The organism is Nocardia sp. NPDC059177 (assembly GCF_042755165.1).
Lineage (GTDB): Bacteria > Actinomycetota > Actinomycetes > Mycobacteriales > Mycobacteriaceae > Nocardia.
Window position 1 is genome coordinate 1 of record NZ_JBHZBX010000012.1, and the last position, 43,645, is coordinate 43,645.

Consider the following 43,645-nt stretch of genomic DNA (forward strand, 5'->3'; position numbering starts at 1 on the left):
CTCCTGGGGCTCCCGGTTGCCGGCCTGGGCCCCCCCGTGGCCTTTGGGCGGCGCCAACCCGGGGCGGGGCGACACCCCCCCCCCCCCCGGCGATCTCGCCGGCGCCCAGCAGCGCTACCAGGACGCGATCACCCCGTTCACCGACAAGGCCAAGGAGATCCCGGGCGGCAGCATCAAGATCATGCTGCCGAACACCCGGATCATGGCGGCGCTGGCGAAGGTGAACGTGCGGGTCATGATGTCGCGGCCGCTGCGCCCGCTGACCAAGAAGATCTACTTCGGCCAGACCGCGGAGTTCGCCCTGCCGACCTACTGATCCACCGGGCACGGGGCGGCCGATCCGCCCCCGGTTACCCTCGGTGCGTGCACCGGAAGATCATCCTCGACGTCGACACCGGCATCGACGACTCCCTGGCCGTGCTGTATCTGCTCGCCTCACCCGAGGCCGAGATCCTGGGTATCGCCGCGACCGCGGGCAATGTGCCCGCGGCCCAGGTCGCGGCGAACACCCTCGCCGTGCTCGATCTGGCGCAGGCGCCGCCGATCGAGGTCGCCCTCGGCGCGGCCGAACCCCTGGCGATCCCACTGCGCACCACCGAGGACACGCACGGCCCGCAGGGCCTCGGCTACGCGGAACTCCCGCCGTCACCACGCACCCTGTCCGAGCGGTCAGCGGCCCAACTGTGGGTCGAGCTGGTGCGCGCGCACCCCGGCGAGGTGACCGGACTGTGCACCGGGCCGCTCACCAATCTCGCGCTGGCACTGCGCCTGGAACCCGAACTCCCCCGGCTGCTCGACCGGCTGGTGATCATGGGCGGCGCGTTCAACCATCCAGGCAATACGACACCGACCAACGAGTGGAACATCCACGTCGACCCCGAAGCCGCCGAGGAGGTGTTCGACGCGTTCTCGGCGGCGCCACCGCACCGCAGGCCGCTGGTCTGCGCGCTCGACATCACCGAGACGATCGAGATGCGGCCCGAGCACCTGATCGCCCTCGGACAGGCCGCGGGCAGCACGCCCAGCGAAACGGTCGGCGCCGGTGATCCCCCCGAATGGCGGTCGGCGGCAAGCGATCCGATCATCCGCTACCTCACCGACGCGGTGCGCTTCTACTTCGACTTCCACCATCAGTACGACCTCGGCTACCTCGCGCACATGCACGACCCGTTCGCCGCCGCCGTCGCTCTGGATCCGGCCCTGGCCCTGACCCGGCCCGCCACCGTCGACGTCGAGCTCACCGGCACGCTCACCCGGGCGACCACGGTGGCCGACTGGGCGGGCATGTGGGGCCGGGAACCCAACGCCGACATCGTGATCGGCACCGATCCCGCTGTCTTCTTCGACCGTCTCGTCACCCGCGTCGGCGCGCTGGCCCGCCGCCTGTCCCAGGAGCTCCCCGCATGACCGTCGACACCGCCACCTACCTGGCCGAATTCCGCCGTCGCCTCGACCTGCCCGCCCTCGTCGACGTCCACACCCATTTCATGCCCGACCAGGTCATGCGCAAGGTGTGGGCCTACTTCGACGCGGCGGGCCCGCTGACCGGGCAGCCGTGGCCGATCACCTACCGCGACGACGAACAGGTCCGGTTGAAGACGCTGCGCGAGTTCGGTGTTCGCGCTTTCACCTCGCTGGTCTACCCGCACAAGCCCGACATGGCGGCCTGGCTCAACGACTGGACCGCCGAGTTCGCCGCCCGCACGCCCGACTGTCTGCACACCGCCACCTGCTACCCCGAGCCGACGGCACCCACCTACGTCCGCGCCGCGCTCGACCGTGGTGCGCGGGTCTTCAAGGTGCACATCCAGGTCGGCGCGTTCTCGCCGCTGGACCCGCTGCTCGATCCGGTCTGGGCGATCCTGGCCGAGTCCCGCACACCGATCGTCATCCACTGCGGGTCCGGTCCCGCCCCGGGCGAATTCACCGGCCCCGCGCCCATCGCCGAACTCCTGCGCCGGTATCCGGCCCTGCGCCTGATCATCGCGCACATGGGCACTCCCGAATACACCGAATTCCTCGATCTGGCCGAGCAGTACCCCGATATCTACCTCGACACCACGATGGTGTGGACCGACTTCAGCGAAGGCGGCGCGCCCTTCCCACCCGCCGAACGCGACCGCCTGCGCCGCTTCGCCGACCGCATCCTGTTCGGCAGCGACTTCCCCAACATCCCCTACCCGTACGCCGAGGCGATCACCGCGCTGGAACGCCTCGACCTGGGTGACGACTGGCTGCGCAAGGTCTGCCACGACAACGCGGTCCGGCTCTTCGAGCTCGGCTGATCAGGCGGGGATCTCCATCCCCTCGGCGAGCACCGGCCAGGATCGCTTGAACGCGTTCTGCCAGTAGCCCCACGAATGGGTGCCCTGGGTGTCCACGTCGAAGGTGGCCGGAATGTCGAGTTCGTCGAGGCGGTCCTGCAGGTTCTTGGTGCACCAGCCGGTCGCCGCCTCGATGATGCCGCCGACCACGACCTGGTTGGCCAGGCCGATCGGGCCCCAGGAGATCAGGTGCGGGTCGCCGGGCTTGTCGTATTCCCCGGGCAGGCCGTTGCCGTTGGAGATGTAGAGCTTGGTGCCGCGCAGGCCCTCGGCATGGACCAGCGGATCATTGGCGGCCCAGGCGGGATCGCCGGGCGGGCCGTACATGTTCGAGGCGTCGCCGCCGCCGGTGCCGACGACGAGGTTCACGAACTGCCTGCCGACCGGGTCGCTGATCTGGGCGCAGCCGCTGTAGGCGGCGACCGCGCGGAACAGGCCGGGCTCGGCGATGGCCAGCTGCAGCACCGAGGTGACCGACATCGAGTTCGCGGCGATCGCGTTGCGGCCGGTGGTGGCGAACATGGCATCGATGAGCGCGGGCAGTTCGTCGAGGAAGAAGGTGCGCCATTTGTTCACGCCGAGCGTGGGATCGGGTTCCCGCCAGTCGGTGTAGTAGCTCCAGGCGCCGCCGATCGGCATCACCACATTGACGGGCTTGCCGGCCAGGAAATCCACCACGTCGGTGTTGCGTTCCCAGGTGGCGGTGTCCTCGCCGCCGCCCGCGCCGTTCACCAGGTACAGCGCCGGGCGCGGCACCGAGGTGTCGGCGGGCCGCTGCACCTTCACCGAGACATCGCGGCCCATCGCGGCCGAGTGGATGCGTACCGTCACCTGCCTGCCGGAGATCGAGATGATCTCGGCGCGGGAGCCGTCGATGGCGATGGCCCGATTCGACACCGCGATACCGGATCCCGGACCTTCGGCGAACGCCGCATTCGAGCCGACCACCGTCGAACCCATCGCCACGAACACCGCCGCCACCACCGACACCGCGCTGCGGCACCTCATCGATCGAACCTCCACACACACTGAAAACCGACCGCCCAGTGCGGCCGATCACAGTATCGGTTCAGATCACATCACCGTTACCTGTTTTACACCGATCCGTCACCAAGGCGACGAGTTTTGTTTCCGGTCACAATCTTTCGGTGGTGGCGGGTGATCAGCGATCGGTGACCTTGGAGGCGTAGACGGCCAGACGTATCCGATTGTCGGTCCCGGTCTTCTCGAGCAGGTTGGCGATGTGGGTCTTGACCGTGCTCACGCCCAGGTGCAGTGTCTCGGCGATGGCCTGGTTGCCGTGTCCTTCGCCGACCAGCCGCAGTACCTCGCGTTCCCGCGTGGTCAGATCCGGAGGGGCCGTAGGCGATTCGGGGGTGGCGAGCGCGCGGTCGATCAGGCGGCGCAGCAGGGCGGGTGAGAACAGCAGGTCGCCGTCCACCGTGCGGCGGATCGCGTCGAGCAGCACGGTGGGTTCGGTGTCCTTGACGAAATAGCCCGCCGCCCCGGCCGCCAGCGCGGGGAACAGGTGTTCGTCGTCGTCGAAGGTGGTCAGCACCAGCACTTTCGCGCGTGGTGAGGCCGCGAGGATCTGGCGGGTGGCCGCGACACCGTCGAGACCGGGCATCCGCAGGTCCATCACGACCAGGTCGGGGGCGAGCTCGGCGTGCAGCCGCACGGCCTGCACCCCGTCGGCCGCTTCGCCGACGACGGCGAGGTCGGTGGTGTCCTCGATGAGCATGCGCAGGCCGGCGCGGACCAGGCGCTGATCGTCGGCCAGCAGCACCGTGATCATGACAGTTCCTCTCTCCGTGGACGATCCGGTAGCCACGCGTGGACGACCCAGCGCGAGCCGTCGGCGCCGACGGTGACCGTGCCACCGGCCAGCGCCGTGCGTTCGCGCATGCCGACGATGCCGTGCCCCGGTGAGGCGGCCGCGCCGTGCCCACCGCTGACGACATCGACGGCGATGCCGGCGTCGCGGCGGGCGATCCGGACGTCCACCGGCACCGTGCGATCCGCGTGTTTCATGACATTGGTGAGCGATTCCTGAACGAGGCGCAGCAGAGTGAGCCTGCTGATCGCGTCGAGGCTGCCGAGGTCGGTGGCGATCTCGGCGTCGAGGGTGAATCCGGCGGCGCGCGCCCGGGTGAGCGCCGCGGCGATCTCGGTGTCGACCGACTCCGCGTCGACCAGGGCGACCGCGCCCAGGGTGGGATCGCGCAGGGCGGTGAGCAGCCGGCGGATGTCGGCGAGCGCGTCGGCGGCGGTGCCGCGGACGTCGTCGAGGACGGCCACCACGCGGGGATCGGCGTCGCGCACGACATGTCCGGCGACCGAGAGGCGCAGGATGATCGAGGCGATGTGATGGGCGACCACATCGTGCAGTTCGCGGGCCAGGGCAGCGCGCTCGTCGATGCGGGTGCGGGCTTCGGCGTCGGCGGCGCGCAGCCGCAGGTTCTCGGCCAGGTCGCGCTGGCCACGCAGATACAGTCCGAGCAGCAGCGGCAGGCCGACGTAGGCCGCGGCTTCCACGACTGTCGAGGCGCGACCGATGGAGGTGTCGTGCAGGCCTACCCGGCCGAGCACGACCGCGGCCGCCCAGCCTGCCGTGGCCACCCACACGGTCGAGCGCCGGTGGGTGCGGGCGACGACGTCGACCAGGGCGATCGCACCGAGGTAGGGCACCAGCCCCGACACGCCCCAGGCCGGGGTGCGCAGCATCGGCACGGCCAGCACCGACAACGTGATCGAGGTGGCCAGCGGCCATCGCGCCCCCGCCAGGAACACCACACCCGCCGCCAGCGCCAGCGCCCAGTAGTGCGGCGGGACCCGGTACTGGCCGGGGTAGGTGCTGGCCAGCAGCAGAACCGGGATCAGCGCGAGCGGTAGCCAGCGCAGCAGTGGCCGCAGGTCGCGGTGGGTCCTGATGTCGATCACGCACCCACGGTAGGTGACCGAACGACCCGCACCGTGCGAGTAGCACGTGGTCGGCGCGTCCGCAAGGGACGGGCGGGCGGATTCTGGCGCGGACGCCGGGCCGCGCGGCGGAGTCGCGGGAATCCCGGCTGGTCGAGGCTGGAAGTTCCCCCGACAGAAGGAGCACAGGTGGTCTCGCGACGAGGATTTCTCACCGGACTGGCGCTGGCGCCGGTGGTGTACGCGGCGGGCTGTTCGGTCCGCGCCGGCGCACCCGGTCCGGGGACGCGGCCGCTGCCCATCCCACCGCTGGCCGTGCCCGCTGTCGGCGCCGACGGTGTCCGCCGTTTCACGCTGCGCGCGCAGCCGGGCAGCACCGAGATGGTGGCCGGAAAACAGACCCCGACCTGGGGGTACAACGGTGCCGTCCTCGGGCCGACGGTGCGTGCCCGGCGCGGGGAGCAGGTCGCGTTCACCGTCACCAACGCGCTCCCGGAGCCGACCTCGGTGCACTGGCACGGCATGCACGTCCCGGCGCGGTTCGACGGTGGGCCGCATCAGATGATCGCGCCCGGTGCGACCTGGTCCCCGCAGTGGACGGTGGACCAGCCCGCGGCGACGCTCTGGTATCACCCGCATCCGCACGGCGCCACCGAGAAGCATGTGCAGCGCGGGCTCTCCGGGTTCTTCCTGGTCGACGACGAGGCCGCCGACGCCCTCGATCTCCCGAAAGACTATGGTGTGGACGATATTCCGCTGGTCGTCCAGGATCGCCGGTTCACCGCCGACGGTGGTATCGACGAATCCGATACCACCGATGTCGGGCTGCTCGGCGACACGATCGTCACCAACGGCATCACCGACGCCCATCTCGCCGTCACCACCGAGCGGGTCCGGTTGCGGATTCTCAACGGGTCGTCGGGGCGGCTGTACCGCTTCGCTTTCGGCGACCACCGGGACTTCGCACTGGTCGGCACCGACGGTGGCCTGCTGCCGAAACCGGTGTCGCTCACCAGTATTCAGCTCAGCCCCGGGGAGCGCGCCGAGATCGTGGTCACACTGATCCCGGGCGAGAACGTCTCGTTACGGTCGCTGCCGATCACCGAACGCGCGGGCATCGACCGGGCCGCCGAGTTCGGTTTCGACGACACCTTCGACATCCTCACGGTGCGCGCCGCGGCGACGCTGCGCCCGTCACCGGCACTGCCCGCCGCGCTGGTCCCGCTGAGCCCACTCGTCGCGCCGACCGCGACACCGACCCGCTCCTTCGACCTGCAGTGGTTCATGATCAACAACCAGCGCATGGACATGAACCGCATCGACATGACCATCCCCGTCGACTCCACCGAGGTGTGGACCGTGCGCAACAAGGACAACTGGCCGCACAACTTCCACATCCACGATGTCCGGTTCCAGATCGTCGCCGTCGACGGAAACCCGCCTCCCCCAGCACTGTCCGGCTGGAAGGACACCGTCTACACCACGCCCGGTGTCACCTACACCCTCGCGATGCGGTTCACCGACCACACCGACGCGACCTTCCCGTACATGTACCACTGCCACCTGCTCCACCACGAGGATCAGGGCATGATGGGCCAGTTCCTGGTGCTGGCCCCCGGCCAGCGGCCCGCCCCGATGGTCATGGACATGTCCGGGATGGGCCACGGCTGATCACCAACGGTTGCCCCAGAAGCCCCGATGCACGACATCGCCGAGTGGCCGCCGCCGATGCTCGAACCGCGCCGGCGGCTGACCGGGAGCCGGATACCCGACCGTGATCGCGCCGATCGGCGCGAACTCGGCCGGTATCCCGAACTCCGCCCGGAACCCGTCGAGCTGCTCGGGCATGATCCCGAAGAAGCACGCGCCCAGCCCCTCGTCCACGGCGGTCAGCAGCACCGCGAGCGCCGCCATCCCGGTGTCGATGTGCCAATACGGTGCGGGCCAGCGGTTTTCGTCGCGGTCGGTCCAGCCCTTGTCCGGCTCGGCATATCGTTCCAGGTAGGCCTTCTTGTGCGCCATCGGCACGATCACCAGCGGCGCGTCCGGCATCGACGGCGTCCGCTCGACCCGCGCGGGCACGAACTCCCAGAATCGCTGCCGTTCGGCCGGCTCGGTCAGCACCAGAAACGCCCATCCCTGGGTGAATCCGGCCGACGGGGCTCGCAGCGCGCTGGCGACGATCCGCTCGACAACGGCGTCCTCGAGTGGCTGGACGGTGTAGTGCCGAACCATCCGGCGGCGGCGAAGGACTTCCGAGAACTCCATGGCCGCAGCGTATTACACCGCTCAGACCGCCGGCTTCAGGCCCGTTCGCGTCAGGACGACGGCACACAGGGCCACGATGCCGAGGGTGCTCTTCCAGAGCCGGATCACCGCCTGTTCGAGAATGATGCCGATGCGGTCGGCACAGCTGGTGGCTTCGGCGATGGCCATGCGGTCGTCGACCAGGGCGGGGTCGCTGATGATCTCGTCCAGTCGCAGGCCCGCGACGGCCTGATCGCAGGTCAGGGGCCGTTCCGGGAGCCAGGTGAGGCGCCAGTGGCCGTCGTCGCCGAGCGTGGCGTGCTCGGGGGTGCGATCGCTGCCGATCGTTCGACCCGTACGGAAGATCGCCATCAGTGCCTCCTCGGGCCCAGGCTTTCGCTTCCACCCTCCACGGTCCACGAAAATCGCCGCAGACAACAGCTGGCAAATCGAATCGGACCCGGCTATCATGCCGCCCTCGCTGCGTGAACAGCACGGACCGGCGGACGATCACCCCGAAGCCGAGCGAAGACAGCGAATCCGCAGTGATCGCTACTGACCGTCGAAGGCGCCCAGGATTCGTTCGGCGGCCAGCGCGGGGGTGAGGGTGCCCGCGCGGACGGCGGATTCGATCTCGGCGCGGACGTCCTTCACGGCGGGATTGTCGGCGAGCCGGCGCAGGATCTGATCGTGCACCATCGTCCAGGTCCAGTCGACCTGCTGACGACGGCGCTTCTCGGCGAACTCACCCGCGTCGGTGAGGACGCGGCGGTGTTCGAGGACGGTGTCCCAGAACTTGTCCAGGCCATGGCCTTCCAGGCCGCTCATGGTGAGCACCGGCGGACGCCAGAGCGCGTCGTGCGGGTGGATCAGGCGCAGCGCGCCCTGGAGTTCGCGCGCGGCGCTCTTGGCTTCCATCTCGTGCTTGCCGTCGGCCTTGTTGACCGCGACCAGCTCGGCCAGCTCCAGCACGCCCTTCTTGATGCCCTGCAACTGGTCACCGGTGCGGGCGAGGGTCAGGAAGCAGAACACGTCGACCATGTTGGCGACGGTCACCTCGGATTGGCCGACGCCGACGGTCTCCACCAGGATCACGTCGTACCCGGCCGCTTCCAGCAGCACGATGGTCTCGCGGGTGGCCTTGGCGACGCCGCCGAGGGTGCCCGCGGTCGGCGAGGGCCGGATGAAGGCATCGGCTTCCAGCGAGAGCCGGGCCATGCGGGTCTTGTCGCCGAGGATGGAGCCGCCGGTGCGGGTCGAGGACGGGTCGACCGCGAGCACCGCCACCCGGTGCCCCTTGCCGAGCAGGTACATGCCCAGCGCGTCGATGAATGTCGACTTGCCGACACCGGGCACCCCGGTGATGCCGACCCGGTTCGAGACCACCGTGCCCGGTTCGGCCCCGGGCGCGAGCAGCAGCCGCTGCGCGAGCTCGCGATGATCGGCGCGGGTGGACTCGACCAGCGTGATGGCCCGCGCGAGCGCGGCCCGCTCCCCCGCCCGGATACCGTCGGCGAGCGCGGCGACATCGATGGTCCGCGGTGCGCGGGCGACCGCGCGACCCTCGTTGCGCGGCGCCCCGACTCCCGCGGTGGTGCCGAGCCGGGGATGCGCGCCGGCACCCCCGGTAACCTGTGCGGCGTCGCTCATGCTGTGGTCCGACGGCATGCTCGGGCGCCCTCCGTGGTGACGCCGGCCGCCGCCTCCGGGCGCTGACCGATCATGCCTGGGTTCCACCGCCGATTTCGTGGCCGAGCGAGGCGCCCAGCTTCTTCAGCAGATCGATGGCCGCGTCGGCGATGACGGTACCGGGCGGGAAGATCGCCGCCGCGCCCGCCTCGTACAGTTCGTCGAAATCACCCGGCGGGATGACGCCGCCGACGATGACCATGATGTCGGGGCGCCCGACATCGGCCAGTGCCTGCCGCAGGGCAGGCACCAGCGTGAGGTGACCCGCGGCCAGCGAGGAGACACCGACGATGTGCACGTCGTTGTCGGCGGCCTGGCGCGCCACCTCTTCGGGGGTCTGGAACAGCGGGCCCACGTCGACGTCCATGCCGAGGTCGGCGAAGGCGGTGGCGATCACCTTCTGGCCGCGGTCGTGGCCGTCCTGGCCCATCTTGGCGACCAGGATGCGCGGGCGGCGGCCCTCGGCCTCGGCGAACTCCTCGACCAGCTCGATGGCCGCGCCGATATTGGAGGCCTTGCCTGCTTCGTCACGGTACACACCGGAGAGCGTACGGATCTCGGCCTGATGGCGGCCGTAGACCTTCTCCAGTGCGTCGGAGATCTCACCGACGGTGGCCTTGGCGCGGGCGGCCTCGATGGCCAGCGCCAGGAGGTTGTTCTCCATGCCGCCCTCGGTGGTGGCGGCGGCGCGGGTCAGGTTGGCCAGGGCGGCCTCGACGGCGGCCGAATCGCGTTCGGCGCGCAGACGTTCCAGCTTCTCGATCTGCTCGGCGCGCACCCGCGAGTTCTCGACCTTGAGGACCTCGACCTCGTGGTCCTCTTCGACCTGGTACTTGTTGACGCCGATCACCGGCTGCTGGCCGGTGTCGATGCGCGCCTGGGTGCGGGCGGCGGCCTCTTCGATGCGCAGCTTCGGAATGCCTTCCGAGATCGCCTGTGCCATCCCGCCGTGCGCCTCCACCTCGGCGATGTGCGCGCGGGCGCGTTCGGCGAGCTGGTGGGTGAGCCACTCCACGTAGTAGGAGCCACCCCACGGGTCGATCGGGCGGGTGGTGTTGGACTCCTGCTGGATGAGCAGCTGGGTGTTGCGGGCGATGCGCGCGGAGAAGTCCGTGGGCAGCGCCAGTGCCTCGTCGAGGGCGTTGGTGTGCAGCGACTGGGTGTGGCCCTGGGTCGCTGCCATCGCCTCGATGCAGGTGCGCGCCACATTGTTGTAGGCGTCCTGGGCGGTGAGCGACCAGCCCGACGTCTGCGAATGGGTGCGCAGCGACAGCGATTTCGCGCTCTTGGGCTCGAACTTGGAGACCAGCTCGCTCCACAGCAGGCGGCCGGCACGCAGCTTGGCGACCTCCATGAAGAAGTTCATGCCGATGGCCCAGAAGAACGACAGGCGCGGGGCGAACTTGTCGACGTCCATGCCGGCGGCGATACCGGCCCGGATGTACTCCACACCGTCGGCGAGGGTGTAGGCCAGCTCCAGGTCGGCCGTGGCACCGGCTTCCTGGATGTGGTAGCCGGAGATGGAGATCGAGTTGAACTTCGGCATCTTGGCGCTGGTGAAGGCGAAGATGTCGGAGATGATCCGCATCGAGGGCTTGGGCGGGTAGATGTAGGTGTTGCGGACCATGAACTCTTTCAGAATGTCGTTCTGAATGGTTCCGGCCAGCTGCTCGGAGGTCACGCCCTGCTCTTCGGCGGCGACGACGTAGAGCGCCAGGATCGGCAGCACCGCACCGTTCATGGTCATCGACACCGACACCTGATCCAGGGGGATCTGGTCGAAGAGCTGGCGCATGTCCAGGATCGAGTCGATCGCGACACCGGCCATACCGACGTCACCCTGCACGCGCGGGTGATCGGAGTCGTAGCCACGGTGGGTGGCGAGGTCGAAGGCGACCGACAGGCCCTTCTGACCGGCCTGCAGGTTGCGGCGGTAGAAGGCGTTGGAGTCGGCGGCGGTGGAGAAGCCCGCGTACTGACGAATGGTCCACGGCTGGTTGACGTACATGGTCGGGTAGGGACCGCGCAGGAACGGCGCCACACCGGGCACCGTGTCCAGCGGATAACCCTGCGCGACAACGGCATCGCGGTCGGCCTTGGTGAACACCGGCGGCACGTCGATGCCCTCGGGGGTGGCCCAGGTGAGCTGGTCGGCGGTGGTGTGGTTGGCCGCGGCGGCCTCGGCCACGAACTCCTTCACCTGCGCGTCGTCCACCGCGGCGGCCGCGGGCGCGTGCTCGGTGAGTGGCACCTCGGCGAAACTGCCGACGATGTGCTCGATATCGGATGTGGTCATCAGGCTCCCACCTTCTCCAGCAGCTGCGACAAGACCGCGACCGCGTCGATGCGCAGGGTCAGGTACCCGTCGGGACGCTGTGTACCGCTGTAGTTCTCGACCGACTTCTCCGGGCCTGCCAGCAGCACGGTGTCGATTCCGGCGGCGCGCAGCGCGTCCACCGCGGCGCCCGCCTGTTCGCCGTAGCGCTTGTCCGCGCCGCACAGCACCGCCAGGCGCGCGCCGGAATCGGCTGCGGCGGCGGCGATGCCGTCGACGGTGAGCGGACCCGGGTTGACCGACTCGATGCCGCCGGAGGCGAGCACGTTGGCGGTGAAGATGGTGCGCGCATTGTGTTCGGCGACCGGGCCGAGCGGCACGATCAGCGCCTTCGGGCGCGCGCCGGTGGCGGCGAGGTAGGCGTCGGAGCGGTTGCGCAGCGTCTCGAACGCGGCACCGTAGCGCGCGACGGTGACCTCGGTGCGCGCCTGCTCCGAGAGCGGGGTCTCGGCCAGGTTCGGGAACTCGTTGACGCCGGTGACCGCGGTCTTGCGGTGCGCGACATCAGCAGCCCGGGTGGCGGCGGTCGCGGCGATCCGCTCGGCGAGCAGGCCGGAGGCCAGCGCGGCCTGGTAGCCACCGGCCGCCTCGATCTCCTGCATGAACTCCCACGCCTTGGCGGCGAGTTCGTCGGTCAGCGCGTCGACGTACCAGGAGCCCGCGGCGGGGTCCTGCACGTGACCCAGGCGCGATTCCTCGAGCAGCAGCAGCTGGATATTGCGGGCCATGCGCTCGGAGAACGACGCGGACACACCGAGCTCGCCCGCGGGCAGCGCGGAGTCGAAGGGCAGCACCGTCACCGAGTCGGCCCCGCCGACACCGGCGCCGAAGGCGGCCAGGGTGGTGCGCAGCAGGTTCACCCAGGGGTCGCGCTGGGTCATCATGGCCGCGGAGGTGATCGCGTGCTGCGGGGCGGCGCCGAAGGCGGGCGCACCGCACACCTGCGCGACCCGGGCCCAGAGGCGGCGGGCGGCGCGGAATTTCACGATGGTGGCGAACTGGTCGTCGGTGGCCGCGGCGCGGAACTCGAGCTGACCGAACGCGTCGGCGATGTCGACACCAGCGGCGGTCATGGCGCGCAGGTAGGCCAGCCCGGCGGCGACGGACGCGCCGAGTTCCTGGGCGTCGGCGGCACCGGCGTTGTGGAAGGCGATGCCGTCCACGGTGATCGCGCGCACCGTCTCCGGCCGGGCGATCGCGCGCACGGCCAGGGCGACGGCCCGCTCGGCATCGATATCGGCGGCGCCGGAGAACGCGCTGGTGAGCGGCGCGGCGCCCAGCGCGACCTGGATCTGCGACCGGTCCTCGACGGTGTACCCGTCCAGGACGGTGAACACCTGCCCGGCGGCGGCCTCGACCTCGGCGCCGGCGACCAGGGTCAGCGGGGCGAGCTCGAAGAGCACACCGGTGAGCGCGGTGGCGATCTCGGCGGGGGCGACGCCGTAGTCGCCGACGCCCAGCGACAGCGCGCTGACACCGTTCTCCAGGTTGAACAGGATGGTGCGGTTGGTCGCGGCGGCGTCGGCGGAGCCGGCGAAGGCGTTGACGAACCAGCCGCGCTGCGGGTCACGGGTGGCGCTGCCACCGCGCACGAACGGGAACGCGCCGGGCAGCGGCTGCTCGGGCAGCTCGTCGCGGCGGGTGTAGAGCGGGGCGATGGTGAGCCCGTCGTAGGTGGTCTCGTCGAGCAGATGCTCGGGTTCCGCGGGAAGTTCGGCGGCCTCGACCCGCCGCGCCTTGGCCAGGACACCGGCCACACCTTTGCGCCATGCGGGGTACTCGGGCACCGGATCCGGTGCGAGCCCCGCCCCGGACTCTGAACCAATCGGCATAGCTGCTGCTCTCTCTTCCTTCGGCGAACCAGGATCTGTCCAGTTCGCTCTCGATGCTAACTGTGACACTGTGTCCGCTCGCTCCGGCCTTCCCCTACCGGCCGGTACGCTTACCCGGGTGTCCCGACTGATCCGCTCCCCGCGCCTGCTCACAGCCCTGGCCGGGGTCGCCGTGCTGTTCATGGTGGCGATCCTCGTCCCGCTGCCGGGGCCGCAGCAGATCCGGGAGTGGGCGGGCGGTGCCGGGCCGCTGCTGCCGGTGCTGTTCTTCCTCTTCTATTCCGTCGTCGCGGTGGCGCCGGTGCCGCGCACCGTGCTCACGGTGACCAGCGGCGTGCTGTTCGGCCCGGTGCTGGGTTCGCTGCTCGCGCTGGCGGCGACCGCGGTCAGCGCCACGATCGCGTTGCTCGGGGTCCGGGTGCTCGGCCGTGAGCGCGTCGCCGCGCATCTGACCCATCCCGCGGTGCGGGCGATCGATGCGCGGCTGGCCCGGCGCGGCTGGCTCGCGGTGGCGGCGCTGCGGATGATCGCGCTGGCGCCGTTCTCGGTGGTCAACTACTGCTGCGGGCTGTCGTCGGTGCGGGTCGCACCGTATCTGGTCGCGACCGTGGTGGGTTCCGCGCCGGGCACCATAGCGACCGTGGTGCTGGCGGGGTCGCTTGCCGGCGACACCCACCCGGTGGCAGTGACGGTGTCGGCGATCTGCCTGTCGCTGGGACTGATCGGGCTGATCGTGGACGCGCGGCTGCCGGTGGACACCGATCCGGCCGGGCCGGGGACCGAGCCGGTGGCCGTCAGCCGCTGACCGGCGCGCCTGCGCGGTCGATCGGTGCGGCGGCCGGATAATTCCCGGTCATGGCGATGACCGTGGGGCGCAGGTCGGTGCTCACCCTGCTGGCCGGGCTGCCGCTGCTGGCGGCGGCGGGCACCGCCCGCGCGCAGTCCGCGCTCGGGCCCGGCATCGGCCCGGACCAGGACGGCGTCCCGGTGCGGTACACGATGACAGGTTTCCGTGCCGACAGCGACACCACGCTGGCGGTCTACGAATCGGGCGACGGCACCGAGTTCACCGCTGTCAGCGAGCGCGCGTTCACCCCGCCGACCGGCCTGGTCCGCGATCCCAGCGTGCTGCGGCACATCGACGGCGCCTATTACCTCACCTACACCGTCGCCGGTGATGCCACCGCGATCGGCGTGGCCCGCAGCCACGACCGGATCGACTGGACCTTCCTGGCGAATGTGCCGATGCGCGTGCCGGGCCGGCTCGAGGGCGCCTGGGCGCCGGAGTGGTACGCCGACGCGGCGGGCCGGGTGGGCATCATCGTCTCGCTCACCTGGGGTCACGGCTTCACCCCGCACCTGCTGATCCCCCTCGACACCGGGCTCACCGGGTGGGCGCCGCCGGTGCCGCTGCTCGGGCTCGGCCCGAGTGGACCCGGCTCGCTGGGCTTCATCGACACCACCCTCGTCCGCCGGGACGGTCGCGTGCTGGCCTTCGTGAAGAACGAGGACACCACACTGGTCGAGCTCGCCGTCGCCGATCACCCGCTCGGGCCCTACGGCTTTCTCGCCCGGGGCGATTGGGCCGGGTGGGGTGGGCCGGTCGAGGGCCAGTCGGTGGTCCGTCTGCCCGACGGCGGATACCGCGTATACCTGGATTCCTACACCGACGGCCGCTATCTGATGAGTGACAGCTATGACGGCCTGCGCACCTGGACGCCGCCGCGCGAGGTCCCCGGCCTGTCCGGCGTGGTCCGCCACGGCACCGTCCTCGCGGAATACGGCACCACCACACCCGCATGACCCGCGACGATCGCCGCCGATGAACAAAAACCCCAATACTCCAGGGGCACGCGGTTAGAGTGGTGATCGATCACAAAGAGAAGGTGACCTTCTTCACATCTCTCAATTCTGACTAAGGCACGTTTCAGAAATCTCTCAGAGTTATAGACTCCCGAATAGCCCAGGGTTCGCCAGCTACATCCGGTGCGGGATCCAGAGCAACATCCGGTGACGCGACCCGCGCTCACCGCATCCCCGTTCGCGCCGTTTGCGGCTCGCAGTGCGTCATGAGGTGACCCCGCATGGAATACACCCATCTCTCCGAATTCCGGATCCGGTCCGGCGAACTCTCGATCTGGACCCCCGGACTCACCGGCGCCGACACCTGGTACGACGACGAACGCCCGCTGGCCAGCGTGCACGAGCAGTACCTCGGTTTCCTCGATCCCGAGGATCCGCGCCCGGGCCGCGGCCGCTGGATCGGCACCATCTTCGAGATGGACGCCCCGCTCGACGCGCAGGCGTGGGCGCGCACACTCGAACTGTGGCACGACCGCCACGAAGGCTTCCGCACCACCGTGTCCCCCACCGGCGACGGCGGCTACCACCGCAGCACCACCGGCGTGGGCACCGTGCAGATCACCGGGGAGACCGTGCCCGGCCGCACCGACGGCGAGGAGATCAACGAGTTCCTCTGCGACACACTGGAACTGCGTCTCTCGCCACTGATCTGGCCGCACCTGCTGGTCGCCACCGTCGCCCACGACACCGACGACTTCACCGTGCTCGTCGGTGCCGACCACTCGGTGCTCGACGCCTACTCCCAGGCCGTGCTCATCCTCGAACTGCGCACCCTCTACACCGCGGTCACCACCGGCGGCGAGATCCGCGACTCGGCCACCTTCGGCAGCCCGGCCGACTACGCCGTCATCGAACGCGCGGCCGCCGAGGAGCTCACCCCCGACTCCGCCGCCGTCGGCGTGTGGCGCGATTTCGTCGGCACCCCCGGTTCGCCCATGCCGCGCTTCGCCGCCGGCCAGGTCGCCGCCCTCGACGGCGAGCACGCCCAGCCCAGTGTCTCGCGCACGCTGCTGACCCTCGACCAGCTCGAAGAGGTCGAAGCCGCGCTGGACCGGCTCCGGCACCGGCTCTCGGTCACCGTGTTCGCCGCGCTGGCGGTGGCAACACGGGAAGTGTTCGGCGAGGACCGGTTCCGCACCATCATGCCGATCGCCACCCGGCCGGATCTGACCTGGCTGGAGTCGATGGGCTGGTTCGTCAATGTGGTCCCGGTCGACGTCACCCTGCCCGCGAGCGCGGACATGGCCGTCGCGCTGGATGTCACCCGCACCGCGCTCAAGCGCGCCCACCTGTGCAACGACGCGTCCTGGGGCCGCTCACTGGCCATGGCGGGCGCGCTGGAAGCACCGACCTACGGTGCCTCCTTCCTCGACATCCGGATGCTGCCGGACTACGAACTGGTCGCCGACCTGCGCGGACGCACCCTGCGCGCGGTGTCGTACTCGACCGACGAGGTCTACTTCTGGATCGTGCGCGGCCCCGAGGGGCTCTACCTCTCGACGCGCTACCCGGCGGGTCTGCCCGCCGAGGTGATGGACCGCTTCCTCACCGAGTTCGCCCGCGCCATCTACGCGGTGACCACGATCGCGGCGCCCGGCACGGCGGTCCAGGCGGTCGATGCCGCGGCGGCGGCGCTGAGCGCGGGCTGATGCGCGCACTGCTGGCCTTCACCGGGAGCAGGGGCGACGCCCAGCCGGGCATCCTGCTGGCCCGCGAGCTGCTGGCGCGCGGGCACTCGGTGACCCTCGCGCTCTCGCCCAACCTGGTCGACTTCGCCACCGCGCACGGTATCGCGGCGGTCGGCTTCGGCCGCGACAGCGCCGAACTGCTGCGCACCCAGCACGAGGATCGGCGCTTCCGCAGTCCGTCCCCACGGCAGCGCTGGCGCGCGGTGCTGGAGCTACAGCGGCGCGGGGTGGCCGAGGCGGTGCGCGACCTGCTCGTCCTGGCGCCGGGGCACGACGTGCTGGTGACCGGGATGGCGGGCGAGGAGGCCGCCGAGAAGGCGGCCCGGCGTGTCGGATTGCCGTTGGCCGCAGTGCATTTCTTCCCGATCCACCCGAACCGTTCGGTGCCGGTGCTGCCCACCGTCTGGGGCGCCCGGATCCCGGGCGGACTCAACCGCCGGATCTGGTCGGGCCTGCGCTGGGCGCGCGATGCCGCGCTGGCCCAGCCGCTGGGCGAGTTCGGCATCGTCGAACATCCGCTGCCGGACCGGGTGTCGATCCAGGCCTACGACATCGACCTGTTCCCCGGGCTGGCGGCCGAGCTGCCCGGCGGGCACCCGATCACCGGGTTCGCGGTCGACACCGACGGATTCCTCGGCGGCCCGGCCGATCCCGCGCTCGACGCGTGGCTCGCGGCAGGCACCGCACCGATCTATGCCGGCTTCGGCTCGATGGCCGTCGATGATCCGGCCGCGCTGGTGACGATGCTGCGGGCGGTCTGCGCGCGACGCGGGCGCAGGCTGCTGCTCGCCGCCGGCTGGGCGGGCATCGACCCGGTGCTCTCGCCCGAGGTGGCCGTGGTCGAGCAGGTCGACCACGCCGCGGTGTTCCCGCGCTGCCTGGCCGCGGTCCATCACGGTGGTGCGGGCACCACGGCCGCGGCCCTGCGGGCCGGTGTGCCGCAGGTGATCTGCTCGGTGCAGGCCGACCAGCCGTACTGGGGTCGCGCGCTGGAACAGCTCGGACTGGCCGTCACCCGGCCCGCCGCCGGCCTCGACGAAGGCGCGCTGTCGGCCCTGCTCGACCGGGTGGCCGAGCCGGCGGTGATCGCGCGGGCGGCCGGATACGCGAGCCGCTTCGCCGGCTCCGGGGTGGCACGCGCGGCCGACGAGGTGGAAACGCTGGTGCCGCTGTCGATTCCGGCGCCCGAACTCGATCATGCCGGGAGGCCGAGATGAGCACCGACGTCGCCGTGCGCACCCACGGCCTCGGCAAGTCCTACGGTGACTTCACCGCCGTCGGCAGCGTTGACCTGAGCATCGAGGCCGGGACGGTGTTCGCGATGCTCGGCCCCAACGGCGCAGGCAAGACGACCACCGTGCGCATGCTCGCCACCCTGCTGCGCCCGGACCGCGGCCGCGCCGAGGTGTTCGGCTACGACGTGGTGCGCGACGCGACAGCCGTGCGGTCGATGATCGGGCTGACCGGACAGTACGCCTCGGTCGACGAAACCCTCTCCGCCCCCGAGAACCTGCGCCTGTTCGGCCGGCTGCTCGGCCTGTCCCGGCGGGCCGCGGCCCGGCGCAGCGACGAACTGCTCGAGGAGTTCGAACTCACCCAGGTCGCCCGGCGCAGTGTCAGCGCGTTCTCCGGCGGTATGCGCCGTCGCCTCGATCTGGCCGCCACGCTGATCACGGTGCCGCCGTTGATCTTCCTGGACGAACCGACCACCGGCCTCGACCCGCACACCCGCGACCGGATGTGGGGCATCGTGCGTGGTCTGGTCGAGCGGGGCGCGACCGTGCTGCTCACCACCCAGTACCTCGAGGAGGCCGACGCGCTGGCCGACCGGATCGCGGTCATCGACCGCGGCACCCTGGTCGCCGAAGGCACCGCCGCCGAACTCAAATCCTCGATCGGTGATCAGGTGCTGCGCCTGGACATCCCCGCGACGGCGGACCTGCGCCGCGCCGAGGCGCTGATCCAGGAGCTGACCGGCGAAGTCCCCGACGGGTCGTCGACGGGCACGCTCACCGTCGCGCTCGCCGATGTCGCGATCGCCGCCGACATCGTCGCGGCCTGCCGCGCCGCCGGGATCGGCCTGCGCGGTTTCGCCGTGGACCGGCCCGATCTCAACGAAGTGTTCCTGGCGCTGACCGGCCACGCGCCCGCCGCCGCCTGAGGAGACTGCGAGAAACTCATGACCGTCACCACCGAGACCGCCCCCGCACCCGCCCAGGTGGTGCGCGCCCCCCGCGTGACCCGGATCGGTCCGCTTGCCGCCGTGGCGCATTCGCTCATGATGGCCTGGCGTGGCCTGCTGACCTTCCGGCACAGCCCGCAGTTGCTCTACGACGCCATCCTGCTGCCGATCGTCGGCCCGGTGCTGTTCGGCAGCATCTTCGGCACCGCCATCGCGGGCAGTATGGCGGCGTATCTGCCGATCATGATTCCGGGGGTGCTGGTGCAGATCGTGCTGACCTCCTCGGTCGCCACCGGTGTGCAGCTGTCCGAGGACATCCATTCGGGGGTGTTCGACCGGTTCGTCGCCATGCCGATCGCCCGCTCGGCACCCGTCGCCGGGGCGCTGCTGGCCGGCATGGTGCGGTACCTGATCGCGGCGACCACGGTGGTGATCGTCGGGTTCTGTATGGGTTACCGGCCCGAGCACACCGGCGGATTCCTGGCCGGTGCCGTACTGGTGGTGCTCGCGACCACCGCCATCAGCTGGCTGTTCGCCTTCATCGGCGCCACCGTCGCCCGGCCTGCCGCCGTGCAGGGCATGTGCATGCTGGTGCTGACCTTCCTCGGCTTCGCCTCCAACGCGCTGGTGCCCGAGGAGTCCATGCCGACCTGGATGCAGCACGTCTCGGACCTGAACCCGGTGTCCTACCTGGTCTCCGCGGTGCGCACGCTCGCCGCCGACGGGACCGTCGGCGCCGACGCCTGCTGGTCGCTGGTGGCTTCCGCGCTCGTGGTCGCTGTCTTCGCGCCGTTGACCGTGCGCACTCTCCGTTCTCGCTGAGGAGCTTTCGATGACCGTCACCTCTCCCGCCGCCGCGGTGACCGCGGGCCCGACCGGCCTGAACCGGATCACCGCCGACGACGACCTGTTCTTCAAACTGCACAGCCTCTACCCGAACGCCCTGGTCAACCAGCTGGGCTACCGGTTCGACGTGCCACTCGAGCGCGACCTGCTCGCACGCTGGCACGCGCATCTGGCGACCGGCTTCATCGCCCGCCGGGTCCGCACCACCCGCTTCCCGTTCGCGCGCCCGCACTGGGAGCCGGCCACCGAATCGCTGCCGCTGGTCTGGTCGGACACCCCGATCCCCGACGAGCGGGTGCTGGAGTGGTTCCTCGAGCAGGCCGCGGTGGAGTTCGATCCCGCGCGCGGGCGGGTCTGGCAGCTCGCCGGGACGCACACCGAGTCCGGTGGCACGGTGGTCACCCTGGTCGCCTCGCACGTCGTCTGCGACGGCGGCGCGATGATGCACGCGATCGTCGACTCGCTCGACCGGCTCAATCGCGGCGCCGAACCGGACCGCGCGGCCAGTGCCGGGCGGCTCGTCGGGCCGGTGGCGGGCAAGGGCCGCTTCGCCGCCGACCTCGCCGACGCGGGCGCACAGCTGCGCGCCGTCGCCCGCGGGGTCCGCGCCGCCCGCCGGGCGCGCGGGGTCGGCGAGCCGGCCCGCAATCCTCGCCCGGCCGAGCCGCGGCTGCCGCATGCCGAGACCTGGCAGGCGGCCGAGACCATCGTCCAGCTCGACCTCGCCGAGTGGGATGCCGTGGCCGCCGCGCGCGGCGGGACGACCAACGGCCTGCTGATCGGCGTCGCGGTCGGCCTGCTCGGGCGCAGCGGCCGGGTCGTCGACGGCGCGCAGGTCCGCGTGGACATTCCGCATTCGATGCGCGAAGCCGACGACCCGCGCGCCAATGCCACCACCGGCCTGCCGATCAGCGTCACCTACCGGGCGGGCGAACGCGCCGATCTGCCCACCGTGCGCGCCGCGATCAAAGCGGTGGGCCAGGCCTACCGCGATCCGGCGACCGTGCCGCCGATCCAGCATCTGCAGCCGATCCAGATGCTGTTGCCGAAAGTGGTGCTGCACAGGTTCGCCCGCACCGCCAAGACGCCCGAATGCCTGTGCACCAATATGGGCCGCACCGCGCAGAACATCGCGATGCTCGGTCCGCACCGGGCCCGTGACGTCATCATGCGCCCCGTGGTGAATCCCGGTCCGGTGGAGCTGTTCCGGCAGGTGGAGCTCGGCGTCAATTTCGCGTTCTCCTGCGACGACGACACGGTGACCCTGGTCGTCACCGGCGGCGACCCCGATCGCTTCCCGACCCGGGCGGCGCTCCAGGATCTGCTGGCCGCGGAATTCTCCGGCTGGGGGCTCACACCGCGCTTCTGGTGACCGCCCGGGTACCCACTGCGAGCTTAGGCTAACCTTCATTCGGCAAGTTTCGTCTGAAGGGCAGTGGCACCATGAGTTCGTTCGGCCCCGCGCACGCGGTCCTGCCGCTCAGCGCGGCGCAGCGAGAGGTCTGGTTCGCTCAGCAATTGCTGGGCGAGGTGCCGCTCACCATCGCGCAGTACGTCGACCTCACCGGTCCACTGGACCTGGTCGCGTATCAGGAGGCGGCCCGGCGCACCGGCCACGATCTCGGGATGCACCAGCGCTTCGGGGTGGTCGACGGCGAGCCCGCGCAGTGGCACGACGGCACCGTCGACGACACGATCGCGGTCGTCGACCTGCGCGATCACGCCGACCCCGAGGCCGCCGCGTTCATCTGGATGCGCGCCGACCAGCAGGCGCCGTTCGACATCACCGTCGATCCACCGATGCGCACCGTGGTCCTGTGGCTCGCCGAGGACCGCCGCTTCCTCTATACCCGGGCCCACCACATCGCCCTCGACGGCTACGGCGGCATGCGCGTGCACGAGCGGCTCGCGCTGCACTACGCGGCGCTGGCCGAGAACACCGAACCGCCGGGCGGCACGGTCGATTCGCCTGCCCTGCTCACCGCCGCCGACCTCGACTACCGCGCCTCCCGCCGCTTCGCGACCGACCGCGAATACTGGCGCGCACAACTGGCCGGCCTCCCCGAGCCGGTGACCCTCGCCGCCCGCGCCGGTGACCCCGATCCGCTGCCGATGGTGGTGGGCGCCGATCTCGCCGCAGACCTGGTGGCCGCCCTGCGCGAGCGCGCCGACGGCCCCGGCAACGCGCCGGTCCTGGTGGCGGCCTTCGCCGCCTATCTGGCCCGGATGACCGGCACCGACGCCGTCGCGCTGAGCCTGCCGATGACCGCGCGCACCACCGCCGCGCTCCGCCGGTGCGCGGGCATGACCTCCACCGTCGTCCCGCTGCACTGCCCCGCCGGCGACACCGTCGGCGCCGCCGTGGCCGCCGCCCGCGGCGAGCTGACCGGCGCGCTGCGGCACCAGCGTTATCGCGGCGCGGACATGTGGCGTGATGCCGGGCGGTCGATGCGGTCGCTGAGTTTCGGTCCCGCGGTGAACATCATGAACTTCCAGCCCGAGGTGACCTTCGGCGCCGCGCGCGGCACCCTGCGCCTGCTGTCCACCGGACCGATCGAGGATCTGGCGCTGAACCTGTACCCCGGCTCGGCCGGCCGGGTGCGGATCGAGCTCGAAGCCAACCGGAACCGCTACCGTCCCGACGAGCTCGCCGCCCACCTGGCCCGGTTCCGCCGTTTCCTCACCGCGTTCGCCACCGCGGGCCCGGCGACCCCGATCGGCGCGCTGCCGCTGCTCACCGACGCCGAGTCCGCGCAGCTGGTGCCATGGCGCGGCACCGGCACCGTGACGCCGTCGACCCTGGCCGCGCTCATCGAATCCGCGGTCGCGACCAACCCGGACGGCATCGCCATCGTCTTCGGCGCACAGCGCTGGACCTATCGCGAATTCGACGCCGAGACCACCCGGCTGGCCCGTGCGCTGCTGGCCGCCGGCGCCGGACCGGAAACCCTGGTGGCCATGGCGGTGGAGCGGTCCGCCGAATCCGTGGCGGCGGTCTGGGCGATCACCAAGACCGGTGCGGGCTTCGTACCGATCGATCCGGGCTATCCGCCGGAGCGCATCGCGCACATCCTCGGTGACTGCGGCGCGGTCCTCGGTGTCACCACCGGCGCGCATCGCCCGCAGCTGCCCGACACGATCCAGTGGCTGCCGCTCGACGAACCCACAACCACGGCAACACATTCCGCGGACCCGGTCACCGATGCCGACCGCCCGACGGCGCTGCGCACCGAGCACCCGGCCTACCTGATCTACACCAGCGGCTCGACCGGACTGCCCAAGGGCGTGCTGGTGACCCACGGCGGGCTGGCCAATCTCGCCGCCGAACGCCGCGACCGCTACGACCTCGGTCCGCACGCGCGCACCCTGCACCACGCCTCCCCCGGTTTCGACATGGCGGTCGGTGAGATCCTGTGCGGTCTGGCCGGTGCCGCGACCCTGGTGATCGCGCCCCGCTACGTGATGGCCGGACCCGATCTGGCCGAGCTGATGCGGCGCGAACGGGTCACCAACGCCATCATCACCCCGGCCGTGCTGGCCACGCTCGACCCCGCCGCACTGCCCGACCTGGCCGTGCTCGGTGTCGGCGGGGAAGCCATCCGCGCCGACCTGGTCGACGCCTGGTCGCCGAATCGCTTGATGCGCAACGGGTACGGACCCACCGAGGCCACCGATATCGCCACCATCGCGGAGCTGGCCAGTGGCCGCGCGGTCACCATCGGCGCACCACTGCGCGGTTTCCACGCCGTCGTCCTCGACGCGGCGCTGCGGCCGGTGCCGCCCGGTGCCCTCGGCGAGCTGTACATCGGCGGGCCCGCCCTGGCTCGCGGCTATCACCGCAGGCACGCGCTGACCGCCGCGCGGTTCGTCGCCGATCCGTTCGGCCCGGCGGGTGGACGGCTCTACCGCACCGGCGACCTGGTCACCCTCACCGCGGGCGCCGAGCCCGAGCTGATCTACCACGGCCGCAGCGATTTCCAGATCAAGGTGCGCGGGCACCGGATCGAGCCGGGCGAGATCGAGACGACGCTGACCGGGCTGTCCGGGATCGCCCGCGCGGTGGTCACCGCGCACACCGATCGGCGTGGTACGCACCTGGTCGGCTACCTGGTGCCCGAGTCCGGAATCCGGCTCGACCCGGCGGTGGTCCGGGACCGGATCGCCGACCTGCTGCCGGCGTATCTGCGGCCCAGCGCCTATGTCGTCCTGGACACGCTGCCGCTGACGCCCAACGGCAAGCTCGACACCCGCGAGCTCCCCACTCCCGACTTCGGCCGTTCCGGCTTCCGGGCGCCGGGCAGCGCCGCCGAGCGGGCGGTCGCCGACGCCTTCGCCGCGGTGCTCGACGCGGGTCCGGTCGGCGCCGACGACGACTTCTTCGACCTGGGCGGCACCTCGCTGACCGCCACCCAGCTCGCCGCACGCCTGGGCGTCTCGGTCCGCGCGATCTTCGACGCCCCGACCGTCGCCGCGCTGGCGGCCGGCCTGAACACCGACCCCGCCGGCACCGCACCGGTGGCGGGCCCACGGCCGCAGCAGCTTTCGCTCGCACCCGCCCAGACCCGGATGTGGCTGCTCAACCAGCTCTACCCGGAATCGGCCGCCTACCACCTGCCGATCGCCCTGCGGCTGACCGGCGCACTCGATCTCGCCGCGCTCGAGGGTGCCGTCCGCGCGGTCGTGCGGCGGCACGAAGTGCTGCGCACGGTGTACCCCGCCGGCGAATCCGGGCCTCACCCACGGATTCTCACGACCGACGAGGCGCTGAGCGCCCAGCGCTTCGACCCGATCGACCGCACCGAGGACGAGCTCTCCGCCGCACTCGCCGCGCAGCTCGCCACACCGTTCGATGTCACCGGTGACATCCCGTTCCGGCTGACCCTGTGGCGGCTCGGCACCGAGGAACACGTGCTGGCGCTGGTCGCCCATCACATCGCCGCGGACGGCTGGTCGCACGGCCCGCTCGTCGCCGATCTCTGCCTCGCCTATGCGGCACAGGCGAATCGGACGGCACCGGACTGGGCACCCCTGCCGCTGCAATACGCCGACTACACGCTGTGGCAGCTCGACCGGCTCGGTGACCGCACCGACCCTGCCTCCCGGGCCGCGCACCAGCTCGCGTACTGGGTCGCGGCACTGGCCGGCGCGCCCGACCGGCTCGCGCTGCCCGTCGACCGGGTGCGCACCACCGGGTCCGACGGTGCGGGCGCCGCGGTGGACTTCACCGTCGACGCGGCGACCGCCGAGGCACTCAGCGCGCTGGCCAGCGAGCACGGCGCCACCGCCCACATGGCCGGTCACGCGGCGTTCGCCGTGCTGCTGCACCAGCTTTCGGGCAGCGACGACATCACCGTCGGCATCCCGGTGGCCGGTCGCGGTCACCCGGCGCTGGACCGCCTCGTCGGCATGTTCGTGAACACGCTGCCGCTGCGCACCACCATCGACCCGGACGAGCCGTTCACCGCGCTGCTCGCTCGCGCCCGCGCGGCGACCCTCGCCGCCCTCGACCACGGCGACGTACCCTTCGACCACATCGTCGAGGCGGTGAACCCGCCGCGCGACGACACCCGCAACCCGCTGTTCCAGGCGGTGTTCGCGTTCGAGAACCTGCCCGCGACACCGGGACTCGCCCTCGGCGACCTCGCTGTCGAGGTCGTCGACCTCCCGCAGGACACCACCCATTTCGACCTCGCGCTGACCCTGCGTGCCGAGCCGGGCCGGGGATACGCGGCGAGCCTGCGCTACGCCACGGACCTGTTCGACGAGGCCACCGTCGCCACCGTCGCCGAGCAGTACCTGCGCGTACTGCGGGCGGTCCTCACCCAACCGGCGGCGACCGTCGCGCAGCTACGCGATCCGGCCGTCGAGCTGCCGCAACGGCGCACCGCGATCGCGGCCGACACCGACGCGGCGGCGGCGCGGCAGCACCCGAGCGTGCGCGAACTCGCCGTCGCCCAGGTGTTCGCCGATGTCCTCGGCCTGGACTCGGTGGCCGTCGACGACAACTTCTTCGACCTCGGCGGCACCTCGCTGCTGGTGTTCGGCCTGCGCACCGAGCTGTCCCAGCGACTCGGTCTCGACGTCGAGGCACGCACCCTGTTCGAGGCGGCCACTCCGCGCGCGGTCACCGCGGCCGTGTCGACCGGGGCCGTCGCCGCGGCCGAGGGCCGCTGGATCGAGACCCTCGACGCCGATGCCCGCCTGGACGCCGGCTACACCGTGCCCGACCACGAGCCGCACGCGCTGCCCGCACGTTCCGCGCTGCTCACCGGCGCGACCGGTTTCGTCGGTGTCCATCTCCTGCGCGAACTGCTCGACCGCACACCCGCCCGGGTCTGGTGCCTGGTCCGCGCCGAGGACACCGAAACGGGGTATCAGCGCCTGGCCGCCACCATGGCACGCTTCGGGCTCGACGCCACCGACCTGCGCGACCGGGTGGTTCCGCTGCCGGGTGACCTGGCCGCCCCGCGCCTCGGCCTGTCCGAGACGGTGTGGGCCGAGCTGGCCGAACAGCTCGACGTGATCTACCACAACGGCGCACGGGTCAACCATCTCGAGCCCTACGAGGTGCTGCGTCCCGCCAATATCGGCGGCACCCTGGAAGTGCTGCGCCTCGCGGTCACGGCCCGGGTGAAGACACTGCATTTCGTGTCCACGGTGAACGCCGCGGTCGGAATCGACCACACCGGCGTCGTCACCGAAGCCACCACCATCACCGCCGCCGAGGTCCCCCGCAACGGCTACATGGCCAGCAAATGGGTCGCCGAACAGCTGGTCCTGGCCGCCGCGGGCCGCGGACTGCCCGTCGCCGTGCACCGGCCCGGCCTGGTGTCGGGGACGACCACCCACGGCACCGTCAACAGCGACGACGCTTTCTGGACCCTCATCCGCTCCGCCGCCCACCTGGGCGTCGCCCCGGAGATCGGCACGGCGAAGGTGACCCTGGCCCCGGTCGACTACGTCGCCCGCGCGGTCGTCGCCCTGGCCGGCGCCCGGCATCCGCACGGCGAGATCTATCACCTGGTCAACCGCGAACCCACCCCGGTCTCGGCCATTCTCGACGTGCTGCGCGACAACGGCTACCCGGTCGACACCGTCGCGCTCGACGACGCCGCCCACCGCCTGGCCGACCGCATCACCGACCACGCCGACCTCCTGCGCGCCGCCCTCATCGCCGAGAACTACCTCGCCGCGGGCGGCGACGACCTGATCATCGACGACGCGGTCACCCGCACCGCCCTCACCGGCACCGCGGTCACCTGCCCGCGCGTCGACACCCCCGTCCTGCACCGCTACATCACCGGCTTCGTCACCGCGGGCCTGCTCCCCCAACCCGTGTGACCTCGCCCGGGCACTCCGGGTGGTTATGGTGGAGGCGTGGGCATCATGGGTGAGCTGTTTCCCGGGAAGAAGCTGCAGAACGAGGGCAGTGGGGACAGTGACGGTCAGGGCCATCGGCCCCGGGTGGATCTCGACCTGGACGCCGGGGTGATCCGGGTGTCGCCGCAGGCGCCCGCGCCCGAGGACACGCAGGACTGACGCGGACGCAATTGCGCTCAGCGGTGGGGGAACCATTGCGGGGCAGGGCTCGGGTCGCGAGAGTTCACGGCACCTCGTCGAGCAGGAGCCGCCCCATGACCACCACCGAACCGCCCCGTTCCGGGGCCCGTGCCGTCGACCGTGCCGTCCATGTCCTGAACTGCTTCCAGGACGCCGATCCGGAACTCTCGCTGAGCGAACTCGCCCAGCGCGCCGGGCTGCCGGTGAGCACCACCTTCCGGCTGGCCCAGGCACTGGTGCGCGGCCGGCTGCTCGAACAGGACGCCGCCACCGACCGGTACCGGGTCGGGCACGGGCTGGCCTGCCTGGCCAGACCCGCCCTCGCGCGCCTGGGACTCGACGCGGCGGCCCCGCACCTGTACGCGCTGGCCGCCGGCATCAAGATCACCGTCAGCCTCAGCGTCCCCGACGACGGCGACGCGCTCACCGTGTTCCAGGCCCGGCCACCGGTCTCGTTCTGCCACAACCAGATTCCTCGTGAACGCAGCCCGCTGGGCACCAGCGCCGTCGGCCACGCGCTGCTCGCGCACACCGCCACCGGCGCGCGCCGCGACCTGTTCGACACCGTGCGCCGGCGCGGCTTCGCGGTCGAGGAGATCGACCGTGCCGAACCGATCCGCGCCATCGCCGTGCCGGTACTCGGCCCGGACAAACAGGTGTGGGGCGCGCTCGGTGTCCAGGCGCGCGCGAGCCGCCTCGATCACGAGCTGGTGCGTGCCGTCGTGCCCGCCATGCGCCGGATCGCGGTCCGCATCGGGCCGTATTTCCACACCGCCGCCGCCGGTGCGGAATTCGGCGCACCGTGATTTCCACGATGTGAAAACGGTATTGCTGGTCCCGTATCACCCACCGCACCATAGGAATTCGAGTTCGTCTCCCCACCCGGCTGCCTCCGAAGGACCATCGATATGACCACCATCGAGAACACCCGCACCCTCACGATCGCCCCCGTCGCAGGACACATCGGCGCCGAGGTCACCGGCCTCGACCTGCGCGAGGAGCTCACCGAAGCCCAGGTCACCGAGCTCACCGCGGCCCTGCACCGGCACAAGGTGCTGTTCTTCCGCGACCAGGAGATCGGCCATGCCGAGCAGATCGCGTTCTCCCGCCGCTTCGGCGCGGTCACCCCGTCGCACCCCTACGACGACGACGCGCCGACCGAGCACCCGGAGATCCTGGCCGTCGACAGCCGGCTCTACGAGAAGAAGTTCGGGAAGCGGAAGGTCAGCTACACCAACAAGTGGCACACCGATGTCTCCCCGCTGGTCAACCCGCCCGCGGCGTCGATCCTGCGCGCGGAGATCGCTCCGGAGATCGGCGGCGACACCCAGTGGACCAACCTGGTCGCCGCCTACGCGGCGCTGCCGGATTCGCTGCGCGTCTTCCTCGACGGCCTGCGCGCCGAGCACCGCTTCGGCGGCCGGATCCCGCAGTGGGAGGCCGACAGCGACTACGCCCGCAAGGTCGCCGCGGCACCGCTGGTGACCGAGCATCCGGTGGTCCGGGTGCACCCGGTGACCGGCGAACGCGCGCTGTTCGTCAACCCGGGCTTCACCACCCGCATCATCGGGCTGACCCCCGCACAGAGCGACGCGCTGCTGGAACTGCTCTTCGCCGAGATCGCCCACCCCGCCTACACGGTGCGTTTCCGGTGGGAGAAGGGCAGCGTCGCGTTCTGGGACAACCGCGCCACCGCCCACCTCGCCCCCGGCGACCTCGCCCATCTCGACGTCACCCGCGTGCTCTACCGCACCACCCTCGAGGGTGAAGTCCCGGTCGGCGTCGACGGTGAGCCGTCCCGTCAGGTGGCCGGCGAGAAGTTCACCGGCGCCTGACGACACCGGCGGTGCCCGCAGCCCGGGCACCGCCGTCCCACCCGGCCCGGCCGGCCGGCGCGGGCCGGGCCGTCGCCGATCGTTCGCAGCTCAGTTCGAGAGCGACCGGTCCGGAGCCGGCTCGCGCAGCGGACCGAACAGCGGATCGTCGAAGACGGTGCGTTCGACCAGCGGCGCCGGATCGCGCAGCAGGTCGGCGGTGCTGACCTCGGTCCAGTCGTATCTGCCGTTCTCGCACTGTAATTCGGCGAGCGTGACCGCCGAGACGGTGTCGTCGAGGGTGAAATCGAGGAAGCCGTCCTCGGCGAGCCCGGTCCGGATCTCGTCCATCGGGACCTCGCCGGTCGTGTGCGCCAGCGCCAGATACGGGCGCAGCGGCTCACCGAATTCGGGAATCCGTTCCCGGATCCACACCGCGCTCAGCGCCTGGGTCAGGTCCTCGCGGACGCGAACCAGTTCCTCGGGCAGGGCGATCGGCAGCCGGATCGAATCGGCGGCGACCATCGGCGGACCGAAGGTCAGCGGGAACGGCGCGTGCTCGGCGAGCAATTCGCGCGCACCGGCGACCAGCGCGGCCAGGTGCACGCCCTTCACCCCGTCGACGAATCCGATGCCCTGGACACCGATGCGCAGACGGGCCTCGTCGACCTGCTCGAGTCCCGGCAGCCGGGACAGGGTCGGGGCGAAGATCTCGACGAGTTTGTCGGCCACGGTCTGGGTCGGCATGATCTGCCAGTCGTAGAAGGACCGTCCCGGCGTCCACCCCGGCCGCCACCACCAGCGGCTGGCAACAGTCATCTCGCTCGCGATCATCGTCCCACCTCCCGATCTCGGCCGACGCCCCCAGCGACCATCCGGCTGACCGGCGGATCCGTATCGAACAGGCGGATACAGCCAGTTCACCCCGACGAACCGGAAACGATCGACACCCTTGCTGCGATGCCAGTTACCTGTCAGCGACGGTATTCCCCGGTGACATCGGCCCGCAACACGGCGAGACCGATCTGTTGTACCTTCGATCCCGACTCAGCGCTTTCGGTCCGCGCGCCCCGACGGCCATTACACTGACCGGCATGCCTGTTCGACGGCTGATCACGCTCTCCGCGTTCGCCCTCCTGCTCCCCTTCGCCGCTACCGCCTGTTCCATGTCGGGTGACGGCTACTCCTCCGAATGCACGGTCAGTGGGTGCACCGTCACCTTCGACCGCGGCGTGAACGCCAAGGCCTCGGTGCTCGGCATCGACGCCGAACTCGTCGCCGTCGAGGGGGACATGGTCACCCTCGCCATCGGCGGCCAGCAGATCACCGTGCCCGTCGGCCAGTCGCAGGCCGCCGACGGCGTCGACGTCCGGGTCAGCGAGGTGACCTCAGACAAGGTGGTCGTCGTGATCGCCAGCGGCCTGCAGACGAACTGATCAGCCGAGCACATTGGGCTGATCCAGGATCCATCGCCAGCTGCCGTCGGGCTGGCGGCGCGCCACCTCCACGGTGGCGCCACCGCCGCCGGGTAGTCGCGACGAGGTGAGCGCCAGGTCGCCCGCGCGTAAGGCCGGCGATTGCGCGCCCGGCTGGAACACCGGCCGGGTGGCGACCAGGCGGGTGTAGGCCGCGCGGATCTCGGCCAGCCCGGTCGCGACGACACCGTCCGGCAGGGCCAGCACCGCATCGGACTCGTACAACTCCACCAGGCCGTCGACATCGCCGGCATTGAGCCGTTCGACCACCAGCCTGCTCAGATCCTCCGGGCGCCGGGCGCATTCCCGTGCCGCGTCGTCGTTGTCGGTCATCGCCACCCCTGTCCTCGATATGGGCTGTGCGACAACGGTAACGCCGGGGTCCGACACGTTCGCCGCGGCGACCCCACAGACGGCGAAACCCCCGAAAGCCGGTGGCCACTCGGGGGTTTCGCCGGTGTATCTCAGCCGATCACAGCGGCGGGAAACCCGACGAGCCGGTCGCCATCCAGTTCCAGAACTCGGCAGCCCGGTTCACGAGCAACGCGATGACGTCGAGGGCAGTGCTTCCCATGGTCTTCCTCACGGTCGAACGAACAACTTCCGCGCGCCACCATAGCAACCTGCTTCGACTGGACAACGTTGCGATAACACCCCGATAACGGGGCGCAGCGCTGTTTGCCGCCCGCATTTCGCGGATGACCCACACTGGCCCATCCTGTGACCGCGTCACGTTTCGCAGCCCGGGATCCGGGCATCACCGCTCGAACTGGCTACCCACAACGTCGACGGCGAGTCGGTGCGGATCGCGGATTTCGACATCCGGCCGGGAGTGAGTGCCGACGAAGACGACGGCGACGAATGGCCGCAGATCCGCCGCCGCGTGGTCGAGGCCGATATCGTCCTGCTCGCCACCCCCACCTGGCTGGGGCATCTGTCCTCGATCGCACAGCGGACCCTCGAGCGGCTCGACGCCGAACTGTCCATGACCGACGACCTCGGCCGCCCCGCCATGTTCGGCAAGGTCGGCATCGCCTTGATCGTCGGCAACGAGGACGGCGCGCACAAGATCGCCGCGGACACCTTGAACTATCCGCCCGCCTGAGCGTGCAGCGAGTCGTCCCGATCGACGCGCTCACGACGGCACCGGCCCTGCTCGTTCGGCCTGGTCGCCGGGGTGCGCCAGGTGAATAATGGGCCTGTGGACGAAACGGACGACGCCTCGACATCAGAGCGCGCGCTGGTCGATCGGCTTATCGGTTCGGGTGAGTCGCTGGCGGTCGGACGATTTCGTTACTGGTTCGCCGCACGCCGCTGGGAATGGTCCGACGAGGTCGCGCGGATGCACGGCCATCCGCCCGGCACCGTGCCGACGACCGAGATGCTCGTGGCCCACAAACACCCCGACGACCGGGACCGGGTCGCGGCGATGATCACCTCGATCGACCGCGTCGGCACGTTCTCGAGCCATCACCGCATCATCGACACCCGGGGCCGCTCTCGCGATGTGCTCGTCGTGTCCGAACCCATGCGCGACCGCGACGGCTCGGCGATCGGCACCGAGGGTTATTACATCGACGTGTCGGGATCCGCCGCCGAATACCGGCGCGAGGCGATCGACAACGCCCTGCCCGACCTCCTCGCGGCACGTGCGGTGATCGAACAGGCCAAGGGCGCGCTGATGCTCGCCTACGCCATCACCGCCGATCAGGCCTTCCGTGTACTGCGCTGGCGGTCACAGGACACCAACGTCAAGCTTCGGGTGATCGCCGAGCGCGTGATGGCCGCGTTGCCCGCTGTCGCAGGCGGCGACGTCACCCTGCGAACCCGTCTGGACCATGTCCTGCTGACCGCGCACGAGGGTATCCCGCCGGATCCGGACGGATAGCCCCTCGATGGCGTCAGCGCGGGAACTCCTGATCTGCACGGCCCGTGCCGATCCCGGCTCGGGGAGGAACTGGGCATAGGGGAAGTTCGATCCCCCGATCAGCAGGGGGTTCGTGCTGGATATCGGCCGGGATGATGACCGCGTGGTGTTGTACTCCGGCAAGATCAGTCGTCACGCGCGAGAGGCGTCAACGAGATCCGGGCGTCGGCACAATCACGTGGACAGGTGTCGCCGGGGGCCGACCGGCGGTCAGCGCTTGGGCCAGCGTGGTGTACACGGGCAGCCACGCGCTCAGTCCCGCGATGGCGATGACACGGTCGACGACGTCGGGGAACGGGTTGAACACCGAGATCTGCACGCCGCGGGACGCGGCCCGTGGCGCACGGGAGGCCAGGTCCAGGATCGGCCGGCAGCCGATGAACCGGGCCGAGCTCAGATCGACGACGAGGTGGCCGCTGTCAGCGGCTTCGGCGATGGCGATGCCGATGATGCGGAGCCATCGCGGCTCGGTGTAGGCGTCGGCTGCGCCATAGACGTGCAGCAGCGTGACGCCGGCACGGTGGTCGAGATCGGCGCGTAATCGTCGGCAGAGGTCTGCGGGTTCACCGGCGGCCGGAGGGAAGAGGTCACCGCGGCGGCGGGAAGGGTTCATCGAGGGCTCTCAGCATCCTCGAAGCGACAGCACGCTTCATTGGTGCACTGCCGGTCCTGACGGTCCTCAAGCCCCGGCCGATACTCCATTTCAACACGTCCAACCGACATTCGCCACCCACCGCGACTCGATCGCGGCATCGCCGTCAGTCGATGTAGCGCGCTCCCCCATCGAAGCGGCACCACCGCCCGTCGAAGGGCGTGTACGACGTATCGCCGGTCGAATCCGCGCCCGCGATCGTCGGCTCGACCCCGGGTGGGAAGTACGCGAGCCCGTCGTCGCCGACACGCTCACCGATCCGGAACTCACACGCTCCCTGATGATTCCGGGTCGTCGCCGCTACCCGGAACACGCCGACCCAGTGCGGATTCGCCGTAGCATCACATCGCTGCGCCGCCGCAGTCATCGTGGATTCGGACACCACCCACGCCATCCGCTCCGGCAGGTGCATCATCACCGCCGCCACACTACAGACGACCATCAGCGGCTGGACCGCCACGAGCGACCGTCCACCAGGTCGCGCGCCGTCGAGGTCACCGCACAGCACTGCCCACCAGATCCCGGTGACCAGCACGACGGGAACACCGTAGTACCAGGCGGTGAGACCCGGCGACACCGCCTCGGGGTTCCCACTGCCGTAGAGCCTATTTCGCGAGTGCCGCGGTGACGTATTCGAACAGGGAATCCGGATCCGAGGTGATGCCCTGGCCGCCCTCGGCGAACAAACGGTCGCGGAATTTCAATCCGTGCACCGTCGTGTAGGCGAAAAAGGGCACCGTGATCCCCAGGGTGCGCAACTCTTTCAGGAGAGTCAGGCCCGCTTCGTCGTCGCCCGGCCTGCCGATGTCGGAGATGATCGCGGCGAATTCCATCTGGCCGATGTGGTCGAGCGCGGCATCGGTCGACAGGGCGAGCACGAAGTTGTATCCGGCGGCGGTGAAGGCACGGCGTTCGTAGACATTGCTGGCAGGATTGTCGTCGACCCACAGAATTCTGCCCTCGGCCAATGCGCCCGGCGCCGGGCCGCGGCCGACAGCACGAATGGCCAGCCGCGCGAGATGACCGAAATCGACCTCCGGCTCGTCGGCCGCGCCTTGCCGTGCCGCGACCAGGGACGCGGCCGAGGTGACCACGTTCACATAGTTGTCCTCATCGCGGAAGTCGCGGGGCGCGAACAGCTTTCCGCTGTGCTTGCTCACCAGCCAGACGAACGCCGCCAGGACCAGGATCGGGAAGATGACGAGGAAATAGATCAGCGGCAGCCGCTCCGCCGCGGTCAGATCACCGGAGAAGGTGGTCACCAGCGCGGCAAGGCCGTACACCAGCGTGATGAACAGGGCGATGATGCCCAGCGGATTCCCGCTGAGCCCCTTCGCCGCTCGTCCGAATCCCTCCACAGGACCAGCCATTCCCCCACCTCTCGGCCATCCGCGCCCGGTCATCGAGCGTGCCGTCGTCCCAGCAGAATAGCGCTGAACCCTGAACAGTCCTCATCGTCGTGATGAATCGCATTGCCGCGCTGGCTGATTGGGGGATCTCTCGAGGTCCCTACTGGCAAAGCCCCGGTAGGGGAACGGTGGCGGACACTGGACCCCGCGCCAACCAACCATGCTCGCGCTGGCCTACCTGCCCCTACAGCAGCGGACGCCGCCCGCTGTCGCATTCGCGGTCCCGATGCGCCGCGCCAACACCTCAGATGGTTAGCTATGCATTTGCCATCCGCGAAAACTCCTTGGCTTTTCGCGCTCCAACACGCCGATGACCACGCGGCTTCAAGGCGACCTACTACATGTGGTCACCCACACGTCGGGCAACTCCGCGGGGCAGCCTATAGATGGACCGCGTGGCTGTTTTGGCGCGTAGTGGCCGCAAGGTCAAGCCCGAAGGAGCAACGTGAATCCGCTGGTAGACCACGCCCCTCGACGAGGACAGGCACGTCCCGTGTGTGACCGTTCTTGTGACCGTTTTGAGGATGACACGCCGTTATCCGCGGTGATTTCCCGTGACGACAGCGGCCCCGCCCCGGATTTCTCCGGGACGGGGCCGCTGATGAAAAGTACTGCTGGACAGTACTTTTCAGCCGTTCGATGCCACTACTTCTGTGCGGCCTTGTACTCGCGGCGACGCCGGTGCAGGATCGGCTCGGTGTAGCCGTTGGGCTGCTTGGTGCCTTCCAGGACCAGTTCCTTGGCTGCCTGGAAGGCGATCGAGGCGTCGAAGTTGGGGGCCATCGGGTGGTAGGCCTTGTCGCCGGCGTTCTGGCGGTCGACGACGGGGGCCATGCGCTCGAGGCTGGCGGTCACGTCGGCTTCGGTGACGATGCCGTGGCGCAGCCAGTTGGCGACCAGCTGGCTCGAGATGCGCAGGGTGGCACGGTCTTCCATCAGGCCGATGTCGTTGATGTCGGGCACCTTGGAGCAGCCGACACCGTGGTCGATCCAGCGGACGACGTAGCCCAGGATGCCCTGGGAGTTGTTGTCGAGTTCCTGACGCTTCTCCTCGTCGGACCAGTCGGTGGACTGGGCCAGGGGGATCTCCAGGATCTGGTCGACGGTGGCGCGGGGGCCGCCCTTGGCGATCTCGGACTGCCGCTTGAACACGTCCACCAGGTGGTAGTGGGTGGCGTGCAGGGTGGCGGCGGTGGGCGAGGGCACCCACGCGGTGTTGGCGCCCGACTTCGGGTGCACGATCTTCTGCTCGAGCATGCCGGCCATCAGGTCGGGCATGGCCCACATGCCCTTGCCGATCTGGGCCTTGCCGGGCAGGCCCTTGGCCAGGCCGGTGTCGACGTTCCAGTCCTCGTAGGAGGTGATCCAGGTCTGGGTCTTCATCTCGGCCTTGCGGACCATCGGCCCGGCCTCCATGGAGGTGTGGATCTCGTCGCCGGTGCGGTCCAGGAAGCCGGTGTTGATGAACACCACGCGGTCCTTGGCGGCCCCGATGGAGGCGGCGAGGTTGACCGTGGTGCGGCGCTCCTCGTCCATGATGCCGACCTTGAGGGTGTTGCGGGTCAGGCCGAGGACGTCCTCGATCCGGCCGAACAGCTCGTTGGTGAACGCGGCCTCGTCGGGGCCGTGCATCTTCGGCTTCACGATGTAGACCGAGCCGGTGCGGGTGTTGGCCAGCTTCGCGGTGCCGTTGAGCGAGTGCACGGCGATCAGCGAGGTGATCAGGCCGTCGAGGATGCCCTCGGGCACCTCGTTGCCGTCGGCGTCGATGATCGCGTCGGAGGTCATCAGGTGGCCCACGTTGCGCACGAACAGCAGCGAACGGCCGTGCAGCACCAGCTCGGAACCGTCGAGCGCGGTGTAGACGCGGTCGGGGTTCATGGTGCGGGTGAAGGTCTTGCCGTTCTTGGTGACCTCTTCGGCCAGGTCGCCCTTGTTCAGGCCCAGCCAGTTGCGGTAACAGACGACCTTGTCCTCGGCGTCGACCGCGGCGACCGAGTCCTCGAAGTCCATGATCGTGGTGAGCGCGGACTCGAGCACGATGTCCTTGACACCGGCGGTGTCGGTCGAGCCGATCGGCGAGTTCGCGTCGATCTGGATCTCGATGTGCAGGCCGTTGTGCTTCAGCAGCACCGAGGTCGGGGCCTCGGGGTCGCCCAGGTAGCCGACGAGCTGCGACGGGTCGGCCAGGCCGATGTCGGTGCCGTCTTCCAGGCCGATCTCGAGCTCGCCGTCGACGATCTTGTAGTACGAGGAACCGATGTGCGAGCCGGTGATCAGGGTGACGGCGTCGTCGAGGAAGTTACGGCCCCACTCGATGACCTTGTCGCCGCGCACGCGGTTGTAGCCGGTGCCCTTCTCGGCGCCGTTGGCCTCGGAGATGGCGTCGGTGCCGTAGAGCGCGTCGTAGAGCGAACCCCAGCGCGCGTTGGCGGCGTTGATCGCGAAACGCGCGTTCATCACCGGCACCACCAGCTGCGGGCCCGCGGTGGTGGCGATCTCGGCGTCGACGTTGCCGGTGCCGATCTGGAAGCCGGCGGGCTCCGGACGCAGGTAACCGATCTCGGTCAGGAGCTGCTTGTAGGCGCCCTTGTCGTAACCGGTGCCCGGGTTCTCGGCGTGCCAGGCGTCGAGCTTGCCCTGGATCTCGTCGCGCTCGGCCAGCAGTGCCCGGTTACGCGGGGCGAGGTCGTTGATGACCTGCTCCGCGCCTGCCCAGAACGCGGCGGAATCTACGCCGGTACCGGGGAGCGCCTCGTTCACGATGAAATCGTGGAGAACGCCGGCCACTCCGAGCCCGCCGACCTGAATCCGCTCTGTCATCTACTGCCTCACTTCTGAGATAGCCGGGTGGGAAAGTCGATGTCATGTTACCCGTGGGTAGTGGTGACATCTCGTGTGGGTTCGAACGCCCGGAGGGCGACTTCCATTCCGCCACGCCGAATCACCGGTTACGCCCGGTGGGCGTGGCGGACCACCTCTTGATTGTAGGCCCGCGGGGATTTAATGTACTGATCGGAACATTCCTCGGTGACGGGCGCCACTCGCCCCGCCGGAGCGGAGGCACGGTGACCGTCGCGCAGCCCAGCGAACCGGGCTCTCCGGTGCGCCGCCGCGGCCGCCCACCCGCCACCGGCGCCGGCGAGACCAGTGCCCGCATTCGCGCCGCGGCCCTCGACCTGTTCGCCGAGCGCGGCTTCCATGCCACCGGCGTCGCCGAGATCGGCGCGAAAGCCGACGTCCAGCGCGGTGCGCTCTACTACCACATCGGCTCCAAGGAGGAACTGCTGTGGCAGATCCTCCTCGACTACACCCGGCCGCTGCTCGACGCCGCCGAACGCATCGTCGCCGCGGGCACCGACCCGGTCCACACGCTGCGCCTGCTGATCCGCAGTCATGTCGAACTGATCATCACCCATCGTCGCGCGGTGGCCGTGCACCTACGCGACGCCGACGCGCTGACCGGGGACCGGGCCGCCGAACTCCAGCGGCTGCGCGACCGGCTGCAGCGCCACTGGCAGGACGTGATCGACGCCGGTCACGCCGCGGGCGCGCTGCGCAGCGCCGACCACGTGGTCACCAACAGCGTGCTCGGCATGCTGAATTCACTCGGCTTCTGGTATCGCGAACGCGGCGCGCGCTCGCCCGCCGAGATCGCCGACATCCTCATCGACACCGTCCTGTCCGGGCTGCTGGCTCCGGACGACAACACGAAAGGCTGACCATGGCGTGGGATTTCGAGACCGATCCGGACTACCAGCGCAAACTCGACTGGGTCGCGGAGTTCGTCCGCACCGAGGTCGAGCCCCTGGATCTGCTCTACCCCAACCCCTACGACCGCGCCGACCCCGAGATCCGCGCGCTCATGCGGCCGTTGCAGCAGCAGGTCAAGGACCAGGGGTTGTGGGCCTGTCATCTCGGACCCGAGCTGGGCGGTCCCGGGTACGGTCAGCTGAAGCTGGCGCTGCTCAACGAGGTGCTCGGCACGTCGATGTGGGCGCCGCTCGTATTCGGTTGTCAGGCACCGGATTCCGGTAACGCGGAGATCCTGGCGCACTACGGCACCGCGGAGCAGAAGGCGAAGTACCTGCAGCCGCTGCTCGACGGCGAGATCGGGTCCTGCTACGTGATGACCGAGCCGACCGGCGGTTCGGATCCGACGGCCTTCCGCACCACCGCGGTGCGCGACGGCGACGAGTGGGTCATCAACGGCGAGAAGTGGTTCAACTCGGTCGCCGAGTACGCCGCCTTCCACATCGTGATGCTGGTGACCGATCCCGAGGCCGAGCCGCACCGGCGGTTGTCGATGTTCATCGTCCCGGCCGACACTCCCGGCATCGAACTGGTGCGCAACTTCACCGTGCCCGGCTTCAGCGAGCACGAAGGGCATCTGCGGTTCACCGATGTCCGGGTCCCGGCCGACCACCTGCTCGGCGCGGAAGGCGCGGGGTTCGTTGTCGCGCAGACCAGGCTCGGCGGCGGCCGGGTGCACCACGCCATGCGCACCGTCGCGCTGGTGCGCAAGGCGTTCGACATGATGTGTGAGCGCGCGGTGTCGCGACCTGCACGCAAGGGCGTGCTGGGCGGGTTCCAGATGACGCAGGAGCGCATCGCCGACAGCTGGATCCAGATGGAGCAGTTCCGGCTGCTGGTGCTGCGCACCGCGTGGCGCATCGATCAGGCGCAGGACTACCGCGCCGTCCGCAAGGACATCGCCGCGATCAAGGTCGCCATGCCGACGGTGATGAACGACATCGCCCGCCGCGCGCTGCACCTGCACGGCGCACTGGGCGTGAGCACCGATCTGCCCTTCCTCGACATGACCACCTACGCCGAGGTGATGGCCATCGCCGACGGGCCGACCGAGGTCCACAAGATCACTCTCGCCAAAGAGGTGCTCAAGCAGTACGCGCCCGGAGATCCGGTGTACCCCACCGGCTTTCGGCCCACACTGCGCGAGGAGGCCCGCAAGCTCGTTGCCCGCCGACTCGACCGCGAGGTCGGCAACCTCTGATCTCGTCCGCCGATCGAGGGACGAGGGTCCGGCACCGAACCCTCGTCCGTCCGATCGTCACGCGGCGGCCGCGAGACCCGTCCACCAGTCGTCCATCGCGTGCATCACCGACGCACATCCCGCCAGGAAGTCCCCGCGTCCGTTCCCGGCCAGAAGCCGGCCACCGACGACCTGACGCAGGCCCATTTCGTGCTGCGGTTCGAACCCGTTGATGTGCGACTCCAGAAACAGGTGGATCAAACCGTCGGGATCGACGATTCGGTTCCCCGAGATCCGCGCGTAGTCGCCGATCAACGTTCGGACGATCCTCAGTTCCGCCACCGCGGTGGCCTCGATCGTGTAGACAGCACCCGCCACGAAGAACGGGCGATGATCGGACGTAGCCCGCGTCAGCGCATCAAGAAAGTGCACAGTGGCCGGGCCGGGCTCGGCCGCGCCGACGGCGATCCCGAGCTCATCTTCGAGGCCACGCTTGAACACGGTGTAATGCGCACGGTCCGGGTGGCCGCCGCCGAGTTCCTCGGCGATATTGCGCTCGAGTTCCGTGGCCACCTCCGGCCAGCACCTCAGATTCTCCGTCGCAGTGGACAGGATGTCGACGATCGCTTTGGTGAAGAACGTGTACTGGGTGATCACCCGGGCCGATTGCTCAGGGGACAGCGCCGATGCCGTGCTGAGCACCGCGTTGCGGTCAGGGTCTACGGCGGTGTAGTCGTGGTGGATGATGGCTTCGGCCTGCGCGAAGCACTCGTGCGTGGTCATTGCTGAAGTTCCCTCCGTGTCCGATCTTCGATATTTCCTGTGCGTTCGTTCTCCGGGCTCCGGCCCGGTTCGGCCGGCACGCGGGCGCGTAGCACGTGCACCACCGTCACGGCGCCGATCACCAGCACCACCAGCCCCCGTGCCACCCAGCCGTCATCGACGAGTGCGCTCAACGCTGCGGTCGCCAACGGAAGCACCTGGGCCAGTAGAAGAATCGATTCGAGCACGTCGTACCCCCGTGCGCTACGGGATGTTCCGCTCGTCGGCGTCGTGCGCTCCATGGGCCACCCTGTTCTTCCGCATCCGATTGACCAGCTGCCCCGAGAATGACGCTCGTCGCGACGCGAACGCGCGACTACGGCCCGGATCCACGCCGGCCGTGAGGGTGCTGCACGCGCTGCGTGCAGAGCCGTGCTGTGCCGTCGACACGGGTGGCTACCTGGCGATACTCTCGATTCCTGTGTGATCCGCAAGACCGGAAACACCAGTGTCAGAAAGGCCGACAGCGTGAGTGACAGTCAGCACAACAGCTCATGCGGACGCCGGGTGGCCCGGGCTGCCACAGCGGCGGGCAGTTCGGCCTATGACGCCGCACTCGCCGTCCACCGGCACTGTGGCGTTTCGTTGCTCCGGGCACACCGCACGGCGCAGGGATACACCTTGGTCGAGGCCGTCGGCCTCCTGAAAGAAATTTTGCAGACCGACGGCGCGGGCCTCGCTCACCAGCGGCTGTCGCAATGGGAGAACGGCCTCGACACCCCGACACCACGCTACCTGGACGCGCTGTGCCGGCTGTATCGCACAAGACCCGACCGGCTCGGCTTCGGTCACGACTATTCGGACCACGAACCGAGCCCGACGCCCCGATTCGAGGAGATAGTGGAGCGACGTCATTTTCTGAGTTCCGCGGCGGCCGGTGCCGTGTTTCTGTCGTTGCCGGTCTCGACAACCGGACAACTGATCGGTGAGCACAGCGCGCCATCCGGCAGAAAGCCGTCCGCGATGTATCTCGATCTGCTCGAGGAACTCACCGAGGAGAACGGATACGCGCTCTATACCGCTCCACCCGAGGAGTACGTTCCGGCGCGCATGATCGATCTTGCCCGCATCCAAGCTTGCCTGCTGTCCAGTTCCGCCGGGGACGCGCAGCGCCGGTTACACCGGGCATTCGCCAAGAACGCCGGTTTCATCGCCATCCGGCTCAACGACGTCGCCGGAGTAGACGACACGTTCGAATGGTTCGGTGTCGCTCGTCGTGCCGCACGGCGAGCGGGCGACGCAGAGGTCGAGGCGTGGATCGCCGGACACATCTGCGACGCGTGCGCCTGCTACGGCCATTCGTTCAAGCCGGGGCTCACCGCCGCGCGCCTCGCCCAATCACGCGGCAACAGTGGACAGCCAAATGCCCAGGCAGTTTACGGCTATCTGGCCGAAGCGGGAGTCCAGGCCCGCATGGGTCGTCGGCGCGAGACCCTGGACGCGGTCCGCAACGCCGACCAGATGTTCGCCGCGCTCCCGGAGAGCGAAACGGTAGCCGACGGACTACACGTCACCGAATACTTTCTCCGCTGGCACCAATCCAACGCGCTGACGATGATCGGGATGAAAGACCACGCCGACCCGCTGCGTACCCGGGCACTCGAGCTGCCGTTCAGTCGGCAGGACCTGGTGGGAGAGGCACTGTTGCGGCTGGACGAAGCCGCGCTGAGCCTCGGCGCCGAGCAGCTCGAAGAAGGGTGCCGGACGATCACCGATATGTGGGATGCGCTGCCTGCCGGATTTCGTAGCGGCCAGATCCCCCGACGAGCCCTTCAGGTGCTCGATGGTGTCCCACCCGCCCGCTCGGCGAATCGGGAGGTCCGCGCAACGCGCGAATTGATCGAAACTGCGGTCGGCCGGCCGAACACTCGTGACCGGAAATAAATCAGCCGACAATCCGCGCCCGATCTGCCACCATGAATTCCACGCCGGTGATTCCGCACCGGGTGATTCCGACGAGACCATTCGAGAGGAGGAGACGGCCATGAAACATGGCGCACCACAACGACAGTCGAACAAGTCCTCGCGTGCCACCGCAGTGGCCCGCACCGAGTCGACCAGCGCGACGATCGCGGGTTATCGCGCCATGGCCGATCTCCGCTTCGCGCACTGACGCGACCCGTCCACCCGGCTCTCGTTCACTTCTCTGGAAAACATGGTGATTCCCATGACGATCCGTCATGCCGTCGACCCGATGGCGCCCACTTCCGACACCTGGATACGCACCAGGGTGCTCGTGCTCAACGCCAGCTACGAGGCCCTCGACGAGATCACCGCCGACCGCGCCGTGACACTGCTGATCAGCGGTGCCGCGGAGACCGTCATCGAACGGGCGCCGCGGTTCCCGATCCGGTCCCAGCACCTGGTCATCGGCCTGCCCGAGACCATCCGGCTGCTGCGCTACGTCTACCTGGGGCACGTCACCCCGGTCGGCGAGGACAGCCGGGCCACCCTGGCCGGGGTGCTGCGCCGCGACAAGCAGCGCTGCGGTTACTGCGCCGAGTGGGCGCAGACCGTCGACCACATCCGCCCGCGCAGCAGGGGCGGACCCAACACCTGGGGCAACCTGATCGCCTGCTGCGGCCCCTGCAATACGACCAAGGCCGACCGCACCCCCGAGGAAGCGGGGATGCGGCTGCTGTGGGAGCCCAAGGCTCCCGACCCGCTGGCCCGCACGCAGCGCCGGATCTGGAAGGAGTACGCGCCGTGACCACCACCGACCTCGCCCTGACCGACCTGCTGACCCTCTCCGATTCGGGACAGTGGCACCGCGCCGCCTGCCGGGGTGACCCGAATCACGAGGCGTGGTTCCCGTACCCCTCGCAGGACTTCGACTACGCCCGCCGGATCTGCGCCGATTGCCCGTTGCTCGCGGGGTGCACCGAGTACGCGGCGCGCACCGGTCAGTCGGGGGTGTGGGGTGGCCGCGAGTTCGACCGCGGCCGCGTGATCCGCGAGTGACCGGCCGGGGGCCGGGGCCGGGTCCCGCCCCCCCCCCCCCCGCGTGCCCAGCGGGTGTAACCCCCCCGGTGCGCGGTGCCCCCCACCCAAGAAGGGGGCAGAAACTA

At 69.9% G+C, this 43,645-nt stretch carries 38 protein-coding genes and 2 pseudogenes; 24 read left to right on the forward strand and 16 right to left on the reverse strand.

Annotated elements, in window-relative coordinates:
* The 3 genes and pseudogenes from ACFXK0_RS16725 to ACFXK0_RS16735 all read left to right on the forward strand — a co-directional run.
* A pseudogene (locus ACFXK0_RS16725) lies at window positions 1-316 on the forward strand (FAD-binding monooxygenase); the annotation flags it as partial.
* A 47-nt stretch (window positions 317-363) separates the two neighbouring features.
* The gene (locus ACFXK0_RS16730) at window positions 364-1,407 is read left to right on the forward strand and encodes a nucleoside hydrolase (protein ID WP_379411191.1); all 1,044 of its coding nucleotides are present in this window, start codon (window positions 364-366) and stop codon (window positions 1,405-1,407) included.
* A complete protein-coding gene (locus tag ACFXK0_RS16735) occupies window positions 1,404-2,285 on the forward strand; it encodes an amidohydrolase family protein (protein WP_379411192.1) in 882 nt (293 codons plus the stop codon). Before ACFXK0_RS16730 ends, ACFXK0_RS16735 begins: the two co-directional genes overlap by 4 nt.
* Here the strand turns inward: ACFXK0_RS16735 and ACFXK0_RS16740 are convergent, their stop codons facing one another.
* The 3 genes from ACFXK0_RS16740 to ACFXK0_RS16750 all read right to left on the reverse strand — a co-directional run bounded on the left by ACFXK0_RS16740 (window position 2,286) and on the right by ACFXK0_RS16750 (window position 5,261).
* The gene (locus tag ACFXK0_RS16740; RefSeq protein ID WP_379411194.1) at window positions 2,286-3,332 is read right to left on the reverse strand and encodes an alpha/beta hydrolase; all 1,047 of its coding nucleotides are present in this window, start codon (window positions 3,330-3,332) and stop codon (window positions 2,286-2,288) included.
* A gap of 154 nt (window positions 3,333-3,486) precedes the next feature.
* Window positions 3,487-4,119, reverse strand: a complete 633-nt coding sequence (locus ACFXK0_RS16745; RefSeq protein ID WP_379411195.1) for a response regulator — start codon at window positions 4,117-4,119, stop codon at window positions 3,487-3,489.
* Complete coding sequence (locus ACFXK0_RS16750; RefSeq protein WP_379411399.1) at window positions 4,116-5,261, reverse strand: sensor histidine kinase; 1,146 nt, start codon at window positions 5,259-5,261, stop codon at window positions 4,116-4,118. Before ACFXK0_RS16750 ends, ACFXK0_RS16745 begins: the two co-directional genes overlap by 4 nt.
* A gap of 171 nt (window positions 5,262-5,432) precedes the next feature.
* On the opposite strand from ACFXK0_RS16750, the gene ACFXK0_RS16755 reads away from it, so the two are divergent.
* A complete protein-coding gene (locus ACFXK0_RS16755; protein WP_379411197.1) occupies window positions 5,433-6,914 on the forward strand; it encodes a multicopper oxidase family protein in 1,482 nt (493 codons plus the stop codon).
* On the opposite strand, the gene ACFXK0_RS16760 is transcribed toward ACFXK0_RS16755, so the two are convergent.
* The 5 genes from ACFXK0_RS16760 to ACFXK0_RS16780 all read right to left on the reverse strand — a co-directional run bounded on the left by ACFXK0_RS16760 (window position 6,915) and on the right by ACFXK0_RS16780 (window position 13,346).
* Window positions 6,915-7,511, reverse strand: a complete 597-nt coding sequence (locus tag ACFXK0_RS16760; protein ID WP_379411198.1) for a nitroreductase family protein — start codon at window positions 7,509-7,511, stop codon at window positions 6,915-6,917. It lies immediately after the preceding gene.
* A gap of 21 nt (window positions 7,512-7,532) precedes the next feature.
* Complete coding sequence (locus ACFXK0_RS16765) at window positions 7,533-7,862, reverse strand: hypothetical protein (RefSeq protein WP_379411200.1); 330 nt, start codon at window positions 7,860-7,862, stop codon at window positions 7,533-7,535.
* 180 nt (window positions 7,863-8,042) lie between these two features.
* Window positions 8,043-9,140 carry a methylmalonyl Co-A mutase-associated GTPase MeaB gene (meaB, locus tag ACFXK0_RS16770; RefSeq protein WP_379411202.1) on the reverse strand — a complete coding sequence of 366 codons (1,098 nt, stop codon included), beginning with the start codon at window positions 9,138-9,140 and terminating at the stop codon, window positions 8,043-8,045.
* A 70-nt stretch (window positions 9,141-9,210) separates the two neighbouring features.
* On the reverse strand, window positions 9,211-11,475 hold the full coding sequence (gene scpA / locus ACFXK0_RS16775; protein ID WP_379411204.1) for a methylmalonyl-CoA mutase: 2,265 nt from the start codon (window positions 11,473-11,475) through the stop codon (window positions 9,211-9,213).
* Complete coding sequence (locus tag ACFXK0_RS16780) at window positions 11,475-13,346, reverse strand: methylmalonyl-CoA mutase family protein (RefSeq protein ID WP_379411205.1); 1,872 nt, start codon at window positions 13,344-13,346, stop codon at window positions 11,475-11,477. Before ACFXK0_RS16780 ends, scpA begins: the two co-directional genes overlap by 1 nt.
* A 118-nt stretch (window positions 13,347-13,464) precedes the next feature.
* Between ACFXK0_RS16780 and ACFXK0_RS16785 the strand changes: the two genes are divergently transcribed.
* From ACFXK0_RS16785 to ACFXK0_RS16835, 11 genes are all read left to right on the forward strand, one after another.
* The gene (locus ACFXK0_RS16785) at window positions 13,465-14,151 is read left to right on the forward strand and encodes a TVP38/TMEM64 family protein (RefSeq protein WP_379411207.1); all 687 of its coding nucleotides are present in this window, start codon (window positions 13,465-13,467) and stop codon (window positions 14,149-14,151) included.
* A 50-nt stretch (window positions 14,152-14,201) separates the two neighbouring features.
* Window positions 14,202-15,149 (forward strand): hypothetical protein, encoded by a 948-nt coding sequence (locus ACFXK0_RS16790; protein ID WP_379411208.1) that lies wholly within the window; start codon window positions 14,202-14,204, stop codon window positions 15,147-15,149.
* A 281-nt stretch (window positions 15,150-15,430) separates the two neighbouring features.
* The gene (locus ACFXK0_RS16795; RefSeq protein WP_379411210.1) at window positions 15,431-16,858 is read left to right on the forward strand and encodes a condensation domain-containing protein; all 1,428 of its coding nucleotides are present in this window, start codon (window positions 15,431-15,433) and stop codon (window positions 16,856-16,858) included.
* A complete protein-coding gene (locus ACFXK0_RS16800) occupies window positions 16,858-18,114 on the forward strand; it encodes a glycosyltransferase (RefSeq protein WP_379411211.1) in 1,257 nt (418 codons plus the stop codon). The genes ACFXK0_RS16795 and ACFXK0_RS16800 overlap by 1 nt, the downstream gene beginning before the upstream one ends.
* Window positions 18,111-19,058 (forward strand): ATP-binding cassette domain-containing protein, encoded by a 948-nt coding sequence (locus ACFXK0_RS16805; RefSeq protein WP_379411212.1) that lies wholly within the window; start codon window positions 18,111-18,113, stop codon window positions 19,056-19,058. The genes ACFXK0_RS16800 and ACFXK0_RS16805 overlap by 4 nt, the downstream gene beginning before the upstream one ends.
* Window positions 19,059-19,076: 18 nt before the next feature.
* Entirely contained in the window at window positions 19,077-19,901 is an 825-nt protein-coding gene (locus ACFXK0_RS16810; RefSeq protein WP_379411214.1) for an ABC transporter permease, read from the forward strand.
* 10 nt (window positions 19,902-19,911) lie between these two features.
* Window positions 19,912-21,297, forward strand: a complete 1,386-nt coding sequence (locus tag ACFXK0_RS16815) for a hypothetical protein (RefSeq protein ID WP_379411215.1) — start codon at window positions 19,912-19,914, stop codon at window positions 21,295-21,297.
* A 71-nt stretch (window positions 21,298-21,368) separates the two neighbouring features.
* Window positions 21,369-27,266 (forward strand): amino acid adenylation domain-containing protein, encoded by a 5,898-nt coding sequence (locus tag ACFXK0_RS16820; RefSeq protein WP_379411216.1) that lies wholly within the window; start codon window positions 21,369-21,371, stop codon window positions 27,264-27,266.
* Between the two features lie 36 nt (window positions 27,267-27,302).
* Entirely contained in the window at window positions 27,303-27,464 is a 162-nt protein-coding gene (locus ACFXK0_RS16825; protein WP_379411405.1) for a hypothetical protein, read from the forward strand.
* Window positions 27,465-27,559: 95 nt separating this feature from the next.
* Window positions 27,560-28,291, forward strand: coding sequence for an IclR family transcriptional regulator (locus ACFXK0_RS16830; protein WP_379411217.1), 732 nt, complete (start codon window positions 27,560-27,562; stop codon window positions 28,289-28,291).
* A 102-nt stretch (window positions 28,292-28,393) separates the two neighbouring features.
* Window positions 28,394-29,320, forward strand: coding sequence for a TauD/TfdA dioxygenase family protein (locus ACFXK0_RS16835; RefSeq protein ID WP_379411218.1), 927 nt, complete (start codon window positions 28,394-28,396; stop codon window positions 29,318-29,320).
* Window positions 29,321-29,410: 90 nt separating this feature from the next.
* Here ACFXK0_RS16835 and ACFXK0_RS16840 read toward each other — a convergent pair whose 3' ends face one another.
* Window positions 29,411-30,133 (reverse strand): 2'-5' RNA ligase family protein, encoded by a 723-nt coding sequence (locus ACFXK0_RS16840; protein WP_379411220.1) that lies wholly within the window; start codon window positions 30,131-30,133, stop codon window positions 29,411-29,413.
* Window positions 30,134-30,393: 260 nt separating this feature from the next.
* Here ACFXK0_RS16840 and ACFXK0_RS16845 point away from each other — a divergent pair, with 260 nt between their 5' ends.
* Window positions 30,394-30,735 (forward strand): hypothetical protein, encoded by a 342-nt coding sequence (locus ACFXK0_RS16845; RefSeq protein WP_379411221.1) that lies wholly within the window; start codon window positions 30,394-30,396, stop codon window positions 30,733-30,735.
* Here the strand turns inward: ACFXK0_RS16845 and ACFXK0_RS16850 are convergent, their stop codons facing one another.
* Complete coding sequence (locus ACFXK0_RS16850) at window positions 30,736-31,107, reverse strand: YybH family protein (RefSeq protein ID WP_379411222.1); 372 nt, start codon at window positions 31,105-31,107, stop codon at window positions 30,736-30,738.
* A 436-nt stretch (window positions 31,108-31,543) separates the two neighbouring features.
* Between ACFXK0_RS16850 and ACFXK0_RS16855 the strand changes: the two are divergent.
* Together ACFXK0_RS16855 and ACFXK0_RS16860 are read left to right on the forward strand one after the other, a co-directional pair.
* Window positions 31,544-31,855 (forward strand): annotated as a pseudogene (locus ACFXK0_RS16855) (flavodoxin family protein); the annotation flags it as partial.
* A 120-nt stretch (window positions 31,856-31,975) separates the two neighbouring features.
* Window positions 31,976-32,662 (forward strand): PAS and ANTAR domain-containing protein, encoded by a 687-nt coding sequence (locus ACFXK0_RS16860; protein ID WP_379411223.1) that lies wholly within the window; start codon window positions 31,976-31,978, stop codon window positions 32,660-32,662.
* Between the two features lie 187 nt (window positions 32,663-32,849).
* Here the strand turns inward: ACFXK0_RS16860 and ACFXK0_RS16865 are convergent, their stop codons facing one another.
* From ACFXK0_RS16865 to ACFXK0_RS16880, 4 genes are all read right to left on the reverse strand, one after another.
* Window positions 32,850-33,314, reverse strand: coding sequence for an STAS domain-containing protein (locus ACFXK0_RS16865; protein ID WP_379411224.1), 465 nt, complete (start codon window positions 33,312-33,314; stop codon window positions 32,850-32,852).
* A 145-nt stretch (window positions 33,315-33,459) separates the two neighbouring features.
* Window positions 33,460-33,930 carry a hypothetical protein gene (locus ACFXK0_RS16870; protein ID WP_379411225.1) on the reverse strand — a complete coding sequence of 157 codons (471 nt, stop codon included), beginning with the start codon at window positions 33,928-33,930 and terminating at the stop codon, window positions 33,460-33,462.
* Window positions 33,931-33,958: 28 nt separating this feature from the next.
* Entirely contained in the window at window positions 33,959-34,723 is a 765-nt protein-coding gene (locus ACFXK0_RS16875; RefSeq protein ID WP_379411226.1) for a hypothetical protein, read from the reverse strand.
* 684 nt (window positions 34,724-35,407) lie between these two features.
* Window positions 35,408-37,585: a malate synthase G gene (locus ACFXK0_RS16880; RefSeq protein ID WP_379411227.1), complete on the reverse strand. Its 2,178-nt coding sequence runs from the start codon at window positions 37,583-37,585 to the stop codon at window positions 35,408-35,410.
* Between the two features lie 245 nt (window positions 37,586-37,830).
* Here ACFXK0_RS16880 and ACFXK0_RS16885 point away from each other — a divergent pair, with 245 nt between their 5' ends.
* Together ACFXK0_RS16885 and ACFXK0_RS16890 are read left to right on the forward strand one after the other, a co-directional pair.
* Window positions 37,831-38,484 carry a TetR/AcrR family transcriptional regulator gene (locus ACFXK0_RS16885; RefSeq protein ID WP_379411228.1) on the forward strand — a complete coding sequence of 218 codons (654 nt, stop codon included), beginning with the start codon at window positions 37,831-37,833 and terminating at the stop codon, window positions 38,482-38,484.
* A 2-nt stretch (window positions 38,485-38,486) separates the two neighbouring features.
* Complete coding sequence (locus ACFXK0_RS16890; protein ID WP_379411230.1) at window positions 38,487-39,776, forward strand: acyl-CoA dehydrogenase family protein; 1,290 nt, start codon at window positions 38,487-38,489, stop codon at window positions 39,774-39,776.
* Between the two features lie 57 nt (window positions 39,777-39,833).
* Here the strand turns inward: ACFXK0_RS16890 and ACFXK0_RS16895 are convergent, their stop codons facing one another.
* Together ACFXK0_RS16895 and ACFXK0_RS16900 are read right to left on the reverse strand one after the other, a co-directional pair.
* On the reverse strand, window positions 39,834-40,538 hold the full coding sequence (locus ACFXK0_RS16895) for a DUF3865 domain-containing protein (protein ID WP_379411231.1): 705 nt from the start codon (window positions 40,536-40,538) through the stop codon (window positions 39,834-39,836).
* Window positions 40,535-40,819: a hypothetical protein gene (locus tag ACFXK0_RS16900; protein ID WP_379411233.1), complete on the reverse strand. Its 285-nt coding sequence runs from the start codon at window positions 40,817-40,819 to the stop codon at window positions 40,535-40,537. Before ACFXK0_RS16900 ends, ACFXK0_RS16895 begins: the two co-directional genes overlap by 4 nt.
* A 181-nt stretch (window positions 40,820-41,000) precedes the next feature.
* Between ACFXK0_RS16900 and ACFXK0_RS16905 the strand changes: the two genes are divergently transcribed.
* The 4 genes from ACFXK0_RS16905 to ACFXK0_RS16920 all read left to right on the forward strand — a co-directional run bounded on the left by ACFXK0_RS16905 (window position 41,001) and on the right by ACFXK0_RS16920 (window position 43,538).
* Window positions 41,001-42,461, forward strand: a complete 1,461-nt coding sequence (locus tag ACFXK0_RS16905) for a helix-turn-helix domain-containing protein (protein ID WP_379411234.1) — start codon at window positions 41,001-41,003, stop codon at window positions 42,459-42,461.
* Window positions 42,462-42,561: 100 nt separating this feature from the next.
* Window positions 42,562-42,690: a hypothetical protein gene (locus ACFXK0_RS16910; protein ID WP_379411236.1), complete on the forward strand. Its 129-nt coding sequence runs from the start codon at window positions 42,562-42,564 to the stop codon at window positions 42,688-42,690.
* 54 nt (window positions 42,691-42,744) lie between these two features.
* Window positions 42,745-43,287: an HNH endonuclease gene (locus ACFXK0_RS16915; protein WP_379411237.1), complete on the forward strand. Its 543-nt coding sequence runs from the start codon at window positions 42,745-42,747 to the stop codon at window positions 43,285-43,287.
* Window positions 43,284-43,538: a WhiB family transcriptional regulator gene (locus tag ACFXK0_RS16920; protein WP_379411239.1), complete on the forward strand. Its 255-nt coding sequence runs from the start codon at window positions 43,284-43,286 to the stop codon at window positions 43,536-43,538. The genes ACFXK0_RS16915 and ACFXK0_RS16920 overlap by 4 nt, the downstream gene beginning before the upstream one ends.
* The last annotated feature ends 107 nt before the right edge of the window (window positions 43,539-43,645 follow it).

What these genes read in the sequence shown, in the direction of transcription:
- ACFXK0_RS16840 (WP_379411220.1), bottom strand. Translation starts at nt 30,133, where the DNA reads ATGATCGCGAGCGAGATGACTGTTGCCAGCCGCTGGTGGTGGCGGCCG.
- ACFXK0_RS16880 (WP_379411227.1), bottom strand. Translation starts at nt 37,585, where the DNA reads ATGACAGAGCGGATTCAGGTCGGCGGGCTCGGAGTGGCCGGCGTTCTC.
- ACFXK0_RS16780 (WP_379411205.1), bottom strand. Translation starts at nt 13,346, where the DNA reads ATGCCGATTGGTTCAGAGTCCGGGGCGGGGCTCGCACCGGATCCGGTG.
- ACFXK0_RS16865 (WP_379411224.1), bottom strand. Translation starts at nt 33,314, where the DNA reads ATGAACCCTTCCCGCCGCCGCGGTGACCTCTTCCCTCCGGCCGCCGGT.
- scpA (WP_379411204.1), bottom strand. Translation starts at nt 11,475, where the DNA reads ATGACCACATCCGATATCGAGCACATCGTCGGCAGTTTCGCCGAGGTG.
- ACFXK0_RS16790 (WP_379411208.1), top strand. Translation starts at nt 14,202, where the DNA reads ATGGCGATGACCGTGGGGCGCAGGTCGGTGCTCACCCTGCTGGCCGGG.
- ACFXK0_RS16765 (WP_379411200.1), bottom strand. Translation starts at nt 7,862, where the DNA reads ATGGCGATCTTCCGTACGGGTCGAACGATCGGCAGCGATCGCACCCCC.
- ACFXK0_RS16760 (WP_379411198.1), bottom strand. Translation starts at nt 7,511, where the DNA reads ATGGAGTTCTCGGAAGTCCTTCGCCGCCGCCGGATGGTTCGGCACTAC.
- ACFXK0_RS16820 (WP_379411216.1), top strand. Translation starts at nt 21,369, where the DNA reads ATGAGTTCGTTCGGCCCCGCGCACGCGGTCCTGCCGCTCAGCGCGGCG.
- ACFXK0_RS16810 (WP_379411214.1), top strand. Translation starts at nt 19,077, where the DNA reads ATGACCGTCACCACCGAGACCGCCCCCGCACCCGCCCAGGTGGTGCGC.
- ACFXK0_RS16815 (WP_379411215.1), top strand. Translation starts at nt 19,912, where the DNA reads ATGACCGTCACCTCTCCCGCCGCCGCGGTGACCGCGGGCCCGACCGGC.
- ACFXK0_RS16835 (WP_379411218.1), top strand. Translation starts at nt 28,394, where the DNA reads ATGACCACCATCGAGAACACCCGCACCCTCACGATCGCCCCCGTCGCA.
- ACFXK0_RS16900 (WP_379411233.1), bottom strand. Translation starts at nt 40,819, where the DNA reads ATGGAGCGCACGACGCCGACGAGCGGAACATCCCGTAGCGCACGGGGG.
- ACFXK0_RS16895 (WP_379411231.1), bottom strand. Translation starts at nt 40,538, where the DNA reads ATGACCACGCACGAGTGCTTCGCGCAGGCCGAAGCCATCATCCACCAC.
- ACFXK0_RS16800 (WP_379411211.1), top strand. Translation starts at nt 16,858, where the DNA reads ATGCGCGCACTGCTGGCCTTCACCGGGAGCAGGGGCGACGCCCAGCCG.
- meaB (WP_379411202.1), bottom strand. Translation starts at nt 9,140, where the DNA reads ATGAGCGACGCCGCACAGGTTACCGGGGGTGCCGGCGCGCATCCCCGG.
- ACFXK0_RS16805 (WP_379411212.1), top strand. Translation starts at nt 18,111, where the DNA reads ATGAGCACCGACGTCGCCGTGCGCACCCACGGCCTCGGCAAGTCCTAC.
- ACFXK0_RS16890 (WP_379411230.1), top strand. Translation starts at nt 38,487, where the DNA reads ATGGCGTGGGATTTCGAGACCGATCCGGACTACCAGCGCAAACTCGAC.
- ACFXK0_RS16830 (WP_379411217.1), top strand. Translation starts at nt 27,560, where the DNA reads ATGACCACCACCGAACCGCCCCGTTCCGGGGCCCGTGCCGTCGACCGT.
- ACFXK0_RS16735 (WP_379411192.1), top strand. Translation starts at nt 1,404, where the DNA reads ATGACCGTCGACACCGCCACCTACCTGGCCGAATTCCGCCGTCGCCTC.
- ACFXK0_RS16875 (WP_379411226.1), bottom strand. Translation starts at nt 34,723, where the DNA reads ATGGCTGGTCCTGTGGAGGGATTCGGACGAGCGGCGAAGGGGCTCAGC.
- ACFXK0_RS16740 (WP_379411194.1), bottom strand. Translation starts at nt 3,332, where the DNA reads ATGAGGTGCCGCAGCGCGGTGTCGGTGGTGGCGGCGGTGTTCGTGGCG.
- ACFXK0_RS16915 (WP_379411237.1), top strand. Translation starts at nt 42,745, where the DNA reads ATGACGATCCGTCATGCCGTCGACCCGATGGCGCCCACTTCCGACACC.
- ACFXK0_RS16845 (WP_379411221.1), top strand. Translation starts at nt 30,394, where the DNA reads ATGCCTGTTCGACGGCTGATCACGCTCTCCGCGTTCGCCCTCCTGCTC.
- ACFXK0_RS16850 (WP_379411222.1), bottom strand. Translation starts at nt 31,107, where the DNA reads ATGACCGACAACGACGACGCGGCACGGGAATGCGCCCGGCGCCCGGAG.
- ACFXK0_RS16910 (WP_379411236.1), top strand. Translation starts at nt 42,562, where the DNA reads ATGAAACATGGCGCACCACAACGACAGTCGAACAAGTCCTCGCGTGCC.
- ACFXK0_RS16795 (WP_379411210.1), top strand. Translation starts at nt 15,431, where the DNA reads ATGGAATACACCCATCTCTCCGAATTCCGGATCCGGTCCGGCGAACTC.
- ACFXK0_RS16745 (WP_379411195.1), bottom strand. Translation starts at nt 4,119, where the DNA reads ATGATCACGGTGCTGCTGGCCGACGATCAGCGCCTGGTCCGCGCCGGC.